Origin of the sequence: Peribacillus sp. TH16 (assembly GCF_016651095.1) — a bacterium.
Lineage (GTDB): Bacteria > Bacillota > Bacilli > Bacillales > DSM-1321 > Peribacillus > Peribacillus butanolivorans.
On sequence record NZ_JAEKEM010000002.1, the window covers coordinates 1095760 to 1153430 of the forward strand.

A 57671-nucleotide genomic window follows, 5' to 3' on the forward strand; every position below is an offset into this window, starting at 1 on the left:
GCACTTCCTGTTTTACTTGAAATGCTGCGGTTTCCATGTTTGGCAACCTTAACACCTGCACCAGCCAGCACGAAGGCTGAAGCGGTACTAATATTGAAGCTTTGTGAGCCATCTCCACCAGTTCCGCAATTATCCATCACATTAAGGCAGTTTGTTTTCACACTTCTTGCTTCTTTTCTCATGACTCGGACAAGGCTTGCAATTTCACCTGCCGTTTCACCTTTTGCTTTTAGAGCAATAATGAAAGCCGCCATCTCGCTTTCCGTAATATCTGTAGAAAATAACGCTTGGGCTGCTATACTCATCTCATCTTCCGTCAATGTTTGACGCTCTGCTAACTTTTCTAAATACTCCTTCACTACTAACTCCCCCAATTGTTTTTTGTGATTATAAAATGGATTCTTTCTTCTCTAATTGATATGTCTCGGCAATCTTATAAAATTCATGTAATAGTTCCTTACCGATTTTCGTTCCAATAGATTCAGGGTGGAATTGTAAACCGTAAAGCGGATAATCTTGATGTTTTAAAGCCATGATTTCTCCATCATCCACTGCGCTCGCCGTAACAGTTAATTCATTAGGTAAGCTTTCCCTTTCAACTACTAAGGAATGGTAACGCATCACTGGAAATTGTGGATTCTGATTGACAAATACCCCTGTTCCGTCATGTTCGATAACCGATGTTTTGCCGTGCATGATATATTTGGCCCCAATCACATTTGCCCCAAAGGTTGCACCAATAGCCTGATGACCAAGGCAAATACCTAAAAGCGGAAGCTTCTTATAAAAAGAACGTATGATTTCCATGCTAATTCCAGCATCTTCTGGACGGCCTGGCCCTGGTGAAATAACGATTGCCTTAGGATTCATTTCCTCAATTTCAGCAATGGTGATTTCGTCATTTCTTTTCACGATGATTTCTTTTTCTACTTCCCCTAAATATTGATAAAGGTTATAAGTAAACGAGTCATAGTTATCAATTAATAAAATCATTTTGTGTTAACCTCCATGAGCGCTCGTGCTTTATTTTGTGTTTCCTCATATTCTGTTTTTGGATCTGAATCATATACAATTCCTGCTCCGGCCTGTACATACGCACTGCCATCTTTTATGATCATCGTCCGGATTGCAAGAGCCATATCTAGATCTCCACCAAAACCGATAAATCCTATTGCCCCTGAATAGATCCCGCGTTTACAATTTTCAAGTTCGTTAATCAACTCCATTGCCCTAATTTTAGGGGCTCCTGAGACAGTACCTGCAGGAAGACATACCGTTAATGCATCTAAACTCGTGAATCCTTCCTTAAGTTCTCCGCTAATCTTTGAGGCAATATGCATGACATGTTGATATCTTTGAATTTCCATTTCCTCGGTAAGGTGGATTGAGCCTATTTCACAAACCCTCCCAAGATCATTTCTTCCGAGATCAACAAGCATTCTATGTTCAGCGAGTTCTTTTTCATCCATCAGCAGGCTTTTTTCCATGCCTTTATCTTCTTCATCCGTCTTCCCTCTTGGTCGTGTACCGGCAATGGGGTTAACATGAACCATTCCTGCTGAAACACTGATCAAACTTTCAGGGGAGGAACCTATAATAGTATAGTCACCAAATTCGATATAAAACATATAGGGAGATGGGTTGGCTAAGCGGAGACGGCGGTAAGCATCGAAAGGCTCTCCATCAAAGTCGGCCTGAAACCTTTGTGACAAGACGACTTGGAAAACTTCACCTGCCACAATCGCTTCCTTTACTTCAAGTACCATTTTCTCGAATTCATCCTGGCTGAAATTAGAATTAAATTCTAAAGATTCTGACGATATTTCCTTTGAGGGTTTACTAGGCCGATTGATTTTCTCCTTCATTCCCATTAGGCTTATTTCGCTATCCTCTTCCGCAGTCAAAAGATGAATCTTTTGAAGTACATGATCAAATATATACAGTTCCTTAAAGAAAAGGAAATGAGCATCCGGCATTTGAAGAGAATCAGGTGGCACCGGACCGATGTTTTCATAAAGACGAATAATATCATAGCCCATATACCCGATTGCCCCACCATTAAATGGCGGAAGATGAACTGGGGAATCTTCTATTTCTACCAACAATTGATTTTTCAGAAATTCAATGATATTGATGTTCCTTACGAGTTTCTCACCTGTATTAGAATCCTTCACATATACTTGATTACCTAATGACGTCACCTCCAAATATGGGTTTGATCCTAGATAGGAGTAGCGACCATTATCATGATGTGAATTCGAACTTTCCAATAAAAACTTCTTTTCTTCATCCAATTTTTGAAAAATGGCAATCGGTGTATGAATATCCCCTTCAATCGTTTCCATTTTGAAACGCAGTATCTTTTTTTCATCCAAATGATTCATCTAATATTACCTCCTAATTTTCAATCCAATAATGAAAACTTCCGATTGCTATACCTTTAGGCAAACATATTCGGAGTTGTGTTTATATTTTTTCTCTAAAATCTTTCTCCAGTTCATCTTCACAATAATTGTAAATGCATAAAAAAAGCCCCCTGCAAACACAAATTATGTGTCTGCAGAGGACGGTATACCGCGGTGCCACCTCAAGTTGGAAAAACATATTATTTTTCCCTCTCAAGCAAGAAATTATACATTTCTTGCCAAACCCATTAACGGTGGAAGCCGAGTTTCCCTACTTATTTCAAGAAACCACTCATAAGTCCATTCACCTTCTTATATCGTACCGGTTTCCACCTGTTCCGGCTCTCTGTGACGACTCTAAAAAGATTACTACTCTTAATCATAGATTTAATTATCCATTTTAAAAAAACACAAAAAGGGCCCTCATCCAAAGGACGAGGAACCCGTGGTACCACCTTAATTAGCTTAATAAGCTCACTTTACGGCATTATAAATATTATATGCCTATCTCCATTAACGATGAGATAATCGCCAAAGCCTACTCCGTCAATCCGTTTCGGTTTGGGGCTCGGAAGTCCATTCGCTTAAATTTGTTCACCAGTTTTCAGCAACCACTGGCTCTCTGCAGAACAGCATTAAGGTACTCTTCTTCGTCATTGCCTTTATCATTTCTTGATTATTATGTTAAAACAATCTATTCATGAAGTCAATGGAGTTTTCTAAAAATAATATTTTTATTATTTCATTCGTATCCAGTCATCGTCTTCGATTTCTTTTGCTTTCTTAATAACAAGATATGCGGAATAGTCGCTGACAGACTCAAACTCATCCGTATATTTTTTTTCATCCGCTTTGCCGGGGACTATTTCCTTAAACCTTCGATATGCTTTCATAAAAGCTTCTTTTTGTATTTTACTTTCATATGCCTTTTCGACTGCTTCAAAAAATTTAATAACATCGACGATTTCTTCCGTTGACCAATCAAGATCCATTGGATATTGATAATCCATGCTTACACGCTCCTTCTAGATAGTTATTCCTGTTGCTTGGGAGACTATTATCAGTCTGCCCATTTTGAGCGAATTGCCTCTGCTTGGCTGATAATCCGACTGAATAGCTCAGCCGTCGTTGGTACATCATGAATCAGACCCATTACTTGTCCAGCCCAAGCATATCCTTCACCTTCAACTCCATCATGGATATAACGCTGGTTTGCTTTTCCACTTATGTAATTCTGCAGTTGCTCATATCCGCCGTCTTCCTTTTCTATTTCAAGAATTTTATCAGTCCAACCATTTGCAATAACACGGGCTGGTGCACCAATAGACCGCTTAATGACAACGGTATCATTTTCTGTACCGGAAACCAAGGCATTTTTGTATAATTCATGGGCATGAACACATTCTTTTACTGCAATGAACCTGGTGCCCATTTCAATCCCTTCGGCTCCAAGTGCCAACGCCGCCATCAACCCGCGCCCATCACCGAAACCACCTGAGGCGATGACTGGAATTTTCACGGAGTCTACCACTTGAGGAATTAATACAGAGGTTCCGATATCATCGCGTCCTAAATGTCCTCCGCCCTCCTGACCAACTACCATCACTGCGTCTGCACCCAGCTGCTCAGCCTTGATTGCCTGCCTTCTTGCCGCAACTAGCACAAGTTTTTTCACCGGAGTATCCTTAACATAATCGATAAATGGCGCTGGATTCCCACCAGTTACAGAAACAACGGCAATCTCCTCTTTTAGTGCTGCTTCAAGCATATGTTCATATGGTCTTCCGTGCTGACCAATTGCAAAATTAACGCCAAACGGTTTGTCCGTCAATGATTTTGTTTTTCGTATTTCCTCTACCAATTGATCAGGGTTATCCAACGACATCGCTGTTACCTGCCCTAGGCCCCCTGCATTCGAAACAGCCGCAGCTAGTTCTGCATAAGCTAAATGCGCCAATCCTCCTTGCACAATCGGGTATTGAATCCCTAACAAATCAGTCACACGAGTTTTCCAATTCAAAATCTTCATCCCCCTTTTACTTCTGAGTGAGTTTTATTAATGAACACTCTCTATTACACCTTTATTATGGCAAATATTGTTTTTTCATTCAATTTTAAAACTCATAGTTCAAATTGTTTTTGATTTAAAAGATAAACTCTTGAACTGGTAAATATTCCTTCCTGCTATTACAAGGTATGTACAATAGAACTCAAGCTGTTATTTTTTACATTAAACTCACGCTAGGCATTTATATGTAAGACGTGCTATAATTCATTTGTTTTATGTCTATCCACAAGAGCTTACTAACCGTTTTTTAAGGTTACTCCAAATAGGAGAAACATACGACTGTAAATAGAAAGGGAGTATATTTCCCTGGATATTTCGTACCTATTATATTGAAAAGGGGCCACAAAGAATTGTCACAGAATGAAACACCATTATATACTGCCTTATTACAGCATGCCAAAAAAAATCCCGTTCAATTTCATATTCCAGGTCATAAAAAAGGAAAAGGAATGGACGCTGATTTTCGTGATTTTATTGGAGAAAATGCACTATCTATAGATTTAATCAATATCGCACCACTCGATGATCTCCACCAGCCAAAGGGAATCATTAAAAGAGCCCAGGACCTTGCTGCAGAAGCATTTGGGGCCGACCATACATTCTTTTCCGTTCAGGGAACAAGCGGTGCAATCATGACGATGGTCATGGCAGTCTGCGGTCCTGGGGATAAAATCATCGTCCCGAGGAACGTACATAAATCTGTTATGTCTGCTATTGTATTTTCAGGAGCGGTTCCTATTTTCATCAATCCTGAAATTGACAAAGACTTGGGAATCTCACACGGAATTACCATTGATGCTGTTGAAAAAACATTAAAGGAACACAGCGATGCAAAAGGCTTACTCGTAATCAATCCGACCTATTTCGGCATTTCTGCTGATTTGCAGAAAATTGTAGAAGTTGCTCATTCCTACCAAATACCTGTACTGGTTGATGAAGCCCATGGTGTTCATATTCACTTCCACGAAGACTTGCCTATGTCCGCTATGCAAGCTGGAGCTGATATGGCCGCTACGAGTGTTCATAAACTGGGTGGATCACTAACAGGAAGTTCCATTTTAAATGTTAAGAATGGTTTAATTTCTGCCAATCGGGTCCAGGCAATTTTGAGTATGCTCACTACTACCTCAACTTCCTATATTCTTCTTGCATCTCTCGATACCGCAAGAAGACAACTTGCGACCGTTGGAAGAGAAATGATAGATGGTGCTATCAAGCTTGCAGAGTATATCCGGACAGCTATTAATGAGATTCCTTATTTATACTGTGTTGGAAGCGAAATTTTAGGTAGTAAGGCAACCTATAGTTATGATCCGACAAAACTAATCATCTCCATTAAAGAATTGAATATTACCGGATACGACGTTGAGAAATGGCTTCGAGAAAAACATAATATTGAAGTAGAACTTTCTGATTTGTATAACATCCTTTGCCTAATCACACCAGGGGACTCTAAAACAGAAGCAGATTTGTTAATCGCTGCCCTTAAAGACTTATCGGATGAGTTTAAAGAAATGGCTGCTGATCATGAAAAAATCGAAGTCCTGCTTCCCGATACACCACCTCTTGCTTTATCACCGAGAGATGCATTTTACGCAGAAACTGAAGTGGTTCCTATCGAGGAATCTGTTGGCAAAATCAGTGCTGAATTCATCATGGTCTATCCGCCAGGGATTCCAATTTTTATACCTGGTGAACTGATAACAGAAGATAATATCACATACATTCAGAAAAATATCGAGGTTGGTCTACCAGTTCAAGGTCCAGAGGATCCAGAAATTAAATATTTACGAATTATTAAAAACTGATTGAATATCAAAAACCAGAGCATAAACAAACTGCTCTGGTTTTTTTATGCGACTCCAAAGGCCCACCCCATTCCAGTTGCCCGTGCTTTACACAGATAAGGTTCAGAAATATAGGGATTTGCCAAATTCTGAGTTCCTACTGTACAAGCAAAAAAGGGTGCCCCAGGTTACAGCTCCTGAAACACCCTCGAATTCTATTAATATCTGAGATTATCTTTTTTATTATTTTTCAGAGGCAGCCGTATCACAGCTGTGGCAGTTGTGATTGTGTGTATAAAGTACACTTACTTTTTCATCTTCAAAATGTTCAATCGTGCTATTGCAAGTTTGACATACGATAGTTCCCATTTTTACAACCCCTTCCTCTATATTGTATGCATTAATCATTAAATGTAACCGCTTTATATGAATTATAATATAACACATTTATAATTTCAAGCTATTAAGTATAACATATATAAAATTCCCTTAAATTCATTTCATTCAATGCCTTTGATTTATTTCTCTCTGGATTGAAGCCCCCTTAAAATGGTTAGAAGGACAGAGACTCAAAGCTTCACAGTAGGCTGATACATTTTATCACGAAGCGAATCCAACGACTCTTCCATTCTCCATATTAAAGTAGCTGGTTAAAGGTTAGGCTATTCGAAGTCGTTTAGCTTGTTCTACGGTCTAACCTAAACATGGTATTTATCCATACAAAGTATCCTGAGTAGATGTTGAATCTGTCAACACCCTGAAATTAACCTCCTCATAATCATAGGCGGCAGAATGTCAGTTACGAGTTCTCCAGTGATTGTTATTGTCTGTTTTATAAACCCCTGTAAATAATTCTTCTTTGTCCATTTGTGACCTTTTTCACCCTATATATAAATTCATGCTTACACTTGCATTAGTTCATCAAAATCGTAAGTCTTCAACCAGGACGCACATGCCTCAATATCAGTGGAAAACATACGGTCCTTTGTAATACTCGGTACAATCTCCCTGGCCTTTTCAAAGAAACGAAGGGTTCTCGGAGCCATTCGTTCGATTCCCCGGTATTCGACCCCCTGCATCGCTGTAATACATTCAATCGCCAACTACATGCCATGTATATTTTGAATGATCTGGTATGCGTGTCTTGCTGCAATCGTACCCATGCTCACATGTCCTCTTGATTAGCTGAAGATGGAATGGAGTCTACACTTGCTGGATGGGCCAGCGCCTTATTTTCCTATATGAGCGATGCCGCACAATATTGCATAATCATTGCACCTTACTGTAGCCCAGGTCTTGCGCTCAAAAAAGGCGGCAGATCATTCAGCTGTGGATTTACGAGTCGTTCAATCCTCCGTTCTGATATACTAGCAATTTCTGCAACACCCATCTTAAAAAAATCCATTGCAAATGCAAGAGGTTGACCATGAAAGTTCCCCTGAAATCACAGTTTCTCCTTCATCAAAAATAAGGGGATATTGGGAGAAAGGGTGACCATCTCTTTATTAAAAATGATTTTTTGATTGACTTATTGTTAAAACTTTACCGGTAAGCATCATCCCCTACACCCCTTTAACATAGTAAAGGAGCTGTATCGCTTTAAATTAAGTGATACAGCCCCTTTTTTGTAAAACATTAATATCTTCATCAAATTGTATATTCATAATATATTCATGATTCCCACCTCTTATTAACTATCATCTGTATAAATTTTACATCGAAATAAAAACTGGAAGCCAACACACTTTAACAATTTTTAAAAACATTAACAAACTAACCTAGCAGAGTGAAAAAGGAATTTTACCTTTAAATTTACATATAGATAAGTATATAAAACAACCATAAAATGTTAAAATACAATTAAAATCTATAGAGCTAAGGGGGATTCAAATGGTTGAAAATGCCTATATCAAGCTCGTTCCTGAGTCTGTGAAAGAAGCCGTAACCATTGAAGACGTGAAGGAATTACTCACATATTACCAAATGATCACCGCTAAAACGGGAAAACAACTCAATTGGGATTATGATAAGAAGGCCTTTCCTTATGAAATGAAAGAGCCTGAAAAGATGAAAGATAAAGTAATTTATCTCCAATCCAATGTGGACAGATATCACATGATACTAATCGGAGTCGACCAAGAAATCGTACAGGACGAAGATGGACTAGAGCGAATTCAATCTTATATCCAATTCACCCTCCCAGAAACGGCAACATTCGGTGATAAAGGGAAAGCTAATGAATTATGCAAATTCCTTGCAAAGAAGTTACGAGCACAGCTCCATCTCTTTAACAAGCGAGTGATGTATTACTATCCAAGAAAATAAAAAACTGATAGTGGCCGTAACTTCAAATCATTCAGGCGTTTCAATTAATTTTGGGTCAAGAATCTTATATCCTTTCTTATGAAAATCTTTCACAATATCCTCTATCGCTTCTCTCGTCCATTTTCGGTCGTGCATCAGTAAACTGGCTCCATTGGATAAATAAGGATTGTTCAACATGATCTCTTTCAATGCTTTTTTATCTTGATATTCCTTTTCCCAATCATATCCATATGTCCAATTCATGACCAGCATTTTTTCATTTGCAGCAACTTTTTTGGAAAAATCGGTATTAGATCCAAAAGGCGCCCTAAAATACTTAGGGCGTTCCCCGATAATGCCTTCCACCAAATTATTCAATTTTACGATTTCCCGCTTTTGCTCTTCTTCTGTCAGCTCTTTCAAATTGACATGAGAATAAGTATGATTACCGATGGAAAAGCCCATATCATGAATTTCTTTTAACATCGATTTCTTTTCATCACTTTCAAGAAAATGTCCATTTACAAAAAATATCGCCGGCACTTGATGTTTTTGAAGTGTTTTTGCAATTTCTAACGAGTACTTATCAGGTGCATCATCGAACGTCAACAAGACAACCTTAGGTTCTGCATCCTGAATTGGTTCAAATGACCAATTATCTTTGTTCAACCGGTACTCGGCCTGAAAATTTTCTTTCTCTGAATTCCTAATTGTTTTTGAAGCTTCTTCTTTCATATCTTGCTCTTGTTTGGTTTCATCTTGGATAGTGGTAGTTGTTTCCACACTTTTTGGTTCTTTTTTTTCAGTTTGATTGGAAACTGAATTATTACAACCAATTAATAAAAGTGAAGCAAATACAAACATAACTACTACTTTGGTGATCATGTTTCCTCCGTGTTTTTCATGTGTCATTGTAAAGATTCAAAATTCAATAAATGGGTACTAACGTTTCCAAAAGAATTTGCATTACACCGTAACATAGTAAACTGATTATGGTAACAAGCATTGTCCGCTTGTTGGATTTTAAAATCATTTTACCAATGTAAATGGCCAAATAAGAAAAAACCAGAAACATAAATACCTTAAAAACAAAACGATCATTAACAGAAAGCCATTCAACCAATGTATATCCGCTCCAAACGATTAGTTGAAAGAGGATTACCAGATAATTTTTCAAGTGATCCACCCCATTTAAATTGAATAATCAGCCACTTTGTTTAATCGGCATCCTTATTCTTCAGTACATCGCTCTTTCTATTTTTTTCCTCTTTTACTCAATTTAAACCTTTTATAGAAAAAAGTATGAAGACCTTTGTATAGCTTATGCGCATTTTGCACTTTTCATTTAAATTGAGTAAAGAAAATATCCTAATTTGGGAGAAGACATTAAATTTGTACCAGTTTTAATTTATTTTTTATTTATAAAAACAAAAAAAGCGCACTGCAAATGGCAGCACGCTTTTTTTGGTATCAATTATTTAATAATATGAATTGGAGTTCCTAGGGCTACTTCAGCAGCTTCCATAGTGATTTCTCCTAAAGTTGGATGTGCATGGATTGTCATCGCGATATCTTCAGCAGTCATTCCTGCTTCGATAGCTAAACCAAGTTCTGCAATCATATCAGAAGCATTCGGTCCTGCGATTTGGGCTCCAATAACCAATCCGTCTTCTTTGCGAGTGATTAGCTTCACAAATCCGTCCGTATTGTTCAATGAAAGAGCACGTCCATTTGCAGCGAATGGGAACTTAGAAGCAAGCGCTTCGATTCCAGCTTCCTTCGCTTCTTTTTCATTATATCCGACAGAAGCAAGTTCTGGTTCAGAGAATACAACAGCCGGAATAGCAAGATAGTCGATTTCTGATGAATGTCCTGCAATGGCTTCAGCTGCAATTTTACCTTCATAAGAAGCTTTATGAGCCAATTGAGGTCCAGAAACGATATCACCGATTGCGTAAATGTTTTTCACGCTTGTACGGCATTGTTTATCCGTTTCGATTAAACCACGGTCAGTCATTTTGATTCCGACTTGTTCAAGACCAATTTCTGAAGTGTTCGGACGACGACCTACTGTTACTAAAACGTAATCGGCTTCGACTTTTTTCTCTTCGCCTTTTACTTCATAAGTAACGGTAACGCCTGTTTCAGTTTCTTCCACACCTTTAGCATTTGCTTTAGTAACAATTTCAGCACCTTTGTTTTTAAGGTTACGTTTAACAAGTGCTGCCATTTGTTTTTCAAAGCCTGCAGAAAGAATCTCTTCCGTACCTTCAAGAATAGTCACTTTAGTTCCAAAGCTGGCGAATGCGCCGCCAAGCTCTGTACCAATGTAACCTCCACCGATTACTACGATAGAACTTGGAACTTCTTCCAAAGCAAGAGCTCCAGTAGAATTAAGTACACGCTTTGTATATTTAAAGGACGGAATCTCGATTGGTGATGAACCAGTAGCGATGATTGCGTTTTTAAATGTATATGTTTGAGCTGAGTCATCATTCATAACACGGATGCTGTTTTCATCAACGAAATAAGCTTCGCCTGTTACAACCTCAACGTTATTACCATTTAACAGGCTGCTTACGCCGCCAGTTAATTTTTTTACAACAGTACCTTTCCAAGCTTGTACTTTAGAAAAATCAACAGTAACTTTTTCTGCAAAGATACCCATGTCTTCTGAATGTTGAGCTTCATGGAAACGGTGTCCCGCTGAAATTAAAGCTTTTGATGGGATACAGCCTACATTCAAACAAACTCCGCCAATTGTTCCTTTTTCAACGACCGTTACTTTCTGTCCAAGCTGCGCTGCGCGAATTGCCGCAACATATCCCCCTGGGCCTGAACCGATCACTAAAGTATCTGTTTCGATTGGAAAATCTCCTACTACCATTGTTTACGCCTCCATTAGCAATAATTCTGGGTCGTTCAATAACTTTTTGATGTGATTCAATGCATGCTGAGCAGTAGCCCCGTCAATCATGCGGTGATCAAAACTCAGTGATAATGCCAGAACTGGAGCGGCGATAATTTCCCCGTCGCGTACAATTGCTTTTTCGGCAATGCGTCCAATCCCTAGAATGGCAACTTCTGGATGATTGATTACAGGTGTGAACCACTGACCGCCTGCGGAACCGATATTCGTGATGGAACATGAAGCACCTTTCATTTCGTTAGGAGCCAATTTTCCGTCACGAGCTTTCGTAGCTAATTCATTAATTTCTTGTGAAATAGCAAAAGTTGATTTACGATCTGCATCTTTTACAACTGGAACGAGCAGTCCTTTGTCTGTGTCTGCTGCAATTCCGATATTGTAATAGTGTTTATGGATAATTTCACTTGCCTCATCATCAAACGATGTGTTAAGCATAGGGAATTCACGCAATGCACTTGTTAACGCTTTAACAACATAAGGTAGGAATGTAAGCTTAATTCCTTTTTCTGCAGCAATTTCCTTGAATTTCTTACGATGAGCAACTAGTAGCGTCACATCGACTTCATCCATTAATGTTACATGTGGAGCTGTCTGTTTGGATTTAACCATTGCTTTGGCGATCGCTTTTCTCATACCGCTCATTTTCTCGCGAGTTTCAGGATATTGCCCTTCTGGAATTGAAACTTTTTGTTTTTCGGTTGTTTCCGTATCGTTTTGTTGTGAAGCTTCACTTTGAGCTGCTGGTTGCTGTGGAGCCGTTTTGCCGTTTTTGAAAGCATCGATATCTTCTTTCATGATGCGGCCATTATCCCCAGAACCAGAAATCTCACGAATATTTACCCCTTGTTCGCGTGCATATTTCCTAACAGAAGGCATGGCGATAATACGTCGTGAAGGATCCGCCTCAACCTGTGGTTGTGATCCCGCGCCCGTTTCTGCACTATTTTCTTGAACCGGAGCAGCCTCTTTCTTGACTTCCTGTCCAGCTTCAGCCGTAGCTTGAACCTGGGCCTCCGTATTCTTCTCACCTTCTGCCTTCGCTTCTTCTCCATGATCCCCTTTAAACTGAAGATCTTCATAACCTGGAGCATCGAATGTTACAAGCACATCACCGACAACGGCAACCGTTCCTTCTTGAACAAGGATTTCTTCCACGGTACCTTCCACTGGTGATGGAATTTCAACAACGGCTTTATCGTTTTGAACCTCGCAAAGCACGTCATCTTCTTGGATCTTATCTCCTGGTTTAACAAACCATTTCACTATTTCACCTTCGTGTATACCTTCTCCGATATCAGGGAGTCTAAATTGGAATGCCACTGAGTTCAACCTCCTATATTAAATCATACTTAGTGCTTTGAATAAAGTCCTTTATCTTGTAATTCTTCTAATGCGAATTACTTCCTCAAGCAGCTACTACCATTCCGATTACTCAAGATAGTTAAAACTTCAAGACTTTAGTCGCCGTTTCAATAATGTCTTTATAATTAGGGAGCCATACTGTTTCAGCTTGAGAAAACGGGAATACTGTATCAGCAGCAGCCACTCGTAGTACTGGTGCATCCAAGCTTAAAATAGCACGTTCGTTAATTTCCGCGACAACATTCGCTGCTATGCCAGCTTGCTTTTGTGCTTCTTGAACAACGATAGCGCGTCCTGTTTTTTCTACTGATGCAATGATTGTATCAATATCCAATGGAGATACAGTTCGTAAGTCAACAACTTCAACCGAATGACCTTCCTTAGCCAATTCTTCAGCTGCCTTGATTGATTCCTGTACCATCGCACCATACGTAATAATGGACAAATCCGTTCCTTCTCTTTTTACATCTGCTTTTCCTAATGGAATTGTATATTCTTCCTCAGGAACTTCCTGACGGAAAGAGCGGTACAATTTCATGTGCTCAAGGAAAATGACAGGGTCATTATCACGAATCGCTGAAATCAATAAGCCTTTAGCATCGTAAGGAGTGGAAGGGATAACTACCTTTAACCCTGGTTGCTGAGCCATTAAACCTTCTAAGCTATCAGCATGCATTTCCGGAGTATGCACTCCACCTCCGAAAGGTGAGCGAATTGTAACCGGCGCACTGTAACGTCCGCCTGAACGGTAGCGCATACGAGCAAGCTGACCGCTTACGGAATCCATTACTTCATATATAAAACCGAAGAATTGAATTTCAGGAACAGGACGGAAACCTTGTAAAGAAAGACCGACCGCTAATCCACCGATTCCAGATTCAGCAAGAGGTGTATCGAATACACGATCTTCGCCGAATTCTTTTTGAAGATTTTCCGTTGCACGGAAAACTCCACCATTAAGACCAACATCTTCTCCAAAAACGAGTACATTCTCGTCATTTTTAAGTTCTGTACGTAATGCTTCTGTAATTGCTTGAATCATCGTCAATTGAGCCATGGCTTACTTCGACTCCTTCTCTTTATAAATTTCATATTGTTCTTTTAAGTTATAAGGCATTTCTTCATACATGTTTTCAATAAGGTCTGTCACCTTTTGCTTAGGTTCTGCATCTGCCATTTTGATTGCTTCTTTAATATCGTCTTTTGCTTTTTCTATTGTTTCGTTCTCTAATTCTTCATTCCAGAGTTTTTTGTTTTCCAAGAACTTGCGGAAACGAACCAATGGATCTTTCAATTCCCACTCATTATCCATATCAGAAGTACGGTAACGTGTCGGGTCATCTCCAGCCATCGTATGTGGTCCATAACGGTAAGTTAATGTTTCAATCAATGTAGGGCCCTCACCATTAATTGCACGTTCACGAGCTTCTTTAACTGCTGTATAAACGGCCAACGCATCCATACCATCAACTTGGATGCCAGGAATACCTGCAGCCACACCCTTTTGGGCTAATGTTTTCGATGCTGATTGCAATTCAACAGGTGTTGAGATTGCAAAACGGTTATTTTGTACGATGAAAATAGCTGGTGCTTTAAATGCACCTGCAAAGTTGATTCCTTCGTAGAAGTCCCCTTGTGATGTACCACCGTCACCCGTATATGTGATTGCTACTGCTTTTTTACCGCGTTTTTTCATACCTAAAGCTACACCTGCAGCCTGAATATACTGAGCACCGATAATAATTTGCGGTGAAATTACATTAACATCTTCCGGGATTTGATTCCCTTTAAAATGTCCCCTTGAGAATAAGAATGCTTGCCAAAGCGGCAGACCATGCCAAACAATTTGCGGCACATCACGATAACCTGGAAGAATGAAATCTTCTTTCTCCAATGCATACTGGGAAGCGATTTGCGAGGCTTCTTGACCGGCAGTCGGTGCATAGAACCCTAATCTCCCTTGACGGTTCAATGAAATTGAACGTTGATCCAAGATACGCGTATAAACCATGCGGCGCATTAATTCTTGTAGTTGTTCATCAGTTAAATCAGGCATTGCCGCTTCGTTAACGACTTCTCCTTCTTCATTTATAATTTGAAAAGTTTCAAATTGTTCTTCCACTTTCTTAAGCTGATTCTGAACATTAAATTTAGCTTGTTTAGTTTTTTGAGCCATTTGGCACCTCATCCTTTCATTAAAAAGGTTTGCTATTATTATTCTATAAGCAAAAATATTTTGCTTTATAGTTTCTTCAACAATGCATTCTTTTATTTTTCCCTTAAGCCTAATCCCTCAAACGTGGATATGGTTAATATGTCTCAATCTTATTCTGTACCATAAAAAAAATCAAGAAAAATGATACAAGAACTTTTATAAATTTAGTTTACAAGATGCATTCACGTCAAGTCAATCACTTGTATTTCCTTATTTTTAAGATTCAATAGAATTTCCAACGCCAAATCTTCATCACTGTGTTAGTTTTGATTTTGTAACTGTACTATAAATTTTCTTCCTTTTTTTAATTTATAGGTACTGAAGTATAATATTTCACTTCTATTGACTATCCAATCGATTCCCAAATTGCTTTAACTAAAGGCATTTGAGACTTTAAAATAATATTTCGAGAAAATTTTTAAACGCTTTCATTTCATTCTGCTGTTAGATTTTCTATTTTAGAATTTTTTTAGTACAGTTTCTTCATTTTTTATATTTAGGAGTTCTTTTATATATTGAATAAAAAAATTATTCTAGAATTTTTTAGTTAATAAACTAATGAATGCATAAAAAATAGGCTATGGGTATTACCCACAGCCCATTAAATAATTATTTTTTGGTTGAATCTGCCATTTCTATTCCTGAACTGTTGTAAAAACTTTCTTTTTTCTGATTAGATTTTTCAGTTAATTCATTAAATTGGCTATTCGTTTTCAACACTTTTGTATATGAGGTATTGATTTTCTTGATTTGGCCTTGTAACTCATCCATTTTCAAATCTTCTTTTTTAAATAGTTCATACAATTCACGATCATACTCTAAGCTTTGCTGATAAGCTTCATATAGGTTATCGTACGTGCTATATCGTTCACTCATTATCTTATTCATTTCAGTGGCTTCTTTTTTTACCTTCTTATCTTCTATTTTCCCAATTTGTTCTTCTATCTTATTAAATTGTTTTTTTGAGGCCTGCATACTGTTATGTTCTTTTTCAATAATAGCCTCGCGTTCATCAATATTCTTAGTTGCTTCATCTGAAAGTTCAACGATTTGTTCATATTCATTCATTCCAAGTTTAATAATTTTATCATATTGCTCTTTTTCTTTATTCTCCAATTTATTAAGTGGCTCTTGATGCTCGGTAAAATCACTTTCCTTCTCCGTAGTTTTTTCAAGAATTTTATGGATTTTTTCTTCCGGGGAACTACTAAAACAACCAGACATAATTGTTAAGGAAAGAAGTAAAACAAAATATAGACGAAAACGTTTCAACATCGACAGCTCCTCCTGATAGTTCTTTGAAGTAGGATATTTTTCTACTCATCTGTTTTAGATGATTGCAGACTCTTGTACTAATCATATTCTAAGCAGGAATTTTCCATTACTAGGCTTTAGCCTACACCCTTTAAACCGTATTGCATAGGCTGTAGAGACCGTTTCAACTTAGAGTGGTCAATACTTTAACAATATAAAAACGGAGGTATAAAATTATGTATGGAGGTTACACCCAGGATTGTTGTTATCCGGTTTCCGCTGCACCCAGCTATGGTTATGGGGGATGTGGAGGCGGATGTGGAGGCGGCTTTGGATCCGGCTTTGCTCTAATCATCGTCCTTTTCATCCTGCTTATCATTGTCGGCGCCTGCTTCTGCTAAACAGATAATTACTACTACCTTTACCCGAATATGTTATCTATTTACCCTGATTTCACAAAAAAATGAATGATTTTAAAAAAAAGATCACAATCGGTTTATACAATCATGATAGGGATAGGGATTTGAGTATTGATCCTATCCCTATCATGTTCTCTTTTATCAATCCAAAAGCCTAAGTATACAGTCCATTAACTTTTCGTATTTTTTTTGTTAAAATAACCCTATACATATATTATAAATTTTTAATGGGGTGAAAGATTATGCTTACTATGGATGATTTTGTTAACGAAGACGATCCAATATTAAGGAAAGTCGCGTTGGAAGTACCACTGCCGGCTTCTGATGAAGATAAGCAACTTTTAACCAGCTTGATGGAATATGTCCAAAATAGCCAGAATCCTGAAATTTCAGCTCAATATGGTTTAAGAGCTGGGATAGGCTTGGCCGCACCACAGGTAAATGTTTCAAAACGGATGATTGCCGTTCATTTAAAAGATAAAAATGGTGAACTGTATAGCTACGCTCTTTTCAATCCTAAACTCATTAGCCATTCAGTGGAGAAAGCCTACTTAACGACAGGTGAAGGTTGTCTTTCAGTTAATCGTCCAATCTCTGGTTATGTATCACGTTATGCTCGAATAATGGTATCAGGTACGACTCTGGATGGAACACTGGTTCAGCTCCGCTTAAAAGGGACCCCAGCCATTTGCTTTCAACATGAAATCGACCATCTGAACGGAATCTTGTTTTATGATCATATTAATCCAAAAGATCCCTTTACCATTCCAGAAAATTCCGTTGCGGTAGAAAGATGAGCTAACTAAGTGATAAAAAACTCCCATCAGTTGACGGGAGTTTTTAGTTCTAGATCAGATCAAGTTCTTTTAATCCGTAAAGTATACCATCATTATCGACATCCTTCGTTACAAAGTCGGCCTCCTGCTTCAAAAGCTGACTGGCATTCCCCATTGCCACGCCATATCCCGCTACTTTTAACATCTCTATATCATTTAACCCATCCCCGAATGCATAAACATCCTCAAGGCCAAATCCGACTTTTTCCATTAATATCTTTATACCTTCTGCCTTTGACCCACCGAATGGAAGTACATCCGTCGAATACGTATGCCATCTAATAAAATGAAATTTATCATACTGACCAACAAATTTCCCTTCTTCATCCTCAGAGCAAAATAATAACGCTTGGTATATGTCATGATCTTCGTAAAAATCGGCATGAAGTTCTGGATGTGGAAACTTCAGACTGCTTAATGCCTCCTCAATTCTGCTATGATGCGGTACACTAGATTTCATTGTCTCTTCATTCATAAATACAATTGGTATATTATTTTTTTCAGAATGTTCGTGAAGCCTTTTTATTTCAGACAAACTTAAAGGATTTTTGTAAATGACTTCACCTTCAAAAACAACATATTGTCCATTAAAACTTACGAATGTATCGATGCCAAGCTCTTCCCTTAAAGATTCAAACATGAACGGAGCCCTACCTGTAGCAATCGCAACAAAAACCCCATTGTCTTGTAATTGCTTAATAGCTTTTTTCGTTGAGGCAGGTAACTTTTTTTCATGATCTAGCAATGTTCCATCAATATCAAAGAATACGATTTTCACTAACTCTTCACTTCCAATTCATTCAGTTTTCCTTTTTTAATATGTACCCATTTAATAATTGTCATAAAGATAAGTCAAGTAACCCACACCTGTCAATTAACATTTATTGCTACGTTTTTTATTTACAAATGAGCATATACTACTGTAAATAAAATTCATTAAAGCTCAACTTATTCTTCCTACTCTCTCCTCCCAAATCTGCACCTTTTCTATATTACCTCTAAAAGCCTAGTTATCTACTGAGTATTACGCCTTTTTTTACAAAAATGGGCCAAGTACTTGTAAAGACATATTTACTTTATTGAATAATCCTATACAATAATAATTAAGGGAGTGTGATCGCCATGTTAAAAAAGCTTCGTAAAAAGCTTGTAAAACAGTGGAATGATCTTTTAAGAAAAAAATCAATCGCATGAACTGCCGTACCTATTGTGCCTTGGCCGTCATCCAAATGCGAGTTTTTTTCGTACAGCCCTTCAAAAACTTGCGGAGGGCTTCTTCCTTGTTGTAAAGTTCTTGTTAAGCCTTCTTCTATCTTGGCTTTGAAAATTTCAAGTAAGTACATATTGCATTCGGAATATGAAGCGTTGTCTCTTAATGGAACGCTGTACTAAGGGTTAGACACTTAAAGCAAGAAATCGGTTGCGAAAAAAGACTTCGTAACACAATAGAATAAACGCAGTCAAACTGATTTCCACCCTAAAAAAGTTGACCAAAAACTTTTCTTTATCGATTTAAGTTTTACACATAGTAAAAACGGATAGGATAAAAGAATAGAGAAGGCCGCGATGAATTGAATACCTGATTCGGCTGACTATTTTTTATATACTTTTAAGACATTGGTATAATCAGTTAACTAAAACCCCTTCCGTTTTTATGGCGGAGCTGGGTTTATTTTTACATGATGTTGAAAAACATGAAAAAATTGTTGTTTTTATATATAATGAAAAAAGCAATGCAAACAAGTGAGGAGAGATTAAAATGGTATTTAAGGTATACTATCAAGTAACCATAGCAGAGGTTCCCATCAGGGAGAATACTAAAACAATGTTTGTCGAAGGTGAATCCGTTCGTGACGTTCGTTTAAAATTAAAAAAAGAACCTTATAACGTAGAATTCGTAACAGCAGTAACTGGAGCATATTTAGAATATGAAAAACAAAATGAAGATTATAAAGTATTGGAGCTATAATTTATGAAATTTGTAAAAAATGATCAAACAGCTGTATTCGCCTTGGGCGGTTTAGGCGAAATCGGTAAGAACACATATGCTGTTCAATTTCAAGACGAAATCATCGTTATTGATGCTGGAATTAAATTTCCGGAAGACGAACTTCTCGGAATTGACTATGTGATTCCTGACTACAGTTATTTAGAGAAAAATGTAGATAAAATTAAAGGTGTCTTCATCACTCATGGCCATGAAGACCACATTGGCGGGATTCCTTATTTATTAAGAAAAGTGAATGTCCCTGTATATGGCGGTAAGCTAGCACTTGGATTACTTCGTAATAAATTGGAAGAACACGGTCTTTTACGTCAGACAACCATGATCGAAATCAGTGAAGATGAAGTGATTAAATTTCGGAAAACTTCCGTCTCTTTCTTCCGCACAACTCACAGCATCCCGGATTCTTATGGAATCGTTGTAAAAACACCGCCTGGACAAATTGTTCATACTGGTGATTTTAAATTCGACTTTACACCTGTAGGCGAACCTGCAAACTTAACTAAGATGGCGGAAATCGGTAAAGAAGGAGTATTGTGCTTACTTTCAGACAGTACGAATAGTGAAGTACAGAACTTCACGATGTCTGAAAGCCGCGTTGGCGATACCATTCAAGACATTTTCCGTAAAGTGGACGGACGGATTATATTTGCAACATTTGCATCAAACATCCATCGTCTTCAACAAGTAGTAGAAGCAGCTGTAGCAAATGGCCGTAAAATTGCTGTTTTCGGCCGTAGCATGGATTCAGCTATTGCTATTGGTCAAGACCTTGGTTATATTGTAGCTCCTAAAGATACATTTATTGATGTGCAGCAATTAAATCGGATGCCTGCTAACAAAGTAACCATCCTTTGTACAGGTAGCCAAGGTGAACCAATGGCAGCCCTTTCGCGGATTGCGAACGGTACTCACCGTCAAATCCAAATTATACCTGGTGATACAGTTGTGTTTTCTTCTTCACCTATTCCAGGTAACACAATCAGTGTTTCTAGAACAATTAATCAATTATATCGTGCAGGCGCAGACGTCATTTCAGGTCCATTGAATGATATTCATACATCCGGGCATGGCGGCCAACAAGAACAAAAACTTATGCTTCGTTTAATTAAGCCAAAATTCTTCATGCCAATTCATGGTGAATATCGGATGCAGAAACTTCATGCCCGACATGCAGTTGATTGCGGGGTTCCTGAAGAAAATTGCTTTATCATGGATAATGGTGAAGTGCTTTCGTTAAGTGAAAACACAGCACAAATCGCTGGGAAAATCCCTTCAGGTTCTGTTTATATTGATGGAAGCGGCATCGGCGATATCGGAAACATCGTTTTACGCGACCGTCGGATTCTTTCTGAAGAAGGTCTTGTCGTTGTCGTTGTCAGCATTAATATGAAGGAATTCAAAATTGCATCCGGTCCGGACATCATCTCACGTGGATTTGTCTATATGAGAGAATCTGGAGACCTTATTAGCGATGCTCAATCCTTAATCACTAAGCACCTGAATAAAGTAATGGATCGCAAAACTACTCAATGGTCCGAAATTAAAAATGAAATTACAGATACATTGTCTCCATTCTTATATGAAAAAACAAAACGCCGTCCGATGATCCTACCGATCATCATGGAGGTTCAATAAACTAAAAAAAGCCTCCAGCCATTACCCTGGCTGGGGCTTTTTTTAGTTTAATACTATTTCCTTACATTCTACGTACACTATAGGTTAAAAGCTTCCTAAAGAAGTGAGCCTGTTCGATATGGAAGAGGTCTCAATTTCATTCTACAATCTTTTTCTCAAAACGATTGATGTCGGAATCTGCTCCAATAACTATCAATATATCGCCTTTATGAATTAAATCGTTTGCTTGTGGAGAGACATTGATTTCATTTCCTCTTTTAATAGCGACAATATTTAGCCCGTAGTGAGCACGGATATCAAGATCAAATATTGAATTCCCATTCATCTTTTGGCTTGCTACAATTTCAACAATGGAGTGTTCATCAGAAAGCTCCAAATAGTCGAGAATATTATTAGACCCGATATTATGGGCAATCCTTCTCCCCATATCTCGCTCCGGGTGCACAACAAAGTCAGCGCCGATTTTACGTAGTACCTTCTCATGATAATCATTCTGCGCCTTTACCGTAACATTGCTGACACCCAACTCTTTAAGCATAAGCGTCGTCAAGATGCTCGCCTGAATATTTTCACCGATCGCTACAATGACGTGATCAAAATTACGAATTCCAATATTTCTGAGGACACTTTCATCAGTCGTATCCCCTACTACGCTATGTGAAGCAATTCTAGCAAATTCATTGACACGATCTTCATTTGCATCGATAGCCAGAACTCCTAAACCTTCTTCAGCTAGCGTCCTGACTATACTGCCGCCAAAACGACCAAGTCCAATCACTGCAAATTCCTTTTTCACAGTAAGCCCTCCAACATCTTTCATTCTATTAGGATATACAGCGTCTCGCTCCTTAAAGCACACTTCCTATCCTAGTACGGAAAAGCAATTAAGCTTTATTGCCTTTAAACGTTAAATAATTTGTTAAATGATTGATGGCAAGTTCAATTGCTTTTTCATCCGGAGTTAACTTAGCGTGGTGTAAACCGTATTCGGATGAAACCCCTAGCCAGAACATGAAACCTGGAATTTCCTTTAGCATGTATCCAAAATCTTCACCAGTCATCGCTTCGGTACAGCGATATAAATCGACCTCTGATGACTGCTCCGTATATTCCATAAATTCCTGTGTCAACTGCTCCTCATTATATACCTGATGGTACATCGCGCCATAGTCAATCTCTGCCACGCATTCAAAACCCGCTTGAATACCATCTACAAGTGCTTTAATCCGTGACTTAACCTTTACCATTGATTCAGGATTAAGCGTGCGTATTGTCCCTTCTAAGCGCGCTGTCTCTGCAATGATATTTTGGACGGTGCCTCCGGTAATCTTTCCAACAGTTATGACAGCTGAATCAAGCGGATTCACATTGCGGGAAACGATAGTTTGCAGTTGCCCGACAAGTGAGCAGGCAGCGATGACCATGTCATTTGTATGATGAGGGTAAGCTGCATGCCCACCTTTCCCTTTCAGGTCAATAAATAATTCAGATGTATTGGCAAATAAAAGACCTTCTTTAACGGCAATCGTTCCAACCGGATACTCTGGAGCTATATGCAAAGCAAGAATCATATCCGGTTTCCATTTTTTCATCGTTTCGGATTTCAGCATTGGTTCAGCTCCACCAGGCCCCTCTTCCGCCGGCTGAAAAATAAATAGTAAGTCATCATCAATCGGGTTTTCCACAAAATATGTCAAAACCCCTAGACCTATGCTCATATGAAAATCATGGCCACAAGCATGCATATAATCCTCATGATTAGAAGTAAAAGGTAATCCAGTTTCCTCTTTAATCGGTAGACCGTCTATATCCGCACGATAGCCAATTATTTTTCGGGGGTTCCGTCCCTTTATTTTCACAAATATCCCTGTTCGCCAAGTCTCTATTTCCATTCGCTCTGACGCCAATTTCGTTATGTAATTCAGTAGATATTGCTGCGTTTTAAATTCTTGAAAACCTATCTCCGGTATTTTATGCAAATCACGCCGGATGGCGGCAAACGGACTTGTTTCCATCTTATTCCCTCCCTATACAGAAAGCGTGGATATAGTTATCCACGCTCTTGACACCTATTTACTTTAGAAATTAAAGTTGACGAAGTTCTTGCATGATTTCAGTTTTAGATTTAGTTTTTTCGTCAATTTGTTTAATCACTTTTGCTGGAATACCAGCAGCCACCGAGTATGGAGGAACGTCTTTCGTTACAATTGCGCCTGCCGCTACAACTGAACCTTGACCGATTTTTACACCTTCAAGAACAACTGCATTAGCTCCGATTAATACATCGTCTTCTAATATAACAGGTTGCGCGGAAGGAGGCTCAATAACACCTGCTAAAACAGCGCCTGCACCTACGTGACAGTTTTTACCCACTGTTGCGCGTCCACCAAGTATTGCGTTCATGTCAATCATTGTGCCTTCACCAATAACAGATCCAATATTGATCGATGCGCCCATCATGATCACTGCGTTATCTCCGATTGACACTTGGTCACGGATAATTGCGCCAGGCTCGATACGAGCTTTGATGCCTTTTAAGTCCAATAAAGGAATAGCGGAATTACGACGGTCGTTTTCAACTACATAATCCTCAATTTTTGTTCCAGCTGTCTCAATAGCCACTTCAACTTCAGACCACTCACCGAATACAACTCCGGTATTACCTGTAATGAAAGTTTTAGAAGCTTGACCAAAATCTATGCCTTCTAATTCACCTTTGATATATACCTTTACAGGTGTTGATTTTTTACTATTTGAGATAAAAGAAATAATTTCGTTTGCATCCATTTTATTCATTCTCGAAAAACCTCCTAAATATGTATCATTACTCGTCTTTAATTTACCAGACAACTGACGGCAAGACAAGTTGAATGTCATTGATATATATTATTCTACCCCATTGACATTTTCGGCAAATGAACTATAACATTCCTTGGTCCCTAATATGCTCTTTCACTACTTCTGTGAATGCTTGGACCTGCTTAAGCTGAAAAGCAGAATCATAGCCACAAAGCCATGTATCTCGTTCAATTGAATGATTATGCCCATCTAAAAGGGGGATTTTGAATATATTTGTATCTTTATCATGTAAAGTGATTGCTGGGAGAATAGCATATCCTATCCCATTAAACACCATTTGTTTGCATGTTTCGATTTGATCGACCACGATGGTGTTTTTTGGGGTCGTTTTAAATTGCCGGTGCCACCAGTCCTGAATTTCCTGATAATAGTTTGAATCGCTTTTAAACTGAATGAATGGCCGGTCTGTTTCGAATACTTGGTTCAGTTCCTTCATTTCAGTGTCGACCAAATAAAGCATATCCGTAAATAAATGCTGTTTTACCCCTTTCCAATCTGGTGCTCCCCTAATGATACCAATATGTACTTGGCCTTCATACAAGGACTTTAAAATCTCACTGCTCCAGCCCGTGATTAAAGAGATTTTGGCATACGGATATTTTTGGACAAACTTTTTCAAAACTTGAGGCAGCCAATTCTGTCCTACTATTGAGGCACAGGCAATTTTCAAAGTACCATATACTTCATGATCCATCGCCTGGATACTTTCTCTAACCTTTTCTTCTTTTTCTAAAACTTCATTGGCCAAACGAATAACTGCTTCTCCAGCAGGTGTCAACGAAAGACCTTTTTGCGAACGGAGAAACAGCTTTGAGCCCCATTCCTTTTCAATCGTTTGTAAACGCTGAGATAAAGCAGGTTGGGAAACAAATAACCGTTCAGCTGCTTTTCTCATATTCATTTCCTGAGCAAGTACGGATAATAAATGAAATTCTGAAAATGACATACACACCAGCCTCTTGATAATTAATTCTTATCTTGTTGATTAAATTTATTTAAATTTAATTATCAACAAAGTCCGCTTATAATACAAGAGAAAAGAAACGGAGTGGTACCCATGACGATCATTTTATTGCTGATTATCAGTTTTACAGCATCCTTTATAGGCACATTGGCCGGAAGCGGCGGATTAACTGGTATGCCTTCACTTCTTTTGATTTGACAGTTGCTTTGATTATGAATTTCATTTCTTAACACATGGCAGCCTCTTTAGTTAGACTGCCACAGGTCTACTGTTTCTTGCGTAGTCTCGTCAGTAATATGAAGCTAATTACAGAAAAGACTAGGACAATGAGATAAATCGTGTGTAGCGACAATGTAAGTCCTTCCTGTAAAACCTTCACAACATTTTCAGGAAGCAAAGCCCTTTCTTTACTGTTCAATAGCTTATTTGCGGTGTCAATTGTCACTCCCGAATTGACTGGTGCATGCTCGTTTAAATATGCTTGAAGCCTTGTATTCATAATTCCCCCTAGCAAAGCAGCTCCAACCGTATTTCCTAAATTACGCATGAACATATTCGAAGCAGTCGCAATCCCTCTACGTTCCCAACTGACCGTTTTCTGAATAACAACAATGAAGGAAGTCGAGGTCAAGCCCATCCCCACACCAACAAAGAAGGATCCCATCGCAGCGATAAGCGGCCCTGCCTCAGGCTTCATCAATACTAAAATCGAACTTCCGAGAATTAGCGAACACCCTCCAAGAAGCGAAGTTGCTTTAAAACCTATTTTCAACAACAGTCTACCTGAAACCATAGATGCAATCGGCCAGCCAATTGACATGGCGGTTAGTGTAAAACCTGCTACTGTTGGAGAACGTTCCATCACTCCCTGAACAAATGTCGGAAGAAAACTCGTTAATCCAATCATCATCACCCCTGTTGTCAAGGAAACAAGATTTGCGATTAAGATGGAGCGCTCCTGCCAGATTTCAAATGGCATCATTGGTTCGGATGCCCTCTTTTCTTGTACAATAAACAAGACAAAGGCTATAACAGCCACTATTACAAGGGAGACAACCGGTGTGGAAGCCCAAGACCACTTTACGCCTCCTTGTACGAGAACCACCATAAGGGTGGATATCGATAACGTCAATAGCGTTGCACCCAAGTAATCAATATCACGTTTTTTCTTTTCGATATTTTCATGAAGGAAGAACCAAATCCCTACAAAAGAAAGTAAGCCAAGAGGAATGTTGACCCAGAATACAAGCTTCCATGTAAGTGATTCAACAATCAAGCCCCCCAGTGCCGGTCCGATTACCGCTGAAATGCCCCATACACTTGATAAATACCCTTGAACACGGGCCCTCTCTTCATTTTTATAAATATCCCCCACAATTGTTGAAGCAACAGGTGCTACTGCCCCCGCCCCAAAACCCTGTACAAAGCGATAAATAATGAGCTCCGTCATCGAATTGGAGAAACCGCAGAGAATGGAACCAATTAAGAAGACAATAATTCCAAATAATAAAACAGGTTTCCTTCCAAGAATATCGGATAGCTTTCCATAAATTAAGACTGTCACGGCGTTCATTAGCAAATATCCAGAAAACACCCAGCTATATAGAGAAAAACCACCCAAATCACTGACAATAGCCGGCATTGCCGTCGAAACGATAGTTCCTTCAATTGCATTCATAAACATAGCCATCATGATGGCAGCTAGGATGAATGGACGTTTCAATTTTTTATTCTGTACTTCCGAAGTATTTACTGATTGTACCAATTTCCGCATCCTTTCCTAAATATGTAATAGCTCTAGGGTTTACCGCCCTCTATATAGAATATGTAAAAAACAAGAAAACTCGCCAATTGGCGAGTTTTAGGTAAACTGTACTGTTTAGCGTTGACATATTTATTCAGGTAATGTATTTTGTTTAAATACTTTTTTCAAGATAGCTCTTCTCGTTAGGATTCCTTCAAAAAGGTGTTCATCATTCTCTACACAGACAAACGGATGGTCAATTAACAATTCTACACCTTTAGTCAAGGTATCTTCAATATGCAGGCGAGGTATGTCTATATTCATAATTTCGGAAACTTTTTTATTCTCTAAATTATCAAATTCAATTCGTTCCAGTCCCAAAATCGAGTCAAGAATGACTGGTGTGCTAATTAAGCCATGCAGTTTATACATCGGATCTAACACAGGAATGGCCGTATAACCGCTCTTTGTTAATACCAATAGTGCATGTTCTAAATTATTGGTTACCTGCACGTGGGCCACGCGTTCAGAAGAAATCATTAGGTCTTTCACGCTGGATTCCAATAAATCCCCATCATGAGTACCGATCATGTTAAAACCCCTTACCATATGTTTTTATATACAGCTCTTTTTCTAGTTTAACATATGTAAGCAGAAAAGACTCATTCCAATACCTATAAAATCCCAAACTGAGGATTCTCTAAAGAAATACTTAGCCTTTACTAGTTTTAATGTTAACCTGTTTAAACCCGCATTCCGGGCATTGATATATTACATTTTGGTTGGACTGTGCCGTCAATACATCTGCCATTTCCCTTTCCTCACCGCAAGCAGGGCATATTACCATAGGGTTTTTCATTTACATCCCTCCAATTATTAAGGTGTCGTAAAAATCCCTTCTTCATACACGAAGTAAAAAGTGAGTTGATTTTTCAATAATAAAAAGCCGTATTCCCAAAAGGAATGCGGCTTTTTTCGTAATCTTTTTAAGATTGAAGAAGATCAAAGATTTCAATGGTAATCATATCAATATTATCGAACTGATATTTGGATGATTTCCCTTTATCACTGTATACTTCAAGCTCGAACATTTCTGTTTTGCTGAAATATGTAACCTGGCATTTTTTCACGCCATCTATTTCAAAAAAACGCTGAGCAGATTCAGATTCCTTTGCTTGCTCTTGAAGACTTTTTAATCTGGTAAGAATGCCCTGTAATTGAGACATACTCACTCTCCTTTCTGAATAAAACCTTTTCGATAGGTTTCACTATACCATACTTTTCTATCCAGTAGCCACGCTGAAATAAATTCAGAATAATTTAAAACTTCATTCTTTACATGACACTATTAACAGAATAAAATAAGGATTGGATTTTGTACATAAAAATTTCCCTGGAGGTAGATTCTATTGCAAAACTTTAGTGAACTTGGTTATCGGATTTATTTAATCGATGGTTTTGATTTGAATAGAAAAAATCGGACAGGTACATATGTAATTGCCGATAAGGACATAACTTTAGTTGAAACGTCCGCCAGCCCATCTATCCCCCATTTATTAAAGGGACTTGATGACCTGGGAATCACCCCCGAGGATATTACATATATCATTCTTACCCATATTCACTTGGACCATGCAGGGGGAGCTGGACTTTTTTTACAGCATTGCCCGAATGCCAAAGTAATTGTTCATCCAAAAGGAGCACGACATCTAGAAGACCCGACAAGATTAATTGCTGGAGCTAAAGCAGTCTATGGTGAAGAATTCAACAAACTTTTTGACCCGATTTTGCCTATACCGCACGATAAAATGATTATTAAACAAGATAGGGAATCTCTTCAAACGAGCGACTCGTCTACATTGACCTTTTATGACACTCCAGGGCATGCCAATCACCACTTCAGCATATTCGATTCTGTTTCAAAAGGTATGTTTTCCGGTGATACAGTAGGTATTTACTATCGTGAGCTAAATGAAGATGGCAATGAATTTTATCTACCTTCCACATCACCAAATCAATTTAATCCTGAAGCGATGCTTGCTGCAGCAGACCTGTATGCGAGTATTGGAGTTGAACGGATATATTTTGGCCATTACGGCGTATCGGAAAATCCAAACGAAGTTTATAAGCAACTTCATTACTGGTTGCCTATTTTTGTTGAGACAGCAGAAACAGCCTTCAAAGAATACACAAGCTTTAAGGAGCAGGTCGCCGCAACCAGCAAAAATATATTCAATACAGTCGCTACTCATTTAGGAGAAAAGGGCATCACAAAGGATCATTCCGTTTTTGAAATAATTCGCCTGGACCTTAAGGTCTGTTCTATGGGTTTGATTGACTACTTGGAAAAACGCGAAAAGAATAAATAGGTAGACATATAATGTATATCTCTATTCAAATGGAAGGGTATTCTCTATAATGAGAAAGTACTCACTTTAAGCATACCTGGAGGAATGAAATGAAAGACGTTACCCTTTATACCCAACCGGATTGCCCTCCCTGCAAGATCATGAAAATGTTCTTTGATGATAACAATATCGAATATAAAGAAAAAGATATTAAAGCAGATGGGAATGCACGTAAAGAACTAACAAATAAATATGGAGCTTATTCCACGCCAACTGTCGTAATTGATGGAAAAGCTATTATCGGCTTTGAACTTGACGAAATCAAAAAAGAACTGAATATTTAACAACAAAAAGTCTAAAGAAGGCCTGAACCTCCTTTAGACTTTTACCTACTTTATATTCCCCCATCTTCTTCAAATAGTTTAGGTGACTACAAAAGAAGCTTTTGTTTGGTGTGCTCTTTATTTTAGATTTTCACTTTCATACCTCACGTCCGCTACCTTCCATTCATTATTCACTTTTTTCAAAGTAACAGATTCAACATGTTTACCCGTTGAAACAGGTCCATCCTCTGATACTGGGAATTCTTCCTGAACATAAATGAATTCACCGCCCTTACCATATACGACTTTTGTATTCTCATCGTAACTAAAAAATGGAATATAATAGGGAGCAAAATCAGATCCATATGCAGTAAACCCTCCATTAACTTTCACCACATTCGCTTCGACAAACTTCTCGATGAAATCCTCGGAGAAATGGGTATCCAATTTCTCTTTAATCGCTTTTTTCGTGCGTACTTCCTCACTGATTGATCCTTGATTCACCAGTGCCTCCTGTACAAAAGAGAGCACTTCTTCTCTATGTAAGCCCTCCGCAGAAACTGTGAACCCACCCCCTAAAAAAAGAAAAGCACCCGCCATGCACGCAACTAAGTATTTCCTCATACTATCATCTCCTAGTTATAGATTGTCTTCGAATGGATATGTTTATTGTCTATGCTTTTCAATACCCGAACAGAACAAAGCCAAACTACAAAAAATACTAGATCAAAGTGCATTCTGAAACCTAATTAAACATGTCTTACTTTTTTGTATTAAAAAAAGAAGATTTCATTGTACTGAAATCCCCTTCTCACTCTTTTATTGAAATGCATAGTAAAAAATAAAACCGGCAATTAAAATTGTTCCAATGAAGAGAGAAACAAAAACCGGGTTCCTTAAATAAGGATGTTCTTTAACAGATTCATCGATACTTGAATCATATCTCTCTTTTACTTTCTGTGTCTTTGCTACAGAATATGTATAAAAGAGCAGATATAACGCCATGATTATTACGACTATGAGTAGAATCCAGATATACGTGCTCAAAATATGTCTCCTCCAAGCGCATTATTTTTGCTTATCGTTACACATTTTGAGCAATTATATACAATAGTTATTTTTATAACAATGCTTCATTTTCGTATAGATAGCTATATGATAGATCAAAGAATATGTATTCCTTATTATTCAATGGATAAGAAAAGGTTCGAATGGTTTCTCCTGTTTCAATATCACTGTATAAATCAGATAGAATTCCTTTTTTTTCATTGCGCATCTTGACGATATTTTCTAGGAAATAAGGTCGCCAGCTCCAATTTTTATTCATATAATTAGGCTGTACTATCCATTGCCCATCCTTATTAAGAATATTAGGGGATTTTTGATATCCCTCTTCATCACAAATATAAAGACGGAATCCTACTGAATCTAATTTTTTTGCCAAAATCCCGAGAAATTCTTCATGTGAGCCAACCCGCTTTTGCTGTTTTAAAAAGGTTTGCATATTTTCGTTGAATTGCAAAGTCTTTTGATAAACAGCTTCCAGCTTTTTTGTTTCTAATGAAATAAAGGACTGACATTCTTGATGGAATTTTTCACGAAGTAAATCTTTATTAATGAACTCGCCGTCCGGTTTAGCCAAAAAATAACCTTGATAATAACGGCCTCCGTTCTTCCAAGCAAAGCGGAGCTGGTACTCAGACTCAATGTTCTCAAACAATAAATTGGCGCCGATTTTACGAGCAAGCATGCTTAGAGAAAAAAGGATGACCTGATACGCATCTCCACCTGAAATACGGAGTTGGTTTAAGTTAACTTTTAAAATATTCGGAGAAATCTGTGCAATTTGATCAAGCTGGGTATCTTTCCCTAAATGATCGAAAGCTATTTTGATGCCATATGTTTTAAAGTAAGAGAGAACATGCTGTAAAGGATCAAAGTTTTCCGCACTGATAGTGTCTGATAATTCCAGAACAATCCGATGCATTTCTTCCGGTTGAAAATGACGATGCAAAATCTCCATGAACTCTTCTCCATGATCTAGCATAAGCATATTTGGATCTCTGTTAATAAAGATAAGAAAGTCTTCCCCATAGTCTTTTATTCTTTCAAGGGCTATTTCTAGAACGTAATTATCCACTTCCACTCTATACTCTTCCGGCACAGAAGAATCGTGAAAAAACGTGCCAAGACTTTTATATTCTGACTGTTCCTCATAGCGTCCTAAAATTTCATAACCGATAACTTGATGCTGATCTGCGCTGAAAATCGGTTGAAAGAATGGTGTCACCCTGTCTAAATTCTTTAATATTTTTTCTGCATCCATGATGTATTCCTCCTAATTACGAAACACCAATATGCAAAAATTATACCATTAGTTTCTATTGTTGATAATAAATAATTTTAATTCCTACCCAATAACTCCTTTTTATTTTAGTAATATTTTCAGCCTCCTAATTGTTTTAAAATAAAAAAAAGATTTCCAATGAAAAAAGGCATTGTCCATTTACAGAACAATGCCTTATGCATTAAAACGGAAAAAACCATGGAATCGTGATGACCATAATAACACCGATAAAGACTTGTATGGAAATCCCAATCAGGATAAAGTCCTTATACTTATAATCGCCTGCTGTCATGACAAGGGCATTTGTCGTAGCAACCCTTGGAGTGGATAACGACAGACTGCCTGCAACAGCAAGACATAGAAACACAGGAACAGGATCAATTCCTTGATTCACCGCGGAAGTTAAAGCAATAGGTGCCATGATCACTGTCGCTGCTCCATACGGGATAAACTGGCTTAAAATTAAAGTCAGGAGATAAAAAACAGCTAATACACCATGTGCACCGATATTACTGAATAGCACTGCCAGCCAATCACTTATCATTCTCACGCCACCAGTATTGTCCAATGCAGCTGTTATTCCAAACATAGCTGCAATTAATAGTACAGGCTCCCAATTTATCTTTTGATAGGCATCCTCCATGGAACGGACACAGCCGGTGACTACCATCAACAAAGCAGCCGTCAATACCGATAGAACAGCAGGAATAGACTCTATCGACAAAAGTATGACCATTAGTGCAGTAATGCATAAAGCAATCCATGCTTTAGCCTTAGATTCGACTGTTAATCCATCATCTGAGGTGCTGCCTATTACAATAACATCCTGTAAATCCGAGGAGATCCTCTCGATGTTTTCCCATTCTCCATGTATCAGAATTGCATCGCCAGGTTTTAGCCGTTCAGTACCAACATCCGCTTGAATATATTCACCATTCCGATTAATTGCCAATACATTACATTGATATTTTTCACGAAAATGAACGTCAATTAGTGTCTGATTCTCATAATCCGAATTCGGAACAATCAAAATTTCAGTCAATCCAAATCTACTGCTCAGAAAATGTTTTTTTATTTGTTCAGTGTTAAAGTGTTTAAACTCTAGTTCATAGTTAAGCGCCAATCTCTCAACAGATTCTTCCTCTCCAAACACCAGAATAATATCATCAGGATGAAGTACTTCATCCGCTCTGGCCGATATCGTTAGTTGTTTTTGCAACAGCGGCAATTGCTTATCTTTTGGTTTCCGCTGAATTTCGATCAAAGTTAATTCATACTGAATAGGAAGCTGTAGGTCGGACAACCTTTCTCCAACAATATCGGAAGTAGCAGGTATGTGCAGATAGTGCAAACGGTCATACACTTTGTACATACCAGCAAGTTCCCCTGCAGACAACCCTTTTACACTATTGTTGGCTGCAATTGTTTTTTCCGGAAGTAACAGACGGCCAAGCGTTAACATAAAGAATAGACCCGATGCAAAAGCGATTAAGCCTATAGGTGTAAAATCAAAGAAAGATAAAATTTCTATACCGTTTTGCTTTAATACATCAGCTACAATCATATTGGAGGGTGTTCCAGTCAGTGTTAGCAGCCCACCAATACTACATGCATAGGCAAGTGGCAATAAATACCTTGTCGGGCTAGTTTTTTGTTGTAAAGCCATACTCATTACGAGCGGGAGCAAAATGGAAACAATACCTGCGCCACTTAAAAACGCACTTAAAATTCCTGCCGTCACCATGACAATTAACAGCGATTTCCATTCACTTCCACCACAAAAGCCTAACAGCTTATTTCCCGCTTTCTCTACAATTCCTGTATTTAACAGACCAGCCCCTACGATAAATAATCCCGCAAGCATTATTACGACTTGATTCGCAAACCCAGCTATAAGTTCATCCAATGTAAGTATTCCCAGTAATCCCAATATTGCTAGTGCACCAAGTGCAATTAAATCCGCGCGGAATTTTCCTTGTATAAAAAGCGCAATTGCGCATAGAAGTATAATCAGTGTAATAAACATTGGTTCGATCATCATGTTACCTCCGTATAGATGTTCAATTTAAAACCGGATATTCTTAAACTCCAGTTTACATGTTTTTCATATGCGTATAGAAGATATTTTCTTCATTTTATGTATATTGTTTGTTAATATGAGGAAGTAACATTTTAAAATTAGATAGGTTGATTAATTTGAGTGAATCCATTTCCCGAAGAACATTCTTAAAAAAAGGCCTTCGCACATTGGCTACCGTAACTGGATTAAGTATTGGCGGAGGGTACTATGCCCACAATGTGGAACCAAAATGGCTAGAAATCAAGCATAACATTATCAGCCACCCTCTTATCCCAAAAGGTTTTCATGGTATGAAAATGATTCAATTCAGTGACACTCATTTAGGCTTTCAATTTCAGCTTAATGATTTACAAGCAATTGTCAATAAGATAAACCAATTAGATCCGGATGTTATTTTATTTACCGGAGATTTAATGGACGAGCCTAATAAATACAATGCTCAACAGAAAATCCCGCCTGTTTTAAATCAGCTCAAAGCGCCTCTTGGAAAGTTCTGCATCTACGGTAACCATGATCATGGGGGGTATGGCTCTGAGATATACAGCGATATCATGAAGAAATCCCATTTTACCATGTTGCAAAATACCTCTACTAAGATTTCATTACTAACGGCTGAAGAAATTTACATAGCCGGGGTAGATGATGCGATGCTTGGACAACCAGATTTTGAAAAAGCCCTTTCAGGAATTCCAGAAGAAGTGTACGTCATTATGCTTTCGCATGCTCCTGACCTTGCTGACATATCAAGTAAGTACAACATCAAATATCAAATAAGCGGTCACAGTCATGGAGGCCAAGTACAAATTCCTTTTGCAGGAGCCCTTGTCACTCCTCCATACGCAGAAAAGTATCGTGAAGGCACGTATGAAATTGATTCGTTAACATTACATGTTAATAGAGGGCTTGGCACAACTCGGCTTCCGTATCGTTTTCTTTCACGTCCTGAGTTAACAATTTATGAATTCCAGGCAGAATAGTGAGATGAAAAGTTCACAGAGGAAAGTCGCCAGACTTATTAACAAAACCTGTGCGAAGAAAACAACTGGTTACTCTTCATTATTCCTAATGTATCCTTTTGAATTATAGCATTAGAAGAATAATTGAAAAACCAGGATTTTTTTACCAGAAAGACATGGAGTAAACAAAATAAAAAGTTATATCATACTTAAATAACCACATAGGAAAGTACCAATACAACCTAAAACCGACACTGTTACATAGATAAGACTTTCTATGTAACGGTGTTTTCTCATAAGTTCGAGCGTTTCCATACTGAAAGTGGAAAATGTCGTAAATGCTCCTAAAAAACCAATTGTAAGAAAAGCTTGCAACGATAAAGCCCAATCTTCTTTATTAGGAAAGATGATTCCTAAACCAAAAGAGCCTATTAGATTAATCAGTAAAATACTAATAGGAATGGAGCCTGTTGGCAACAGCTTATTAAAAATAATTTGTAATACATACCTCGAGGCAGCACCCAAAAAACCTCCAATAAAAACTGAAAGAACCTGAATCAAACGGTCTCACCTCTTCGTCTATCAAAAAAGCTCAGTCCCAGAAAACCTGCAATTAAACCAAATAAAACCGTGGCTCCCAGATACATTCCTGTATAAATCAATGATATCTGCAAAAGATTCACTATTTCCTGTGAAAATGTGGACATCGTGGTGAATCCCCCACATAGCCCACTGCCCAAGGCTAAAAAAACAAGCGAATTTTTCTTTGTAGCAAAATAGCCGTTTAACAATCCAAGTATAAAGCTTCCTACTATATTAATTAAGAGGGTTCCAAATGGGAAGAAGGAGTGGGCAGTTGTCAAGATAACTAAATAACGCAGCAACGCTCCGACTGCTCCTCCAAAACCTACGGCCAAAACACTTTTAAACCGTAACATTGTAATCACCTCAAATTTTTTCTCACAAGTAGATTCATTATAACAGATTAAGATGATACAGGCTCTTTTCTGAAAAAAAACCATACTATGTAAAGAATTTGAGAAAAGGAGGCTATTTATGCAAACACAGTATTTTCCTTACTACCCCTATCCACAAACTATAATGCTACAGAATGAATACCGAAATGCATACGCGAATGAATACGGAAATGAATATGGACCTGAACATTGGAATGACGAACGATTCTTTCCTTTCTTTCCTTTATTAGCGCCTGTTGCTTTTGTTGCAGGATTAGCAATAGGCCCCTTGCTATTCAACAACCGTCCACTTTACCCGCCATATCCTCCTCCCTATCCGCCCGCTTATCCTCCTTATCCTGCTTATCCTGCTTATCAAGGTTTTCAGGGCTATCCGCAACAATTTGGCGCACAGGCTGGAGTGTCTGAAAATATTAATATATATACTCATTAACGATTGCACAGAAGGCGTCAAGAAACGCCTTCTTTTTTCTTTTCCATAAAGTTGGTACAACCTGTTTCTCTTGTCTTCATTCTTAGTGAAGGATTGGTGTGAATAGAATTTTACTTCCTTATATATTTTGAAGTGGTATAATATGAAATGCATAGATGGTAAAGTGTTGGGAATGGATTGTCATACCCTAGAGATGTAAATGCATTTATTTTCATATTATAATCAGGCTAATAAGCACGCCGTCTCTATTTATTATTACTATAAAAACAGGAAATTATTGAAGGAAGCCTGTTTCTTTCCTTCTCACCTTATGAAGAAAAGGAGTTTCTATAATGAACCAAACGAAAGGACATTCTGAAATGGATGAGTTTTCGATTAACTCCCTTGCCCAGGCCGTGTTTATTGTAAATAAACATGCGAAGACTGCATTGGAACCTAAAAATTTATATAATTTAAAACGGCTTGCATTAAACAAGCTAATGCAAGAAGGAAAAGCGAAGAAGATTGGACTTCATTTCTCTGATAACCCTCGCTTTGCCGCACAACAATCCGACGTAATTGTCGAATGCGGATCATATGTTTTTCACCTACCTCCTACTAAGGAAGACTTGAAAAAACTACCCCACCTCGGCAGCAGGGCAGCATCCATACGGAACCCTAAAGCCTCCTTGTCATTATCCAAGGCAAAGCAAATCTTACAATCTTACGTTGGACAAGCAGGTGAAAAGCAGCCGAACTCTACCAATACTGAGAAAAGGCCTTACGGACGGGGCCCGGTCAAACAGCCATTTCATAATCCATTTCCCTCCTCTTTTTTAGGAAAAGGTTCCAAGTATTAAAGGGTAAAAATTGGATAATAAAAACGGGACGAGAGATTATACACCCTCGGCCCGTTTTCCAATACTATAAAACAAATTTGTCTATCAAATCTATTAGAGCAGCAATTTCTGGTTTGCTGATTTGTGCATCAGCCCTGACGACTTGCCCTTTATGGCGCAGGCTATCCGTAATCAATGAGGAGAAAATAATGACTGGCAATACAGTAAGTTCGCTATTTTCCTTGATTCTTCTAGTTAGATGATGACCGTCCATTTGAGGCATCTCAATATCAGTAATCACCAATTGCACTTCTTCAACAACCTGCTTTCCTGATTCGATCAAACTCTCTAAATAATTTAATGCATCTAGCCCATTTTCATAAAACACTAGGTGTTTAAACCCCGCTTCTGACAATGTATCAAACAGTAGCTTTCTCAGTAATGGAGAATCCTCTGCAATAAGTATTCTCTTTTCTGAATTTTGCCGGTGACCCAGCTTTTTAACCTGCTGGACGCTGATTCCTGAATCCGGATTGATTTCAACCACTACTTTTTCAAAATCAAGTAATAAAATCATTTCACAGTTTAATTTTATTACACCGATAATCTGACTTTCCAATCCCTGATACATATCCGAAGGCTTTTCAATTTGAGTCCAAGAGATGCGGTGTATCTGTGTCACCGTATGGACATGGAACACCACTTTTTGCTGATTGAATTCAGCGACTATGAATTTATCTTGCTCTGGTGTTCCCGATGCTGGAAATCCTAGGGCATCCGCTACATTTACAACCGGTAGTACCTCCCCGCGAAGCTCAATAATTCCTTCAACATTTGGATGTGAATGAGGAACAAGCGTGATATGTACTGGATTAATGATTTCCTTTACCTTAATTACATTAATGCCAAATTTATTCTTTCCTATGCCGAATTCAACAATCTCTAGCTCATTCGTTCCACTTTCTAGTAAAATCCCTTTATTTGCTTCCATTGCTTTATCTCGCCCTTCCCTTACTTTTTCATATATATCCATTATCTAAAAAAATATTTTTTTTGGTCAAATAGACCTACGATGATATTTTAAATGAACTCATACCTAATAATTCGGTTTCTTTCGTCTTTTGTTTAGTGCAATGGTAAGAAAAATAGAATCAAGAAGAGATTATCTATTTAAGCCAAACAAAAAAAGGGAGCTCATATCAGAGTCCCCTTTTTTCCATGATCATTTTTTGACTACTACCGTTCCTGCAATCATATCGTGAAGTGCCTGTTTTTTCGATGTAAACCCTGCCATGATATAGCCGATATAAAAGATCATCCCTGATATGATCGTCGCAAAATAACGCCCTGTAGCTCTACCAAACCCTATTCGTCCTCCATTTAAATCCGTCACTTTAATATTTAGGAGTATTTTTCCGACGCTGCCTTGCCATTTCGAGGAATGTAATAAAGTATAATAAAGAAAGCTTATAAGTAAAGATAAAAATAGAATGATAATTGCTCCTGCCATGAAAACGAATATATCACTCAATGATGCCTCGTAATTAGGATCGATTGTCGATTCCTGTAATTCCATCATCGCGCCACTCCAAAAAATACTTACAATAACCGATATGATTCCGGTAGGGATTCCGATTATAATACCATCAATAATATTCGCGCCAAAGCGCAGCCAAAATCCAGCATACTCTCCTCTTTCCACTGCTGGCCTTTCAACAACCCCAACTTCCATTCAAACACCTCATATTCATAAATTTGGTATTTTATTCTTTTTTTAAATTATATCAAAATAAAGTATCAAATTAATATAGATTTCATTGAAAAAGCTGATTGGCTGGATATTTTTAGCTCTTTCTTGATCTTTTTCTAGGATTCAGCCAACCTTTTTTAACAAAGTATAAAAACATCATCAGCGCAATTCCCCCCATCATTCCGAGGACCAGGAAATAGCCATAGTGCCAGTTTAATTCGGGCATATATTGAAAGTTCATCCCATACACACCTACTATAAAAGTCAGCGGCATGAAAATGGTAGTAATGACAGTCAAAGTCATCATCGTCGAATTCATATTATTAGAGTTAACAGACAAATAGCTATCCCGGATATCAGATGAAAAATCCCGGTATGATTCCAACATTTCCGTTAATTTAAGTAGGTGATCGTAAACATCATTAAAATACAGATGCTGATCTTTTAAATAATTAAGCCGCTCGGACGAAATCATCCTGTAAAGTAAATCACGCATCGGTAGTATAGTTCGGCGAAGTTTTGACATATCCGTACGTAAATCAAATAACTGATCCATCAAGTCTGTAATGGTTTCATTTTCGGTATTATCCTCGATACTACTTAATTCGCTTTCCATTTTATATACAGGTGGAAAAAATTCATCGACGATCCGATCAATCAATCTATGCATTAGAAAAAAAGGACCCTGCTTTAGCATGTTATTTTGATGGATTTCCTTCCACACCGTCTCAAGTTCCAGCAGCTCCTCCTTATGAAATGTGACTAACCATTTTTCGCCCACAAACATATCAAGTTCGACAGCTCTAAAGACCTTTTGCCTGAGAGCATGTATAACAATAAATTGGTACTCCTCATAAAAATCCATTTTTGGACGCTGGTTAAAGTCATCCAGACAGTCTTCAATAGCCAGCGGATGAAAGTGAAAATGACTCGATAAAAGTTCAATTTCCTTTTCTGTAGGATTTGAAAAATCTACCCAATACCACTCAATATCCGGATTATTCATTTCTACTAGTGGCAAATCAAAATTGACTTCCTGATCTGAAGTTATAGCGCAAGTCCTTATCATATGTATCAACCCTCAAAATTTTCTTAATTCTCATTATACCTTTATTTCATTAATCTCAAAAAGTATTTCTCCCCCATCCAAACTAAATGATAAAATAGAGTGAATCCGTCAAACATAGTACATAATCTCATGAAGTATGAAAAGGGAGGATATTCATAGATGGAGCATTTAGTAAACCCTCTAGTAAAAGAAGTTCAAATATCAGGAATCCGTAAATTTTACAATATGGTCGCAGATATCGAAGGAACCATTTCCTTAACGATAGGACAGCCAGATTTTCCAACCCCGCTGCATATTAAAGAAGCGGCCAAACAAGCTATTGATAATGATTATACTGTTTATACTCATAATGCCGGTTATTTAGAATTAAGGGAAGCCGCATCTGAATATGTAAAAGATAAATACCAGCTTACCTATGATCCAGCGAATGAAGTCATAGTGACTTCAGGTGCAAGCGAGGGTATCGACGTTACATTCCGGACTATTCTCACCCCCGGGAATGAAGTGATACTCCCTGGCCCTGTATATCCAGGTTATGAACCGATTATCAAAATGTGTGGAGCAGCCCCTATCTATGCGGATACAACCAAAAATGGATTTCGTTTAACTGCAGATATCATTGAACAATACATAACTGATAATACACGATGCATCGTTCTGCCGTATCCTTCAAATCCAACTGGAGTCACATTGTCTGCTGACGAATTAAAGGATATCGCCGAGCTCGTACGGGGCAAAGATATCTTCATTTTGGCGGATGAGATATACAGCGAGCTCGTATTTGATCAAAAACATGTATCGATTGCCACTTATTTAAAGGACCAAACCATCGTCTTAAACGGTTTATCCAAGTCTCATTCGATGACCGGTTGGAGAATTGGCCTTCTATTTGCGCCTGTAGCTATCTCTCAGCATATTCTAAAGGTCCATCAATATAATGTGACCTGTGCCTCTTCCATTTCTCAAAGGGCTGCTCTGGCTGCTTTAACAGCTGGCAAGGATGATGCCCTTCCCATGAAGTCCGAGTATGCCCTGAGAAGAGAATACGTATACAACCGCTTACAAGCAATGAATTTAGAAATAGTCAAACCAAATGGTGCCTTTTACTTCTTTGTGAAGCTGCCTGAAGGTTTCACTTCTTCACTTGAATTCTGTCTCAAACTTGTGAAACAGGAAAAAGTGGCTGTAGTCCCCGGTGATGCTTTTTCATCACTAGGTGAAGGGTACTTTAGGATTTCATATGCGTATTCAATGGAAACTCTGAAAATGGCTTTAGACCGTATTGAAGCTTTTTTACTTAAGAATAATTGAACAAAAAAGTGGCCTTCAATTGATTGAACTATTGAAGGCCACTTTCCTATTCTTAAAAATTTTCATGCTACTAACAATTCTCCACAAAACTTTTTATTTGGTTAATATAATCTCCGTAAAAACCGAATTTCGCGATAACCTTCTTCCTTATTTGTTGTCGTAAGGCTCACCTCAACGATTGATCCAAGTAAATCTGCCATCACTTCTTCAAATTCCTTTGCGGAGCGCGGCTTCGAATGACCTAAACTTTTTAACTCACGCATCAGAATCTGGAAACCGGCATTTGTTTCAATATGGCTGAATTTCACCGGTAGAATTAGTGGACTTTCATTCATTAATTTTAACTCCCATCGAATGGGCTTTGTTTGGTTAATGGTTTTTTCGCGTTTAAAACCTTCAATCCGGACAATGTATCGGCCATCTTCTAATTCTTGAAATTTCATGTTAATGTCATCGAATTCGCCCATAAACGATCGCTCCTTTTTGTAAAGGCTGTCGCTTTCAGCTTATTCAAAAGAAAGAGAAGGTAGCACTTTATTTATTATAGTGTTTATATAAAGCCTGAGTACCGCTATTTTCCTCGCCAGCCTTTGCAAGGTTCTCATATAAGGATTTGCTCAAGGTTAATCCAGGAGCATCCATTCCCATTCTTTCCGCTTCATCAAGTGCAATTTTCATATCTTTAATAAAATGCTTGATATAAAAACCAGGTTCAAAATCACCTTTTACCATTCGAGGTACAAGATTAGACAATGACCAGCTTCCGGCAGCCCCCGATGATATGCTCAGCAGAACGCGGTCTGGATCCAAACCGGCCTTTTTGGCATAAGAGATCGCTTCAGTAACCCCGATCATATTAGATGCAATTGCAATTTGATTACACATTTTCGTGTGCTGTCCCGATCCCGCTGGACCTTGATAGACAACATTGCTGCCGATGATATCAAAAATTGTCTGAATAGCTTCGAAAGCCTTTATGTCTCCGCCGACCATAATGGTAAGTTTTGCATCCCGTGCACCGATATCCCCTCCAGAAACGGGGGCATCAAGTGCTTCCATGCCTTTTTTCTTCGCTTCTTCAGCTATTCTTACGGCCAAAGAAGGCGTGGAGGTAGTCATATCAATTAAATAGGTACCCTTTTTCCCATTCTCGATAAGCCCATGTTCACCAAGATATATTTCTTCGACATCGCTTGGGTATCCAACCATGGAGATAATTACGTTAGTTTGCTGTGCGATTTCCTTAGGTGTTGTTGCCCATTTTGCCCCCTGAGAGATTAGATCGCTAGCCTTTTCTTTCGTCCTAGTATAGACATATACCTCATATCCTGCCTTTAGTAGATTTCCGGCCATGCTTTTTCCCATTACTCCTATACCAATAAATCCGATTACTGTGTTCATTTTCGTCAAGACCAATCTCCTCAATTCTACTTATATTAATTACTTTATTAAATAGACTTTACCATGCCTCCATCAACTAAATAGGACTGGCCAGTTAAGTATGTATTAGCCCCTGAGACAAGGAAAGTAACGAATCTCGCAAATTCCTCAGGCTCCCCATAACGGCCAAGAGGGATTTTATTTATCGATTTTTCAGTAATTTCTTCAGTAGTGACTCCCTGTTTCTCTGCATTAAATTGATCAAGGTGCTGAATGCGGTCTGTTGCGATTCTACCCGGACCAACCGTATTGATTAATATCTGGTCTGGAGCTAACTCAGTTGCTAACGTTTTTGATAATCCAACAATTGCAGTCCGGAATGTATTCGATAATACAAGTCCTGGAATCGGCTCCTTAATAGACGAAGAAGCAATATTAACAATTTTACCACCTTGTTTTTTTAGATGTGGCAGGCTCTCTCGAATCGTCCGAATGAAGCTCAGTAAATTCAGTTCGAAAGATTGTTGCCATTCTTCATCATTGAAATCAGAAAATGCACCCCCTGGAGGACCTCCAGCGTTATTAATAAGGATATCAATACCCCCAAACTCTACTGCAGTTTGCTCAACTAAGGTTTTAATATCTTCAGGTTTTGTTATATCCGTTACCATATAAGCCACTTTGCCTGCCCCAAGCTGTGATAATTCTCTTTGCACAACCGCAAGTTTTTTTTCATCACGGCTGGCAAGCATGACATTGGCTCCTTCTTTAACTAGTTCTGCCGCTATTGCCTTCCCCAATCCTTGGCTTGAAGCCAAAATCAAAGCATTTTTCTTTTGCAAATGTAAGTCCATTCCAACTCCCCCATTTTCATTAAAATATACTTTCATTATATCGTTTCATTTGAAAAGTGAAAAATCTGAATAATCATTTTTCATGTGTTTTTTTGAAGTTCTCTTAAAACACACAAAAAATTGCCGGTTGGGAAGCCCAACCGGCGTCAAAGGGGGAAATGAGAATGTCAGCTGCTCTAATCGAGCTAAACAACTGTGCTTGCTTTTATATACCCACATGGTGTTTCATTAAACATATTTTTAAAAAAGTAATATAAAATTTTACAGCACTTCATCCGAGGATTTCTCTGTGGATGAAGTGCTGACTTTTTGATTATATATTTACTGCTTTAAGTACAGCTTCTTTCACTTTATCATTTGTATCCATCACCAAAACATCCTGAGACAGTTTTTTCATCTCATCAAGCGAAAGTTGGCTAATCAAGGAGCGTGCTTTTAGAATCGAAGTGGCACTCATGGAAAATTCGTCGAGACCCATTCCGATTAAAATTGGAATAGCTACTTCATCTCCTGCCATCTCGCCACACATTCCAGCCCATTTTCCTTCTTTATGAGCTGCATCAATGACCATTTTAACCAGGCGTAGAATCGCTGGATTATATGGCTGATATAAATAAGAAACTCTCTCATTCATTCTATCAGCAGCCATTGTATACTGAATCAGGTCGTTCGTGCCTATGCTAAAGAAATCGACTTCTTTAGCAAAAATGTCTGCCATAACTGCAGTTGATGGAATTTCAACCATGATTCCGACCTCAATTTTCTCAGCAACTTGGACACCATTATCAAGTAATTCTTGCCTCACTTCTGCCAAGATGGCTTTAGCCTCCCGGAATTCAGATAATGTAGCAATCATCGGAAACATGATCTTTAAGTCTCCGTAGATACTTGCCCGAAGCAGGGCACGAAGCTGGGTCCGGAAAATCTCTTGCTCATTTAAACAGAGACGAATCGCGCGGTATCCAAGGAATGGATTCATTTCCTTAGGAAGCTGTAAATATGGCAGCTCTTTGTCTCCGCCTATATCAAGCGTTCTGACGACAACAGACTTTCCTGCCATCCCTTCCAGTACGGTTTTGTATGCTTCGAACTGCTCTTCTTCACTTGGAAAGTCATTTCTGCCCATATAAAGAAACTCCGTCCGATATAAGCCGATTCCTTCACCGCCATTTTGGCGAACACCTTCTAGGTCCTTAGGCGTGCCGATATTGGCAGCCAGTTCAACATGATGACCATCTTGTGTAACCGTTTGTTCATGAACTAGCTTCGCCCACTCAGCTTTTTGTGAAGCATAGGCTTCCTGGGCCTCTTCATAGCGTTTCACGAGTTCAGGAGTAGGATTAATATGCACTTCACCCTTCAAGCCATCTACAATGATCAAATCGCCATTTACAATGGAATCGGTTACCGATTTAGCCCCAACTACAGCTGGGATTTCTAATGAACGTGCCATAATTGCTGAATGAGATGTACGTCCACCGATATCGGTCGTAAATCCTTTAACGTAAACTGGGTTCAATTGAGCTGTATCAGAAGGCGTCAAATCCTCAGCAATGATGATCACTTCTTCAGCAATCATGCTAGGATTTGGAATATGTACGCCTAAAAGATGCGACAGCACCCGTTTCGTAACGTCACGAATATCTGCAGCACGTTCCTTCATATATTCATTATCCATTTGTTCAAACATAGTAATGAACATGCTTGCAGTTTCATGTAAAGAAAACTCAGCATTGACGTTTTCCGATTGAATTTTATCCTGAATTGGAGTTATAAGTTCCGGATCAGCCAATACAAGTAGGTGTGCGTCAAAAATGGCAGCCTTATCTGCTCCTAAATCCTGTTCGGCTTTATCCCTTATTACTTTTAATTCAACTGTTGATTTTTGAATAGCTTCCTTAAAACGGGATATTTCCGCCTCGACATCTTCTATGCTTCTTTTTTCAACTGATAATTCTGGTTCAATTAGTCGATAGGCTTTAGCGATGGCTATTCCGTTAGAAGCTGCTATTCCACTTATCAAAGTGGACATTATTCTGCTAATCCTTCTCTGTTCAATGTGTCAGTTAGTGTTTTAAGAGCATCATTTTCATCGCTTCCTTCAGCAGAAATAGTAATTTCTGCTCCTTTACCAATACCTAGAGACATTACACCCATAATAGACTTAAGGTTCACTTTTTTCTCTTTATGTGCAAGGTTAATTTCTGAATCAAACTTTCCGGCAGCTTGTACAAGCAATGTAGCTGGACGAGCATGTATACCTGTTTCTGCAGTTACTGTAAATGTTTTTTCTACCATATAAATCAATCTCCTTTAAGATAAAATAACAAAAAATAGGTTATGTAAGCGGTATTCCCTATTCAGTTAGAAAAAGTAACGAAAAAAGAAATGCCCTCTTCCTTTTCAGAATAGCATTATCATACCCAACAAACAAACCAAAACTATCTAGTACCTAAAAAATAGTACAAAAATATGGATAGAACTGCAACTATTACTTTTCAGGTTCTTTAATGTTTAAATGGATAGCTGTGCATTTTTGGTAAAAAAAGCTCTAAAACTCAGCATAATGAAAAGAATCACAGTTAGCGAAACACTGCCGAGAATACCAATCAGTATGGCAATTTGGTACTCAATTGCGATGAGTGGACTGATCCCCGACAGAATTTGCCCTGTCATCATTCCTGGAAGGAAAATAATTCCCATACCAAGCATATTGTTCAGGGTGGGCAGCACGGCTGAATCAAATGCTGCATCGACATATTTTTTGACCGCTTTTGCTGGAGTGGCTCCAAGCATCAACATTGCTTCTACCTTCTCACGATTACTAGTAATCCCGTCATGCAGGTTTTTTAACGCTAATGTAACCCCAGTCATCGCATTCCCGACAATCATTCCTGCAATCGGGATAAAATACCTCGGCTCATACCATGGAGTGAAATGTATGACGACTAGATTAAAATAAAACAAAGCGGCCAAGGGGCCCGTCAGCATACTAAGAATAACCATTCGTTTTATTTTCTTATTAAGCGTAAATGATATTTGCTTAAAAATATTATGGATTGAGAAAAGGGACATCGCACATAAAAACCCTATAGAAAGTAATGGGTTTGGATTTTCAAATATATACGTCAATACATAACCGGCGAGAATGAGTTGAACAGTCATCCGAACCGTAGCGAGAATGATTTGCTTTTCCCGTGAAATGCCGCGCCACTTCACGATAATAAGAAGCAGCACAACAAATAGATAGGCCGCACATAGACGCCAGAACTCAATATCTATTATCCCGTTACTGTCCATTAATAGTCCCCCTCCTTCGTCTTTTTCAGAATGATCATCTTTTCAGCACATATGTCCGCAAGTTGTTTGGAATGGGTAATCATGATGACCGTTCCTTTTCCTCGCTTCACTTCTGCTAAAAATCTGCTCATGACCTTCAATTCTGTTTCCTCATCAAGCGCAGCTGTCGGCTCATCCAGCAAATACACTTCGGGTTTTAACAAAAGTAATCTTGCCAGTGCCAGCCTTTGTTTCTCACCGCCAGACAGAATCTCCGCATCATCGGATAAAGACTTCTGCAATAGAACCGTATCAAGGGCTTTCACGAACTCTGCCTTCGATTTCTTTTCTCTATCTGTCAATTCTAGACCCAATTGAAGATTTTCTTCAATCGTGCCCGGTATAGTGAAAGGTGTCTGAGACAGCATCGTGACCTTACGACGATGCTCTATCGGATTAAGGTTATCTAGCAACTGATCTTGATAAAAGACCGAGCCGCTGTCCGGTTCATTTATTCTGTTCAATAATCGGAGCAGTGAAGTTTTTCCGGCTCCACTTTCTCCAGTCAAACAAGTAACCCTATTTGCTGAAATTTTCATACTATCAATATTTAAAATACCTTTATATCTAATCTTTTCTAGCCTAAACATACTTTTTCAAGCCTACCTTTCATTATCCACGATTTTATTATAAGAAACATTCGTCATAGTAGATAGTAAAGTTTGTAAAAACTTGATGAGTTTTCATTTTCTTTCCCATTTTAATAGGTTAGTATTATTCCTGCCCACATATCCATGACTACATGGAAAATATCTTTGAACTGGAGGCTTAATAATGAACCGTAATTCCTTATCTCATTCTTATCTGCATGTGCTTCTCCTAATTGCCATCTGCATGATCACTTTATTTGGCTGCCAGGAGGTATCAGATAACCTAACTAATGAATCAACTAAACAAGAGGATTCGACGTCCAATTCAGACACAAAATCCAGCAGCAATTCTTCAAATGAAGAAAAAGGCAAGACGTTCACGGCCAAGATTGTCAGGGTCATCGACGGAGATACAGTAAAAATTAAACTGCCGAGTGGAAATGAAGAAACGGTCAGGCTTCTATTAATAGATACACCAGAAACCGTACATCCCTCTAAGCCTGTTCAGCCTTTTGGACCTGAAGCAAGCAAGTTCACCAAAGAGTTAATGCCTGCAGGCTCGGAAGTCGAAGTAGAAACCGGCATCAGTGAGAGAGATAAATATGGACGGCTGCTAGCCTATTTTTATGTAGATGGAAAAATGGTGAATAAACTCCTGCTTGAAAAAGGACTAGCCCGTGTCGCCTATGTTTATGCCCCGAACACAAAATATATTGATGAATTAGAGGGTATTCAGAAACAAGCCCAAAAAGAAGAAATAGGCATCTGGTCGATAGAAAACTATGCAACCTCAAAAGGATTTGATGATTCGAATACTGAAGTAGTAACAGAGAAAAAAAACGCTAAAAGCACATCTTGCAGTAAACCTGAAATTAAAGGTAATATAAATTCTAAGGGCGATAAAATCTATCACATACCTACTGGCCAATATTACGAAATAACTAAACCAGAAGAACTTTTTTGTACCGAACAAGACGCTCTAAATGCTGGATTCCGTAAATCGCAGCGTTAACAAAATACATCACCCTGAATTATTTTTGCTAGATCTCACATAAAATACAAAAGGTGAAATGGGTACATATCTGTTCTTAGTATTAGTTCCCGCTAGGTAAAATTCCAGACTAATCTTCAACTTCTCAAGAAAGTCGACCTCTATCTATTACTTACTTTTATAATTAATAGTGATGACATTAAACTGCGTGAGAAAATTATCTGGTAAAAGAAAAGAATAGCCTCATATGTTTACGGCTTTACTTTGAATGAAGATGAAAAGTCATCAACCAGATCTGAAAACCTGTCGGAAAATGAATTAGTATATTTATTTAACACATCCAAGCATTTGGATGTGTTTTTTATTTGATCATCCCGAACATACAAAACACCTTACAATACTTCTAAATTTCACCTTTCACTTGATTAAGTTACTATTTAAAGTCATAAAACTCATCTTTTATTTCATCCATTTTACCATTAGGCTATTTCGCTATTGCTGGGAGAATTACTTAAGGTAAAAGCACCCGGGAATACATGTAAAGTGCACTTTTCCAAAGGTGTTGCCTAATGGAAGATTTCTCAGCTGTAACGGTTGAATTCACCCCGATGATTCATCACATTATCCGCTCTCTCTCAATCTATAAAAATAAGGATGATTTTTTTCAAATTGGTTTGATTGCCTTATGGGAGTCATATGAGAAGTTCAATGAAGAAAACGGAAAATTCTCGAACTTTGCTTATACCGTAATAAAAGGCAGGATCATTAACGAGCTAAAGCGTCATCATAAATATGAAACACATACCAGGCCCTTTGATTCCGCTATCCTTGAAGTTAAGGACCGTTTTACAATGCATGAAGAGGCTTTCGTTTTAGAAAATATCTTAATCTATACGGAAACCTTGACACTAAACCAGCAACGGTGGCTACTCCAGACATTTATTGGGAATAAAACCACATCCGAAATTGCTGATATGTATCAGGTAACCACTGCAGCCGTTAAATCATGGCGCAAATCCGCCCTCCTTAAATTAAGGAAAAAAACGGATTTTTCTTGGTAAATAGGAAAAGGGGTGGCTCATCATACTGAGCCACCCCTAATATCCATTCCCTTAACTTCTCGCTTCTTCTAAATAAGTATAAATTATTTCACCGTTATGCTGGGCATTTCCTCGAAAATGTTTAAAGTCTTCTCTTTTCACAAGCACTTCACGAAAACCTAAAAAGTCTTCCTTTTTTATCCTGAATTCATCCATTTCAAGGTTTGCCAATTTATCAAGTACATCTTTCGCTTCTTGAGCATCCATTCTAATATCCTCCTTAATTTTTAATCGTTTCAATAATAATCAGACAGGAGAAATTCCGTTTCTATTTTAACATAAGCCTAACTCCAAATATAAATCAGATTTTTTTGTTCCTTACTTTACTACATTATTCTTTACGAATCACCCAAAATAGTGCAAACTGTATAGTAAAATATCATAATGTAAATTGATTGGCATTTTAAATACCATCTATTTACATACAGGTTGGCATAGCTGCGCTTACATAAGATACCAAAATATGCCATATCATTACTACTGCTTTATTCAATTTTTACTTTCTTTAAAAGTTCAACCTACTGCTCTGCCGACCGAAGAGATATCTAATTCTCTTACTTGCACTCCCCAGGTCAAAATCTAAACGGCAAGATGTTCGAATAATCCAATTACTCCATAGTTACTTTTTGATCATTGAAAATGAAATGGGAAAGGATGATTACCATGAAGAAAGCGGAAGTCGGAAATATCATTGAATTTAGAGAAGGCTTACAAGGAATCGTCGAGAAAGTGAACGAGAACTCAGTAATCGTGGACGTCACGTATATGGAAAATTACCGTGATTTAGAACTTGAACAGAAAACGGTCGTCAATCATAAGAACTATAAAATCATAGGGTAATTTAACGTAATCAAACGGAATGGTTTCTTAAACCATTCCGTTTTCACTTTAGTTAATTAATAATTCGTTCAAATCTGTTATTTTTTGTAACTTTTTTTCATTTCATACCGTCTATATATAAAAGTTGATTCGTCACCAGACCTTTGGAAGGCATGAAATCACTTAACACACATTAGAAAACATTCCAGAAAGTTGAGGAAAAAAGATGACTAATTGGACACCTTTTTTAGGTGGAGCCACATTGGCTGCATTTCTGCTGACTGGCTGTGGGACAACCACAGATGAGAAGACGGCTGAGCCACAGGAAGATTCAGTGAAGGAAGAGAACAAAGGCGGTGCTTCTAATGGCAATGATAGCAGTTCCGACCATAACAACAAAGTAAGACTAATGGAACAAAATCTGCAATATACAAGTAATGGGGAGGCTAAAGAAGAAACAGCTTTCTTAAAAAATAGCGATAATCAACCATTCAGCCTCTATGTTCTGCAGCAATATAAGTTAAGTGCTGAGGAACCAGGTAAAGATATAGTATTCCTGACTACAGATGACTCCATTTTTATGAGAATTGAATTATTAACGGGTGATGTTAATTGGGATGAAGTCGAAGAAAATGTCCAAACCCAACTTAAAAGTCTTTCAGAAACAATTGAGGATCCAGCACTTGACGTTGATAACGGGGCAGGATTTGAAGTCGTAAAAGGGGATGATGTGATTACATCCATTTTGCTCAAAAGTGAAAAATCCCCTGTCCGCTTAACAATGTTCACTAAGAGGAATCAAGATTACCGAGATGCCTTTCTAGAGATGGCTAAAACGCTGATGAGAAAATAATAATTCATTGACTCCAGACGGAGGGAAAAGCTCCTATCTTCTTTTCCCTCCATTTTTCATTTCTCCTTCCCTGCCTTGCTTTTCCAGACCAGCATTAAAAAAAGCAGACTTATGTATCCAAATACCGGATAGATATATCCTAATAGCCTTCCATATCCGTATTCACTGATGATCAAAGCTATTAAAAAAATAATAGCTATGATTAGCATGCTTGGTACTTTAACATAGCTGCTAATTTGCCTTTGTAATCCATAAATATTCCCAATAACCGAAGTGAAGATTTCCCCGTAAATCACCAAAATAAACATCCAATATAACTGCCCAGCTGCAGTTCTCATAATAACCGCCGAGGGAATTTCATAGCTAGTTACATCTGGAAGTGTCATAAGTGAAAAATGCCCAGTTAGTAAGATTATTGTGAGAAAGATACCACCAAGGATGGCCCCATGCTTAATAATCTTTTCGTCGCGGACTTCATTGGCAACCGGAACCAGAACGGCCTGCGCTAAAGCCAGGTTAAAGGCTGTATATGCAAATGGAGAGAAAATCATTTTCAAGGAAATCCCTTCATCAGGAACTTGCGTAAGAAAAGACAAAAAGTCACCATTTCCCAAAGTAGAGAAAAAGAGAATCAAACTAAAACAGATCATGATTGGAACAACAAAAGAATTGACTGTAAAAACGCCGCGCATCCCCATCATCAGAACTAATGATGCCAAGATGATGGTAGACCAGCTTCCCACACTTTTAGGAACGCCAAGTTGTTCCTCGAAAACTGCCCCTGAACCCGAAATCATGACGGCCGTCACACCTAACAGCATGATAAGGAAAAAGATATTGATGATTCCTGCTAACTTCTTACCGAATAAAAATTGATTGAACTCTTCATAAGAAGTAGCTCTTATCCTTGTAGAAATAAGCATGATCTTCGTTCCGGTAAAAATAAAAATATAACCTGCTATTAAAATCCCGATAAAGCCATAAATGCCATAACGGGTAAAAAACTCGACAATCTCTCTTCCAGTTGCAAAACCAGCTCCAACGACTGTACCTACATAAACGGCTGCAATCTGAAAAATCCCTGACCACCTTGACAGCATACTTTCCCCTCCTCCCTACATTTATATGTCAGGTGGAGGCATTTAAGACAAGCCAAGTAATATTCCCTATTGATTTAGGCTCTGTAAAATAATCTTGTTGATATTAAACTCTTTCAAACAATATATAAAGTAGACTTATTTTAGAGCTGCCCCTTTTAAACTTTCTAAGAACATTAACCTTTAACACAGCACTGAGTAAATGAGAAATGAATAGTATCTAATAGCCCAAAACAATAGATACAAGTTAGTTCACTTGGCAGGGAACGTAAAAAAACGCTTAAGGAAAAATATCCTCAAGCGTTTTAACACAACGATTAAGTTGTGGCTCATCATGGAATTTATTGTGATACTTATTTCCACTTAAAACTCAGCTCATCACCTTTTATAATGTTTGATCATCGACAGAGGAAAGCCATTCATCGATCACCTTGACCACGGACTGAACTGTCCCATCAGCAAATGGTGACTTCAGATTCGCCGATTCTACGAGACCAAGGAAAGACTTGCTGCCTCCAAGTTGGCACAGATTCAAATAATCTTCCCAAGCCGCCACATCCCCCTCTACTGATCTTTTCCAAAATTGGAAGGCGCAGATTTGAGCCAATGCATAGTCGATATAATAAAATGGAGACTGATAGATATGGCTCTGGCGCTGCCAATATCCTCCATTTTCTAAAAATTCATTTCCTTCATAATCACGGTGAGGCAAATAATCCTTCTCGATTTTACGCCACGCCTGTCTTCTTTCAAGTGGAGAGGCGTCGGGAGTTTCATAGACGAAGTGCTGAAATTCATCCACAGCTACCCCATATGGCAGGAATACAAGTGAGCTACTTAAATGAGAGAACTTATACTTTTCTGTATCTTCTTTAAAAAACAGCTCCATCCATGGCCATGTAAGAAATTCCATGCTCATCGAATGGATCTCACAAGCCTCATATGTAGGCCAGTAATATTCCGGAATATCGTGGTTACGGCTCCGGTATACTTGGAATGCATGACCCGCCTCATGTGTTAAAACATCTATATCTCCGGAGGTCCCATTGAAATTTGAAAAGATAAATGGAGCTTTGTAATCTTCTATGAAGGTACAGTAACCACCACTTTCTTTTCCCTTCTTCGCCACAAGGTCCATCAAATTGTTATCTATCATAAAATTAAAAAACTCATTCGTTTCAGATGAAAGTTCACGGTACATCGTTTTGCCATTTTCGATGATCCACTCAGCATCACCTTTAGGGATCGCATTCCCCGTTCTAAATTGAAAATTTTCATCAAAATAGCATAGATTCTCTAATCCAAGCCGTTCACGCTGACGTTCCTTCAATCGGGTAACAAGCGGTACCACATCCTCTTTCACCTGCTTACGGAATGCAGCAGCCATCTCCGCATTATAATCAGTCCTTGTCATTCGATTATATCCGAGCTCGACGAAATTTTTATACCCTAGCATAGTCGCAATCTCATGCCGTACTTTCACAAGTTCATCAAATATTCGATCCAATTCTGCCTGTTGTTTTTCAAAGAAGCTGTAATATGCTTCACTTGCATTTTTTCTTAGCTCACGGTCCGCTGACTCCATAAAAGGCTGAAATTGTGCAAGTGTACGCTCCTCTCCTTCAAATTCAATTTTTGCAGAGGCGATTAACTGTGAATATTCGCTTGATAGTTTATTTTCTTTTTGCAGATGCGGAATAATCTCAGGTGAAAACGTTTTGAGTTGGGCCTCTGCCAAGTCAAATAGTTGTTTCCCCCATTTCATCTCAAGCTCCCGACGAAACTTCGACCGAACAAGCTCAGTATAAAATATGGAAGTCAGCTCCTCCATTTCAGGAGAGAATTCATCTAAATAGTCGTTCTCAGCTTTATAAAATTCATCATTTGTATCAATGGAATGTCGAATATAGACCAAATTTAACATGGTACCTACATAATTTCGAATTTCATTTATTTCTTCCATCGCTTTCACTTGAATGTCTATTTCTTGTGCATCCCTAAACTTCTTCAAAACTTTCGTGAACTTCGATTTGATTTCATCCATTTCAGGACGTCTATATTCATACTCATTAAATTTCATATGTACACTCCTTTTTATACATTTTATCTAAGACATTTGCCTAAATGCCACAATTACCATCAATAGAAGCCGTCTTATACATCCTCCTTGGTTATCGTGATATAGTTAAATTCGCCACAGTAAAAAGAAAAACCTGCCTATACCTAGAAACAAATACGGATTTCCCTAGCCATGTTTCCCCTTGTATGTGCTAACCAAACCAGGTAAACCCACAGATTTATTTGTGCGAGAAAATCGATAAAACGACCAAAAAAAAACCCGCACCTAATTTATTAATTAAAGGTGCTGGTTTAATAAGCTACTTTTGAGCGGAATAACCAATTTTTTTAAGTAATTCTATCACGGTAGCCTTTTCCTCTTTTGTGAGAACACTCATGATATCATCGATTCTTTTTTCATGCTCAGGAAATACTCCTTCAATAAAGGCCTTTCCCTTATCCGTTATTTTGGCAAAAGTTACACGGCGGTCTTCTTTACATGCTATCCGCTGTAGATATTCCTTTTGTTCGAGCTTATCCACGACATATGTTATACTACCGCTCGCGAGCAGGATTTTTCCACCTATTTGCTGAAGAGGTTGATCACCTTTATGATAAAGCAATTCTAGTACTGCAAACTCTGTTGGATTCAAACCCTCTTCAGCTATATGTTTATTTACAACATCATTAATGGACCGATGAGCTCTCGACATCACGATAAACAGCTTTAAAGACTGTTGGATGTTATTATTCTCCATAACTTCACAACCTTAAAATTTTTAATTAAAATATCTTGAATTAAAAGTTATTATATGACATTACGGCTTCTTTGTCAATTTGACTAATCAGTATGTACTATTGTTTAATCATACAGTTTGATATACTAGAAAAAAAGCTAAAGTAGTGACAATCATGAAAACTAGGCATAAATTTACCACATATCTGCTTATTGTTATTTTACCATTAATTATTCTATCTATCATTTTTTGGATGTACTTAGAACAATCCATCCATAAAGAGCGACAAGATCAAGCTGAATGGGTTGGATCAGTTTGTCAAGAATACATAGACGAAGTTATCAGTGAAACGAAAGAAAATCTGGAACTGCTAAGTCTTAGCAGTTCTGTTCTATATATGGAGGATAAAAAAACAAAACTCCTTATGAACTGGATTAAAGATACAGATCCGAGGTACGCAGGAGTATATTGGCTAAATCAAGATGGCATTTCTATTTCAGGGACAAATAAGGATTTCCTCCATTACTTTTTAATTGAACAGGATGATATAGACAAGGCAGTTGAAACCCAAAAAGCCGTTGTTGTTGGGAAGAGGGAGCTAAATAACTCGAGTTTTAATTATTTTACCATTTTCGCCCCTATTTTGGATAACGACAAAAAGGTTCAAGGTTTTTTATTGGCACATATTAGGTTGGATTATATAGAAAACGGTTTAAAAATGCTTATCCCTAATCAATCGGTGAAACTAGAAACGAGCAATAAAACTCGCATTCTGGAGATAAATGCCGAAGGAGTTACTGGAAATTCAACATGGGTGAATGTTCCTTTGACTGAAGTAGATTGGACTTTTTCCGTTAAAATGCCCGACCGGCTTAACACCATCAACATGAATGTTTTTTTAATTTTTGTCTTTTTCACATTCTTTATTACTCACATGATATATATAGTTGTGGAGGAACAAATCGTTCGTAGAGAGAAGAAAAAACAAAAGCAATTAAACGAAATGCAGAAAATTGATTTTGTTGGTACACTGGCGGCTAGTACTGCACATGAAATAAAAAATCCCCTCACCGGCATTAAGGGACTAGTCCAATTACTTGTTGAAAAACACCCTGAAGAACAAGACCAGTTTTATTATTCTGTCATCATGAAAGAAATTGAACGAATAAATAGCATTGTCAGCGAGTTTTTAATTTTAGGAAAACCCATAGTACATACTTTATCCTTATACGATATTCGCAGTATTATTGCTGAATTAAGACCAATAATAGAATCCGAAGCACGTTACTTAAATATTGAGCTGGAATGGAACATCGTAAAGGAACCAATCATGGTTTATTGTACAAAGGACCAACTCAAACAAGTCATTCTTAATATTACCAAAAATGGCCTGGAGGCAATGGAACTTGGCAAAAAGCTAACCATACAAATTTACAGAGAAAATGAAAAGGCAAAAATAGAAATCATCGATACTGGGCATGGGCTGAATGAAAAAGACATCAGTAAAGTGTTCGAGCCATTCTACACGTCCAAAAAAGAAGGAACTGGATTAGGTCTTTTCGTGTGCAAGCGAATTATTGAACTTTTTAATGGAACGATCGAGCTTACAAGTAAACCTTTAAAAGGTACAACAGTTATTATTAGTTTACCCATATTAAATGACAACTTGGAGTAATACGATCATTTATGAGTTTATTTCTCATATGTTGGGCAATACGAACACTAACAATTGATTTAAACAAGGGTGTAATACATACAGAGCACACTTGCGAGCGAATGATTGGAATATGTAAGATTCTTATTTTAGAAAGAAGGAAATATACATATGGCAAGTATCACTGCATTTAAACCAGAACCGCAAAAAAAAGATATGACACTGAAGATCATGATTATCATAGGAATATGTCATTTAATGAATGATTCCCTTCAGGCCGTTGTACCGGCCATGTTTCCCATTCTTGAAAAATCAATGTCTCTAACGTATACACAGCTAGGGATGATTGCATTCTGCTTGAATATCGTCTCATCGCTTCTCCAACCTGCTGTTGGCTTTTATACAGATAAAAAGCCCCTTCCCTTTGCATTACCTATTGGATTGACCAGCACTTTAATCGGGGTCATCGTTCTCGCACTTGCACCAAACTATACTATAATCCTTGGTGCAGTCATTCTAATGGGCTTTGGGTCAGCCATTTTCCATCCGGAAGGCTCCCGGGTTGCATACATGGCTGGAGGTCCTAGGAGAGGCCTGGCACAATCAATTTATCAGGTTGGTGGGAATAGCGGGCAAGCTCTCGCCCCTCTCATTACTGCCATCGTACTTGTTCCATTTGGTCAAAAAGGTGCACTTTGGTTTGCCTTAGTTGCCTTTACAGCCGTTATGCTATTACTGTATATTGCCAAATGGTATTCTCAAAAGCTGGTGCACTTCAAGCCGAAAAAGGTTGCAGCTAAAGTAATTAATAAAGAGCGCTCCCATAAAGTGGCCAAAGCTCTGGTCTTAATTTTATTCATTATTTTTGCCCGTTCCTGGTATGTCTCTTGCATGACGAACTTTTACAGTTTTTATTTAATCGAGCAGCATTTATTCACGATAAAATCCGCACAGATCTTCCTATTCGCCTTTTTAGCTGCTGGGGCTGTAGGAACGTT

Annotated in this window: 61 protein-coding genes, 1 pseudogene and 2 other annotated features (2 of these 64 only partly in view); of the genes and pseudogenes, 18 read left to right on the forward strand and 44 right to left on the reverse strand. The window is 38.2% G+C overall.

The window, feature by feature from the left end; genetic code table 11:
* The 5 genes from trpD to JFV29_RS05275 form a co-directional block, all read right to left on the reverse strand.
* Positions 1-359 carry the 5' portion of an anthranilate phosphoribosyltransferase gene (gene trpD / locus JFV29_RS05255; protein WP_201181597.1) on the reverse strand. Its footprint begins 664 nt before the window's first position, so only the first 359 of its 1023 coding nucleotides appear in the window; the start codon lies at positions 357-359; its stop codon lies beyond the left edge, outside the window.
* A 28-nt stretch (positions 360-387) separates the two neighbouring features.
* Complete coding sequence (locus tag JFV29_RS05260) at positions 388-993, reverse strand: anthranilate synthase component II (protein WP_201181598.1); 606 nt, start codon at positions 991-993, stop codon at positions 388-390.
* On the reverse strand, positions 990-2384 hold the full coding sequence (gene trpE, locus JFV29_RS05265) for an anthranilate synthase component I (protein ID WP_201181600.1): 1395 nt from the start codon (positions 2382-2384) through the stop codon (positions 990-992). The genes JFV29_RS05260 and trpE overlap by 4 nt, the downstream gene beginning before the upstream one ends.
* 175 nt (positions 2385-2559) lie before the next feature.
* Positions 2560-2797 (reverse strand) — a binding site (T-box leader).
* A 35-nt stretch (positions 2798-2832) separates the two neighbouring features.
* Positions 2833-3071, reverse strand: a binding site (T-box leader).
* 71 nt (positions 3072-3142) lie between these two features.
* Positions 3143-3415 (reverse strand): UPF0223 family protein, encoded by a 273-nt coding sequence (locus JFV29_RS05270; RefSeq protein ID WP_053345180.1) that lies wholly within the window; start codon positions 3413-3415, stop codon positions 3143-3145.
* A 50-nt stretch (positions 3416-3465) separates the two neighbouring features.
* Positions 3466-4425 carry an NAD(P)H-dependent flavin oxidoreductase gene (locus tag JFV29_RS05275; RefSeq protein ID WP_053345179.1) on the reverse strand — a complete coding sequence of 320 codons (960 nt, stop codon included), beginning with the start codon at positions 4423-4425 and terminating at the stop codon, positions 3466-3468.
* Positions 4426-4823: 398 nt separating this feature from the next.
* Here JFV29_RS05275 and JFV29_RS05280 point away from each other — a divergent pair, with 398 nt between their 5' ends.
* On the forward strand, positions 4824-6281 hold the full coding sequence (locus tag JFV29_RS05280; protein WP_201181602.1) for an aminotransferase class I/II-fold pyridoxal phosphate-dependent enzyme: 1458 nt from the start codon (positions 4824-4826) through the stop codon (positions 6279-6281).
* A gap of 222 nt (positions 6282-6503) precedes the next feature.
* Here JFV29_RS05280 and JFV29_RS05285 read toward each other — a convergent pair whose 3' ends face one another.
* Positions 6504-6629 carry a GapA-binding peptide SR1P gene (locus JFV29_RS05285; protein ID WP_098175446.1) on the reverse strand — a complete coding sequence of 42 codons (126 nt, stop codon included), beginning with the start codon at positions 6627-6629 and terminating at the stop codon, positions 6504-6506.
* 533 nt (positions 6630-7162) lie between these two features.
* Positions 7163-7735: pseudogene (locus JFV29_RS05290) on the reverse strand (aromatic amino acid lyase); the annotation flags it as partial.
* A 415-nt stretch (positions 7736-8150) separates the two neighbouring features.
* Here JFV29_RS05290 and JFV29_RS05295 point away from each other — a divergent pair.
* Positions 8151-8585, forward strand: a complete 435-nt coding sequence (locus JFV29_RS05295; RefSeq protein WP_201181604.1) for a DUF1885 family protein — start codon at positions 8151-8153, stop codon at positions 8583-8585.
* Between the two features lie 27 nt (positions 8586-8612).
* Here JFV29_RS05295 and JFV29_RS05300 read toward each other — a convergent pair whose 3' ends face one another.
* The 7 genes from JFV29_RS05300 to JFV29_RS05330 form a co-directional block, all read right to left on the reverse strand.
* The gene (locus tag JFV29_RS05300) at positions 8613-9476 is read right to left on the reverse strand and encodes a polysaccharide deacetylase family protein (RefSeq protein ID WP_242486789.1); all 864 of its coding nucleotides are present in this window, start codon (positions 9474-9476) and stop codon (positions 8613-8615) included.
* A 16-nt stretch (positions 9477-9492) separates the two neighbouring features.
* Positions 9493-9750, reverse strand: a complete 258-nt coding sequence (locus tag JFV29_RS05305; protein WP_309446312.1) for a hypothetical protein — start codon at positions 9748-9750, stop codon at positions 9493-9495.
* A 288-nt stretch (positions 9751-10038) separates the two neighbouring features.
* The gene (lpdA, locus tag JFV29_RS05310) at positions 10039-11451 is read right to left on the reverse strand and encodes a dihydrolipoyl dehydrogenase (protein ID WP_201181608.1); all 1413 of its coding nucleotides are present in this window, start codon (positions 11449-11451) and stop codon (positions 10039-10041) included.
* A gap of 3 nt (positions 11452-11454) precedes the next feature.
* The gene (locus JFV29_RS05315; RefSeq protein WP_056530562.1) at positions 11455-12813 is read right to left on the reverse strand and encodes a dihydrolipoamide acetyltransferase family protein; all 1359 of its coding nucleotides are present in this window, start codon (positions 12811-12813) and stop codon (positions 11455-11457) included.
* A gap of 121 nt (positions 12814-12934) precedes the next feature.
* On the reverse strand, positions 12935-13912 hold the full coding sequence (locus JFV29_RS05320) for an alpha-ketoacid dehydrogenase subunit beta (protein ID WP_053345166.1): 978 nt from the start codon (positions 13910-13912) through the stop codon (positions 12935-12937).
* 3 nt (positions 13913-13915) lie between these two features.
* Positions 13916-15031, reverse strand: a complete 1116-nt coding sequence (gene pdhA / locus JFV29_RS05325) for a pyruvate dehydrogenase (acetyl-transferring) E1 component subunit alpha (RefSeq protein ID WP_201181610.1) — start codon at positions 15029-15031, stop codon at positions 13916-13918.
* Positions 15032-15679: 648 nt separating this feature from the next.
* Complete coding sequence (locus JFV29_RS05330; protein WP_201181612.1) at positions 15680-16345, reverse strand: YkyA family protein; 666 nt, start codon at positions 16343-16345, stop codon at positions 15680-15682.
* A 215-nt stretch (positions 16346-16560) separates the two neighbouring features.
* On the opposite strand from JFV29_RS05330, the gene JFV29_RS05335 reads away from it, so the two are divergent.
* Together JFV29_RS05335 and def are read left to right on the forward strand one after the other, a co-directional pair.
* Positions 16561-16725 carry a YjcZ family sporulation protein gene (locus JFV29_RS05335; RefSeq protein WP_201181615.1) on the forward strand — a complete coding sequence of 55 codons (165 nt, stop codon included), beginning with the start codon at positions 16561-16563 and terminating at the stop codon, positions 16723-16725.
* Positions 16726-16985: 260 nt separating this feature from the next.
* Complete coding sequence (gene def / locus JFV29_RS05340) at positions 16986-17540, forward strand: peptide deformylase (protein ID WP_201181618.1); 555 nt, start codon at positions 16986-16988, stop codon at positions 17538-17540.
* 49 nt (positions 17541-17589) lie between these two features.
* On the opposite strand, the gene JFV29_RS05345 is transcribed toward def, so the two are convergent.
* Both JFV29_RS05345 and JFV29_RS05350 read right to left on the reverse strand, forming a co-directional pair.
* Complete coding sequence (locus tag JFV29_RS05345; RefSeq protein WP_236694876.1) at positions 17590-18357, reverse strand: Cof-type HAD-IIB family hydrolase; 768 nt, start codon at positions 18355-18357, stop codon at positions 17590-17592.
* A 325-nt stretch (positions 18358-18682) separates the two neighbouring features.
* Positions 18683-18922 (reverse strand): hypothetical protein, encoded by a 240-nt coding sequence (locus JFV29_RS05350; protein WP_053345161.1) that lies wholly within the window; start codon positions 18920-18922, stop codon positions 18683-18685.
* Positions 18923-19338: 416 nt separating this feature from the next.
* On the opposite strand from JFV29_RS05350, the gene JFV29_RS05355 reads away from it, so the two are divergent.
* Both JFV29_RS05355 and rnjA read left to right on the forward strand, forming a co-directional pair.
* Positions 19339-19548, forward strand: a complete 210-nt coding sequence (locus JFV29_RS05355) for a DNA-dependent RNA polymerase subunit epsilon (RefSeq protein WP_053345160.1) — start codon at positions 19339-19341, stop codon at positions 19546-19548.
* A 3-nt stretch (positions 19549-19551) separates the two neighbouring features.
* Entirely contained in the window at positions 19552-21222 is a 1671-nt protein-coding gene (rnjA, locus tag JFV29_RS05360; RefSeq protein ID WP_053345159.1) for a ribonuclease J1, read from the forward strand.
* A gap of 136 nt (positions 21223-21358) precedes the next feature.
* Here rnjA and JFV29_RS05365 read toward each other — a convergent pair whose 3' ends face one another.
* The 8 genes from JFV29_RS05365 to JFV29_RS05400 form a co-directional block, all read right to left on the reverse strand.
* Positions 21359-22018, reverse strand: a complete 660-nt coding sequence (locus JFV29_RS05365; protein ID WP_157444071.1) for a potassium channel family protein — start codon at positions 22016-22018, stop codon at positions 21359-21361.
* Between the two features lie 88 nt (positions 22019-22106).
* A complete protein-coding gene (locus JFV29_RS05370; RefSeq protein ID WP_053345157.1) occupies positions 22107-23237 on the reverse strand; it encodes an N-acetyldiaminopimelate deacetylase in 1131 nt (376 codons plus the stop codon).
* A 70-nt stretch (positions 23238-23307) separates the two neighbouring features.
* Complete coding sequence (gene dapD / locus JFV29_RS05375) at positions 23308-24018, reverse strand: 2,3,4,5-tetrahydropyridine-2,6-dicarboxylate N-acetyltransferase (protein WP_053345156.1); 711 nt, start codon at positions 24016-24018, stop codon at positions 23308-23310.
* Positions 24019-24142: 124 nt separating this feature from the next.
* Positions 24143-25027: a LysR family transcriptional regulator gene (locus JFV29_RS05380; protein WP_053345155.1), complete on the reverse strand. Its 885-nt coding sequence runs from the start codon at positions 25025-25027 to the stop codon at positions 24143-24145.
* Positions 25028-25310: 283 nt separating this feature from the next.
* Positions 25311-26819, reverse strand: coding sequence for an MDR family MFS transporter (locus JFV29_RS05385; RefSeq protein WP_201181620.1), 1509 nt, complete (start codon positions 26817-26819; stop codon positions 25311-25313).
* Between the two features lie 120 nt (positions 26820-26939).
* Positions 26940-27380, reverse strand: a complete 441-nt coding sequence (cbpB, locus tag JFV29_RS05390) for a cyclic-di-AMP-binding protein CbpB (RefSeq protein ID WP_053345153.1) — start codon at positions 27378-27380, stop codon at positions 26940-26942.
* Positions 27381-27501: 121 nt separating this feature from the next.
* Positions 27502-27648 (reverse strand): hypothetical protein, encoded by a 147-nt coding sequence (locus tag JFV29_RS05395; protein ID WP_169787513.1) that lies wholly within the window; start codon positions 27646-27648, stop codon positions 27502-27504.
* A 127-nt stretch (positions 27649-27775) separates the two neighbouring features.
* Entirely contained in the window at positions 27776-28015 is a 240-nt protein-coding gene (locus JFV29_RS05400) for a YkuJ family protein (protein WP_034314086.1), read from the reverse strand.
* A gap of 183 nt (positions 28016-28198) precedes the next feature.
* On the opposite strand from JFV29_RS05400, the gene JFV29_RS05405 reads away from it, so the two are divergent.
* Entirely contained in the window at positions 28199-29158 is a 960-nt protein-coding gene (locus JFV29_RS05405) for an MBL fold metallo-hydrolase (protein WP_201181622.1), read from the forward strand.
* An 89-nt stretch (positions 29159-29247) separates the two neighbouring features.
* Positions 29248-29481, forward strand: coding sequence for a glutaredoxin family protein (locus JFV29_RS05410; RefSeq protein WP_116821754.1), 234 nt, complete (start codon positions 29248-29250; stop codon positions 29479-29481).
* 117 nt (positions 29482-29598) lie between these two features.
* Here the strand turns inward: JFV29_RS05410 and JFV29_RS05415 are convergent, their stop codons facing one another.
* From JFV29_RS05415 to JFV29_RS05430, 4 genes are all read right to left on the reverse strand, one after another.
* Entirely contained in the window at positions 29599-30084 is a 486-nt protein-coding gene (locus JFV29_RS05415; protein WP_116821753.1) for a DUF3993 domain-containing protein, read from the reverse strand.
* A 195-nt stretch (positions 30085-30279) separates the two neighbouring features.
* Positions 30280-30507 carry a hypothetical protein gene (locus JFV29_RS05420; RefSeq protein WP_098175462.1) on the reverse strand — a complete coding sequence of 76 codons (228 nt, stop codon included), beginning with the start codon at positions 30505-30507 and terminating at the stop codon, positions 30280-30282.
* Positions 30508-30580: 73 nt separating this feature from the next.
* The gene (locus JFV29_RS05425) at positions 30581-31786 is read right to left on the reverse strand and encodes an EAL domain-containing protein (protein ID WP_201181623.1); all 1206 of its coding nucleotides are present in this window, start codon (positions 31784-31786) and stop codon (positions 30581-30583) included.
* A gap of 202 nt (positions 31787-31988) precedes the next feature.
* A complete protein-coding gene (locus tag JFV29_RS05430) occupies positions 31989-33845 on the reverse strand; it encodes an SLC13 family permease (protein WP_242485305.1) in 1857 nt (618 codons plus the stop codon).
* 158 nt (positions 33846-34003) lie between these two features.
* Between JFV29_RS05430 and JFV29_RS05435 the strand changes: the two genes are divergently transcribed.
* Positions 34004-34864 (forward strand): metallophosphoesterase, encoded by an 861-nt coding sequence (locus JFV29_RS05435; protein WP_056530593.1) that lies wholly within the window; start codon positions 34004-34006, stop codon positions 34862-34864.
* A 177-nt stretch (positions 34865-35041) separates the two neighbouring features.
* Here JFV29_RS05435 and crcB read toward each other — a convergent pair whose 3' ends face one another.
* Both crcB and JFV29_RS05445 read right to left on the reverse strand, forming a co-directional pair.
* Positions 35042-35404, reverse strand: coding sequence for a fluoride efflux transporter CrcB (gene crcB / locus JFV29_RS05440; protein ID WP_201181625.1), 363 nt, complete (start codon positions 35402-35404; stop codon positions 35042-35044).
* Positions 35401-35781, reverse strand: a complete 381-nt coding sequence (locus JFV29_RS05445; protein ID WP_056530599.1) for a fluoride efflux transporter FluC — start codon at positions 35779-35781, stop codon at positions 35401-35403. Before JFV29_RS05445 ends, crcB begins: the two co-directional genes overlap by 4 nt.
* A 163-nt stretch (positions 35782-35944) precedes the next feature.
* On the opposite strand from JFV29_RS05445, the gene JFV29_RS05450 reads away from it, so the two are divergent.
* Positions 35945-36253, forward strand: a complete 309-nt coding sequence (locus JFV29_RS05450) for a hypothetical protein (protein ID WP_446728235.1) — start codon at positions 35945-35947, stop codon at positions 36251-36253.
* A 332-nt stretch (positions 36254-36585) separates the two neighbouring features.
* Entirely contained in the window at positions 36586-37092 is a 507-nt protein-coding gene (locus tag JFV29_RS05455; protein WP_201181627.1) for a YkyB family protein, read from the forward strand.
* Positions 37093-37156: 64 nt separating this feature from the next.
* Here JFV29_RS05455 and JFV29_RS05460 read toward each other — a convergent pair whose 3' ends face one another.
* The 3 genes from JFV29_RS05460 to corA form a co-directional block, all read right to left on the reverse strand.
* Entirely contained in the window at positions 37157-38062 is a 906-nt protein-coding gene (locus tag JFV29_RS05460) for a chemotaxis protein (protein ID WP_201183381.1), read from the reverse strand.
* Between the two features lie 231 nt (positions 38063-38293).
* The gene (locus JFV29_RS05465; RefSeq protein WP_201181628.1) at positions 38294-38803 is read right to left on the reverse strand and encodes an RDD family protein; all 510 of its coding nucleotides are present in this window, start codon (positions 38801-38803) and stop codon (positions 38294-38296) included.
* A 112-nt stretch (positions 38804-38915) separates the two neighbouring features.
* Positions 38916-39890, reverse strand: a complete 975-nt coding sequence (gene corA, locus JFV29_RS05470; protein WP_201181629.1) for a magnesium/cobalt transporter CorA — start codon at positions 39888-39890, stop codon at positions 38916-38918.
* Between the two features lie 159 nt (positions 39891-40049).
* On the opposite strand from corA, the gene JFV29_RS05475 reads away from it, so the two are divergent.
* Entirely contained in the window at positions 40050-41201 is a 1152-nt protein-coding gene (locus tag JFV29_RS05475) for an aminotransferase A (RefSeq protein ID WP_056530612.1), read from the forward strand.
* A 101-nt stretch (positions 41202-41302) separates the two neighbouring features.
* Here the strand turns inward: JFV29_RS05475 and JFV29_RS05480 are convergent, their stop codons facing one another.
* The 7 genes from JFV29_RS05480 to JFV29_RS05510 form a co-directional block, all read right to left on the reverse strand.
* Positions 41303-41668 carry a hypothetical protein gene (locus JFV29_RS05480; RefSeq protein WP_053345139.1) on the reverse strand — a complete coding sequence of 122 codons (366 nt, stop codon included), beginning with the start codon at positions 41666-41668 and terminating at the stop codon, positions 41303-41305.
* A gap of 67 nt (positions 41669-41735) precedes the next feature.
* Positions 41736-42602: an NAD(P)-dependent oxidoreductase gene (locus JFV29_RS05485; RefSeq protein WP_201183383.1), complete on the reverse strand. Its 867-nt coding sequence runs from the start codon at positions 42600-42602 to the stop codon at positions 41736-41738.
* A 47-nt stretch (positions 42603-42649) separates the two neighbouring features.
* Positions 42650-43435, reverse strand: coding sequence for an SDR family oxidoreductase (locus tag JFV29_RS05490; protein ID WP_201181630.1), 786 nt, complete (start codon positions 43433-43435; stop codon positions 42650-42652).
* A gap of 313 nt (positions 43436-43748) precedes the next feature.
* Entirely contained in the window at positions 43749-45467 is a 1719-nt protein-coding gene (ptsP, locus tag JFV29_RS05495) for a phosphoenolpyruvate--protein phosphotransferase (RefSeq protein WP_056530621.1), read from the reverse strand.
* Entirely contained in the window at positions 45467-45733 is a 267-nt protein-coding gene (locus tag JFV29_RS05500) for a phosphocarrier protein HPr (RefSeq protein WP_053345137.1), read from the reverse strand. Before JFV29_RS05500 ends, ptsP begins: the two co-directional genes overlap by 1 nt.
* A 216-nt stretch (positions 45734-45949) precedes the next feature.
* A complete protein-coding gene (locus tag JFV29_RS05505) occupies positions 45950-46735 on the reverse strand; it encodes an ABC transporter permease (RefSeq protein ID WP_201181633.1) in 786 nt (261 codons plus the stop codon).
* On the reverse strand, positions 46735-47313 hold the full coding sequence (locus tag JFV29_RS05510; RefSeq protein ID WP_242486116.1) for an ABC transporter ATP-binding protein: 579 nt from the start codon (positions 47311-47313) through the stop codon (positions 46735-46737). Before JFV29_RS05510 ends, JFV29_RS05505 begins: the two co-directional genes overlap by 1 nt.
* Positions 47314-47548: 235 nt before the next feature.
* Between JFV29_RS05510 and JFV29_RS05515 the strand changes: the two genes are divergently transcribed.
* Positions 47549-48376 (forward strand): thermonuclease family protein, encoded by an 828-nt coding sequence (locus JFV29_RS05515; RefSeq protein WP_242486790.1) that lies wholly within the window; start codon positions 47549-47551, stop codon positions 48374-48376.
* Between the two features lie 548 nt (positions 48377-48924).
* The gene (locus tag JFV29_RS05520; protein ID WP_201181636.1) at positions 48925-49416 is read left to right on the forward strand and encodes a sigma-70 family RNA polymerase sigma factor; all 492 of its coding nucleotides are present in this window, start codon (positions 48925-48927) and stop codon (positions 49414-49416) included.
* Between the two features lie 51 nt (positions 49417-49467).
* Here JFV29_RS05520 and JFV29_RS05525 read toward each other — a convergent pair whose 3' ends face one another.
* Positions 49468-49662, reverse strand: coding sequence for a hypothetical protein (locus tag JFV29_RS05525; protein WP_201181638.1), 195 nt, complete (start codon positions 49660-49662; stop codon positions 49468-49470).
* Positions 49663-50118: 456 nt separating this feature from the next.
* Here JFV29_RS05525 and JFV29_RS05530 point away from each other — a divergent pair, with 456 nt between their 5' ends.
* Both JFV29_RS05530 and JFV29_RS05535 read left to right on the forward strand, forming a co-directional pair.
* On the forward strand, positions 50119-50295 hold the full coding sequence (locus tag JFV29_RS05530) for a YkvS family protein (RefSeq protein WP_082527747.1): 177 nt from the start codon (positions 50119-50121) through the stop codon (positions 50293-50295).
* A 205-nt stretch (positions 50296-50500) separates the two neighbouring features.
* Complete coding sequence (locus tag JFV29_RS05535; RefSeq protein WP_201181640.1) at positions 50501-51127, forward strand: hypothetical protein; 627 nt, start codon at positions 50501-50503, stop codon at positions 51125-51127.
* A gap of 56 nt (positions 51128-51183) precedes the next feature.
* Here JFV29_RS05535 and JFV29_RS05540 read toward each other — a convergent pair whose 3' ends face one another.
* From JFV29_RS05540 to JFV29_RS05550, 3 genes are all read right to left on the reverse strand, one after another.
* A complete protein-coding gene (locus tag JFV29_RS05540; RefSeq protein WP_057213407.1) occupies positions 51184-52227 on the reverse strand; it encodes a YkvI family membrane protein in 1044 nt (347 codons plus the stop codon).
* Positions 52228-52609: 382 nt separating this feature from the next.
* Positions 52610-54304, reverse strand: a complete 1695-nt coding sequence (locus tag JFV29_RS05545; protein ID WP_201181642.1) for a M3 family oligoendopeptidase — start codon at positions 54302-54304, stop codon at positions 52610-52612.
* Positions 54305-54602: 298 nt separating this feature from the next.
* Entirely contained in the window at positions 54603-55040 is a 438-nt protein-coding gene (locus JFV29_RS05550) for a MarR family winged helix-turn-helix transcriptional regulator (RefSeq protein WP_053345129.1), read from the reverse strand.
* A gap of 154 nt (positions 55041-55194) precedes the next feature.
* Between JFV29_RS05550 and JFV29_RS05555 the strand changes: the two genes are divergently transcribed.
* Both JFV29_RS05555 and JFV29_RS05560 read left to right on the forward strand, forming a co-directional pair.
* Positions 55195-56694 (forward strand): ATP-binding protein, encoded by a 1500-nt coding sequence (locus JFV29_RS05555; protein WP_201181644.1) that lies wholly within the window; start codon positions 55195-55197, stop codon positions 56692-56694.
* Between the two features lie 150 nt (positions 56695-56844).
* Positions 56845-57671: the 5' portion of an MFS transporter gene (locus JFV29_RS05560; RefSeq protein WP_201181646.1), read on the forward strand. It continues 397 nt past the right edge of the window; 827 of the gene's 1224 nt are visible here — the first part of the coding sequence; its start codon is at positions 56845-56847; its stop codon lies beyond the right edge, outside the window.

What these genes read in the sequence shown, in the direction of transcription:
- JFV29_RS05460 (WP_201183381.1), bottom strand. Translation starts at nt 38,062, where the DNA reads ATGGAAGCAAATAAAGGGATTTTACTAGAAAGTGGAACGAATGAGCTA.
- JFV29_RS05450 (WP_446728235.1), top strand. Translation starts at nt 35,945, where the DNA reads ATGCTACAGAATGAATACCGAAATGCATACGCGAATGAATACGGAAAT.
- lpdA (WP_201181608.1), bottom strand. Translation starts at nt 11,451, where the DNA reads ATGGTAGTAGGAGATTTTCCAATCGAAACAGATACTTTAGTGATCGGT.
- JFV29_RS05550 (WP_053345129.1), bottom strand. Translation starts at nt 55,040, where the DNA reads ATGGAGAATAATAACATCCAACAGTCTTTAAAGCTGTTTATCGTGATG.
- JFV29_RS05465 (WP_201181628.1), bottom strand. Translation starts at nt 38,803, where the DNA reads ATGGAAGTTGGGGTTGTTGAAAGGCCAGCAGTGGAAAGAGGAGAGTAT.
- corA (WP_201181629.1), bottom strand. Translation starts at nt 39,890, where the DNA reads ATGATAAGGACTTGCGCTATAACTTCAGATCAGGAAGTCAATTTTGAT.
- JFV29_RS05445 (WP_056530599.1), bottom strand. Translation starts at nt 35,781, where the DNA reads ATGTTACGGTTTAAAAGTGTTTTGGCCGTAGGTTTTGGAGGAGCAGTC.
- JFV29_RS05530 (WP_082527747.1), top strand. Translation starts at nt 50,119, where the DNA reads ATGAAGAAAGCGGAAGTCGGAAATATCATTGAATTTAGAGAAGGCTTA.
- JFV29_RS05505 (WP_201181633.1), bottom strand. Translation starts at nt 46,735, where the DNA reads ATGGACAGTAACGGGATAATAGATATTGAGTTCTGGCGTCTATGTGCG.
- JFV29_RS05540 (WP_057213407.1), bottom strand. Translation starts at nt 52,227, where the DNA reads ATGCTGTCAAGGTGGTCAGGGATTTTTCAGATTGCAGCCGTTTATGTA.
- JFV29_RS05400 (WP_034314086.1), bottom strand. Translation starts at nt 28,015, where the DNA reads ATGTCTCAATTACAGGGCATTCTTACCAGATTAAAAAGTCTTCAAGAG.
- JFV29_RS05330 (WP_201181612.1), bottom strand. Translation starts at nt 16,345, where the DNA reads ATGTTGAAACGTTTTCGTCTATATTTTGTTTTACTTCTTTCCTTAACA.
- cbpB (WP_053345153.1), bottom strand. Translation starts at nt 27,380, where the DNA reads ATGATCGGTACTCATGATGGGGATTTATTGGAATCCAGCGTGAAAGAC.
- JFV29_RS05335 (WP_201181615.1), top strand. Translation starts at nt 16,561, where the DNA reads ATGTATGGAGGTTACACCCAGGATTGTTGTTATCCGGTTTCCGCTGCA.
- JFV29_RS05370 (WP_053345157.1), bottom strand. Translation starts at nt 23,237, where the DNA reads ATGGAAACAAGTCCGTTTGCCGCCATCCGGCGTGATTTGCATAAAATA.
- JFV29_RS05525 (WP_201181638.1), bottom strand. Translation starts at nt 49,662, where the DNA reads ATGGATGCTCAAGAAGCGAAAGATGTACTTGATAAATTGGCAAACCTT.
- JFV29_RS05430 (WP_242485305.1), bottom strand. Translation starts at nt 33,845, where the DNA reads ATGATCGAACCAATGTTTATTACACTGATTATACTTCTATGCGCAATT.
- JFV29_RS05490 (WP_201181630.1), bottom strand. Translation starts at nt 43,435, where the DNA reads ATGGACTTACATTTGCAAAAGAAAAATGCTTTGATTTTGGCTTCAAGC.
- JFV29_RS05260 (WP_201181598.1), bottom strand. Translation starts at nt 993, where the DNA reads ATGATTTTATTAATTGATAACTATGACTCGTTTACTTATAACCTTTAT.
- JFV29_RS05485 (WP_201183383.1), bottom strand. Translation starts at nt 42,602, where the DNA reads ATGAACACAGTAATCGGATTTATTGGTATAGGAGTAATGGGAAAAAGC.
- JFV29_RS05385 (WP_201181620.1), bottom strand. Translation starts at nt 26,819, where the DNA reads ATGCGGAAATTGGTACAATCAGTAAATACTTCGGAAGTACAGAATAAA.
- ptsP (WP_056530621.1), bottom strand. Translation starts at nt 45,467, where the DNA reads ATGTCCACTTTGATAAGTGGAATAGCAGCTTCTAACGGAATAGCCATC.
- JFV29_RS05270 (WP_053345180.1), bottom strand. Translation starts at nt 3,415, where the DNA reads ATGGATTATCAATATCCAATGGATCTTGATTGGTCAACGGAAGAAATC.
- JFV29_RS05555 (WP_201181644.1), top strand. Translation starts at nt 55,195, where the DNA reads ATGAAAACTAGGCATAAATTTACCACATATCTGCTTATTGTTATTTTA.
- JFV29_RS05380 (WP_053345155.1), bottom strand. Translation starts at nt 25,027, where the DNA reads ATGTCATTTTCAGAATTTCATTTATTATCCGTACTTGCTCAGGAAATG.
- JFV29_RS05475 (WP_056530612.1), top strand. Translation starts at nt 40,050, where the DNA reads ATGGAGCATTTAGTAAACCCTCTAGTAAAAGAAGTTCAAATATCAGGA.
- pdhA (WP_201181610.1), bottom strand. Translation starts at nt 15,031, where the DNA reads ATGGCTCAAAAAACTAAACAAGCTAAATTTAATGTTCAGAATCAGCTT.
- JFV29_RS05285 (WP_098175446.1), bottom strand. Translation starts at nt 6,629, where the DNA reads ATGGGAACTATCGTATGTCAAACTTGCAATAGCACGATTGAACATTTT.
- JFV29_RS05480 (WP_053345139.1), bottom strand. Translation starts at nt 41,668, where the DNA reads ATGGGCGAATTCGATGACATTAACATGAAATTTCAAGAATTAGAAGAT.
- JFV29_RS05545 (WP_201181642.1), bottom strand. Translation starts at nt 54,304, where the DNA reads ATGAAATTTAATGAGTATGAATATAGACGTCCTGAAATGGATGAAATC.
- JFV29_RS05320 (WP_053345166.1), bottom strand. Translation starts at nt 13,912, where the DNA reads ATGGCTCAATTGACGATGATTCAAGCAATTACAGAAGCATTACGTACA.
- def (WP_201181618.1), top strand. Translation starts at nt 16,986, where the DNA reads ATGCTTACTATGGATGATTTTGTTAACGAAGACGATCCAATATTAAGG.
- JFV29_RS05520 (WP_201181636.1), top strand. Translation starts at nt 48,925, where the DNA reads ATGGAAGATTTCTCAGCTGTAACGGTTGAATTCACCCCGATGATTCAT.
- trpE (WP_201181600.1), bottom strand. Translation starts at nt 2,384, where the DNA reads ATGAATCATTTGGATGAAAAAAAGATACTGCGTTTCAAAATGGAAACG.
- JFV29_RS05415 (WP_116821753.1), bottom strand. Translation starts at nt 30,084, where the DNA reads ATGAGGAAATACTTAGTTGCGTGCATGGCGGGTGCTTTTCTTTTTTTA.
- JFV29_RS05395 (WP_169787513.1), bottom strand. Translation starts at nt 27,648, where the DNA reads ATGAAAAACCCTATGGTAATATGCCCTGCTTGCGGTGAGGAAAGGGAA.
- JFV29_RS05410 (WP_116821754.1), top strand. Translation starts at nt 29,248, where the DNA reads ATGAAAGACGTTACCCTTTATACCCAACCGGATTGCCCTCCCTGCAAG.
- dapD (WP_053345156.1), bottom strand. Translation starts at nt 24,018, where the DNA reads ATGAATAAAATGGATGCAAACGAAATTATTTCTTTTATCTCAAATAGT.
- JFV29_RS05515 (WP_242486790.1), top strand. Translation starts at nt 47,549, where the DNA reads ATGAACCGTAATTCCTTATCTCATTCTTATCTGCATGTGCTTCTCCTA.
- JFV29_RS05500 (WP_053345137.1), bottom strand. Translation starts at nt 45,733, where the DNA reads ATGGTAGAAAAAACATTTACAGTAACTGCAGAAACAGGTATACATGCT.
- JFV29_RS05350 (WP_053345161.1), bottom strand. Translation starts at nt 18,922, where the DNA reads ATGTACTTACTTGAAATTTTCAAAGCCAAGATAGAAGAAGGCTTAACA.
- JFV29_RS05295 (WP_201181604.1), top strand. Translation starts at nt 8,151, where the DNA reads ATGGTTGAAAATGCCTATATCAAGCTCGTTCCTGAGTCTGTGAAAGAA.
- rnjA (WP_053345159.1), top strand. Translation starts at nt 19,552, where the DNA reads ATGAAATTTGTAAAAAATGATCAAACAGCTGTATTCGCCTTGGGCGGT.
- JFV29_RS05355 (WP_053345160.1), top strand. Translation starts at nt 19,339, where the DNA reads ATGGTATTTAAGGTATACTATCAAGTAACCATAGCAGAGGTTCCCATC.
- JFV29_RS05455 (WP_201181627.1), top strand. Translation starts at nt 36,586, where the DNA reads ATGAACCAAACGAAAGGACATTCTGAAATGGATGAGTTTTCGATTAAC.
- JFV29_RS05300 (WP_242486789.1), bottom strand. Translation starts at nt 9,476, where the DNA reads ATGACACATGAAAAACACGGAGGAAACATGATCACCAAAGTAGTAGTT.
- JFV29_RS05425 (WP_201181623.1), bottom strand. Translation starts at nt 31,786, where the DNA reads ATGGATGCAGAAAAAATATTAAAGAATTTAGACAGGGTGACACCATTC.
- JFV29_RS05510 (WP_242486116.1), bottom strand. Translation starts at nt 47,313, where the DNA reads ATGAAAATTTCAGCAAATAGGGTTACTTGTTTGACTGGAGAAAGTGGA.
- JFV29_RS05535 (WP_201181640.1), top strand. Translation starts at nt 50,501, where the DNA reads ATGACTAATTGGACACCTTTTTTAGGTGGAGCCACATTGGCTGCATTT.